The sequence below is a fragment of the Caldicellulosiruptor sp. F32 genome (assembly GCF_000404025.1).
Lineage (GTDB): Bacteria > Bacillota > Thermoanaerobacteria > Caldicellulosiruptorales > Caldicellulosiruptoraceae > Caldicellulosiruptor > Caldicellulosiruptor saccharolyticus.
Genome location: NZ_APGP01000117.1, coordinates 1 through 57671 on the forward strand (window position 1 = coordinate 1; position 57671 = coordinate 57671).

58 protein-coding genes, 3 pseudogenes and 1 riboswitch are annotated in these 57671 nt (G+C 36.4%); of the genes and pseudogenes, 18 read left to right on the forward strand and 43 right to left on the reverse strand.

Annotation, left to right across the window (positions count from 1 at the left end; all coding sequences use genetic code 11):
- Positions 1–568 (reverse strand): annotated as a pseudogene (locus tag H964_RS10335) (hypothetical protein); the annotation flags it as partial.
- A gap of 32 nt (positions 569–600) precedes the next feature.
- Positions 601–2706 carry an efflux RND transporter permease subunit gene (locus tag H964_RS10340; RefSeq protein WP_039767397.1) on the reverse strand — a complete coding sequence of 702 codons (2106 nt, stop codon included), beginning with the start codon at positions 2704–2706 and terminating at the stop codon, positions 601–603.
- A 177-nt stretch (positions 2707–2883) separates the two neighbouring features.
- Between H964_RS10340 and H964_RS10345 the strand changes: the two genes are divergently transcribed.
- Complete coding sequence (locus H964_RS10345) at positions 2884–3255, forward strand: CBS domain-containing protein (RefSeq protein WP_039767400.1); 372 nt, start codon at positions 2884–2886, stop codon at positions 3253–3255.
- Positions 3256–3320: 65 nt separating this feature from the next.
- Positions 3321–4088 carry a tRNA (adenine-N1)-methyltransferase gene (locus tag H964_RS10350; protein ID WP_039767401.1) on the forward strand — a complete coding sequence of 256 codons (768 nt, stop codon included), beginning with the start codon at positions 3321–3323 and terminating at the stop codon, positions 4086–4088.
- Between the two features lie 82 nt (positions 4089–4170).
- On the opposite strand, the gene H964_RS10355 is transcribed toward H964_RS10350, so the two are convergent.
- The 4 genes from H964_RS10355 to H964_RS10370 form a co-directional block, all read right to left on the reverse strand.
- Positions 4171–5211: an Rpn family recombination-promoting nuclease/putative transposase gene (locus H964_RS10355; protein ID WP_039767403.1), complete on the reverse strand. Its 1041-nt coding sequence runs from the start codon at positions 5209–5211 to the stop codon at positions 4171–4173.
- 200 nt (positions 5212–5411) lie between these two features.
- A complete protein-coding gene (locus tag H964_RS10360) occupies positions 5412–6449 on the reverse strand; it encodes a substrate-binding domain-containing protein (RefSeq protein WP_039767405.1) in 1038 nt (345 codons plus the stop codon).
- A 115-nt stretch (positions 6450–6564) separates the two neighbouring features.
- The gene (locus tag H964_RS10365) at positions 6565–7551 is read right to left on the reverse strand and encodes an ABC transporter permease (protein WP_039767572.1); all 987 of its coding nucleotides are present in this window, start codon (positions 7549–7551) and stop codon (positions 6565–6567) included.
- Between the two features lie 28 nt (positions 7552–7579).
- Positions 7580–9079, reverse strand: a complete 1500-nt coding sequence (locus H964_RS10370; RefSeq protein ID WP_039767407.1) for a sugar ABC transporter ATP-binding protein — start codon at positions 9077–9079, stop codon at positions 7580–7582.
- Positions 9080–9369: 290 nt separating this feature from the next.
- On the opposite strand from H964_RS10370, the gene H964_RS10375 reads away from it, so the two are divergent.
- Both H964_RS10375 and H964_RS10380 read left to right on the forward strand, forming a co-directional pair.
- Positions 9370–10149, forward strand: coding sequence for a DeoR/GlpR family DNA-binding transcription regulator (locus tag H964_RS10375; RefSeq protein ID WP_039767408.1), 780 nt, complete (start codon positions 9370–9372; stop codon positions 10147–10149).
- A 7-nt stretch (positions 10150–10156) separates the two neighbouring features.
- Complete coding sequence (locus tag H964_RS10380; RefSeq protein ID WP_039767410.1) at positions 10157–11644, forward strand: sugar ABC transporter ATP-binding protein; 1488 nt, start codon at positions 10157–10159, stop codon at positions 11642–11644.
- Between the two features lie 41 nt (positions 11645–11685).
- Here the strand turns inward: H964_RS10380 and H964_RS10385 are convergent, their stop codons facing one another.
- The 7 genes from H964_RS10385 to H964_RS10420 all read right to left on the reverse strand — a co-directional run bounded on the left by H964_RS10385 (position 11686) and on the right by H964_RS10420 (position 16010).
- Positions 11686–12033 carry a hypothetical protein gene (locus tag H964_RS10385; RefSeq protein ID WP_011915850.1) on the reverse strand — a complete coding sequence of 116 codons (348 nt, stop codon included), beginning with the start codon at positions 12031–12033 and terminating at the stop codon, positions 11686–11688.
- Between the two features lie 7 nt (positions 12034–12040).
- Positions 12041–12511: an SPOCS domain-containing protein gene (locus H964_RS10390; protein WP_039767412.1), complete on the reverse strand. Its 471-nt coding sequence runs from the start codon at positions 12509–12511 to the stop codon at positions 12041–12043.
- Between the two features lie 75 nt (positions 12512–12586).
- Positions 12587–13108: a DUF3794 domain-containing protein gene (locus H964_RS10395; RefSeq protein ID WP_039767414.1), complete on the reverse strand. Its 522-nt coding sequence runs from the start codon at positions 13106–13108 to the stop codon at positions 12587–12589.
- A 31-nt stretch (positions 13109–13139) separates the two neighbouring features.
- Complete coding sequence (locus H964_RS10400; RefSeq protein WP_039767416.1) at positions 13140–13664, reverse strand: DUF3794 domain-containing protein; 525 nt, start codon at positions 13662–13664, stop codon at positions 13140–13142.
- 201 nt (positions 13665–13865) lie between these two features.
- Positions 13866–15092, reverse strand: a complete 1227-nt coding sequence (eam, locus tag H964_RS10405; protein WP_039767418.1) for a glutamate 2,3-aminomutase — start codon at positions 15090–15092, stop codon at positions 13866–13868.
- A 153-nt stretch (positions 15093–15245) separates the two neighbouring features.
- Positions 15246–15397: riboswitch (cyclic di-AMP (ydaO/yuaA leader) on the reverse strand.
- 38 nt (positions 15398–15435) lie between these two features.
- A complete protein-coding gene (locus H964_RS10415) occupies positions 15436–15717 on the reverse strand; it encodes a type II toxin-antitoxin system RelE family toxin (protein WP_039767422.1) in 282 nt (93 codons plus the stop codon).
- A complete protein-coding gene (locus H964_RS10420) occupies positions 15690–16010 on the reverse strand; it encodes a hypothetical protein (RefSeq protein WP_039767424.1) in 321 nt (106 codons plus the stop codon). The genes H964_RS10415 and H964_RS10420 overlap by 28 nt, the downstream gene beginning before the upstream one ends.
- A 183-nt stretch (positions 16011–16193) precedes the next feature.
- Between H964_RS10420 and mntA the strand changes: the two genes are divergently transcribed.
- Genes mntA through H964_RS10430 form a run of 3 tightly spaced genes read left to right on the forward strand, consistent with a single transcriptional unit; the run spans position 16194 to position 17857 of the window.
- Positions 16194–16604: a type VII toxin-antitoxin system MntA family adenylyltransferase antitoxin gene (gene mntA / locus H964_RS10425; protein WP_039767426.1), complete on the forward strand. Its 411-nt coding sequence runs from the start codon at positions 16194–16196 to the stop codon at positions 16602–16604.
- 15 nt (positions 16605–16619) lie between these two features.
- Entirely contained in the window at positions 16620–16733 is a 114-nt protein-coding gene (locus tag H964_RS12440) for a HepT-like ribonuclease domain-containing protein (RefSeq protein ID WP_307189060.1), read from the forward strand.
- A 44-nt stretch (positions 16734–16777) separates the two neighbouring features.
- Complete coding sequence (locus H964_RS10430; RefSeq protein WP_039767574.1) at positions 16778–17857, forward strand: DUF1646 family protein; 1080 nt, start codon at positions 16778–16780, stop codon at positions 17855–17857.
- A gap of 51 nt (positions 17858–17908) precedes the next feature.
- Here the strand turns inward: H964_RS10430 and H964_RS10435 are convergent, their stop codons facing one another.
- From H964_RS10435 to H964_RS10470, 8 genes are all read right to left on the reverse strand, one after another.
- Positions 17909–18118 (reverse strand): heavy-metal-associated domain-containing protein, encoded by a 210-nt coding sequence (locus H964_RS10435; RefSeq protein ID WP_039767428.1) that lies wholly within the window; start codon positions 18116–18118, stop codon positions 17909–17911.
- Between the two features lie 105 nt (positions 18119–18223).
- On the reverse strand, positions 18224–18433 hold the full coding sequence (locus H964_RS10440) for a heavy-metal-associated domain-containing protein (RefSeq protein ID WP_011915840.1): 210 nt from the start codon (positions 18431–18433) through the stop codon (positions 18224–18226).
- A gap of 29 nt (positions 18434–18462) precedes the next feature.
- Positions 18463–20922 carry a heavy metal translocating P-type ATPase gene (locus tag H964_RS10445; RefSeq protein ID WP_039767430.1) on the reverse strand — a complete coding sequence of 820 codons (2460 nt, stop codon included), beginning with the start codon at positions 20920–20922 and terminating at the stop codon, positions 18463–18465.
- A gap of 110 nt (positions 20923–21032) precedes the next feature.
- The gene (locus H964_RS10450) at positions 21033–21452 is read right to left on the reverse strand and encodes a DUF134 domain-containing protein (protein WP_039767432.1); all 420 of its coding nucleotides are present in this window, start codon (positions 21450–21452) and stop codon (positions 21033–21035) included.
- A gap of 159 nt (positions 21453–21611) precedes the next feature.
- Positions 21612–21998 carry a NifB/NifX family molybdenum-iron cluster-binding protein gene (locus H964_RS10455; protein ID WP_039767434.1) on the reverse strand — a complete coding sequence of 129 codons (387 nt, stop codon included), beginning with the start codon at positions 21996–21998 and terminating at the stop codon, positions 21612–21614.
- Positions 21970–22230 carry a hypothetical protein gene (locus tag H964_RS12555; RefSeq protein ID WP_039767436.1) on the reverse strand — a complete coding sequence of 87 codons (261 nt, stop codon included), beginning with the start codon at positions 22228–22230 and terminating at the stop codon, positions 21970–21972. Before H964_RS12555 ends, H964_RS10455 begins: the two co-directional genes overlap by 29 nt.
- A gap of 124 nt (positions 22231–22354) precedes the next feature.
- Positions 22355–22579: a DUF5320 family protein gene (locus H964_RS10465; protein ID WP_039767438.1), complete on the reverse strand. Its 225-nt coding sequence runs from the start codon at positions 22577–22579 to the stop codon at positions 22355–22357.
- 209 nt (positions 22580–22788) lie between these two features.
- On the reverse strand, positions 22789–23571 hold the full coding sequence (locus tag H964_RS10470) for an Mrp/NBP35 family ATP-binding protein (protein ID WP_039767440.1): 783 nt from the start codon (positions 23569–23571) through the stop codon (positions 22789–22791).
- 159 nt (positions 23572–23730) lie between these two features.
- On the opposite strand from H964_RS10470, the gene H964_RS10475 reads away from it, so the two are divergent.
- From H964_RS10475 to H964_RS10485, 3 genes are read left to right on the forward strand one after another with little or no spacing between them, the layout of a single operon-like run.
- The gene (locus H964_RS10475; RefSeq protein ID WP_039767442.1) at positions 23731–25380 is read left to right on the forward strand and encodes a putative bifunctional diguanylate cyclase/phosphodiesterase; all 1650 of its coding nucleotides are present in this window, start codon (positions 23731–23733) and stop codon (positions 25378–25380) included.
- Positions 25381–25436: 56 nt separating this feature from the next.
- A complete protein-coding gene (locus H964_RS10480) occupies positions 25437–25760 on the forward strand; it encodes a nucleotidyltransferase domain-containing protein (protein ID WP_039767445.1) in 324 nt (107 codons plus the stop codon).
- On the forward strand, positions 25747–26142 hold the full coding sequence (locus tag H964_RS10485; RefSeq protein WP_039767446.1) for a HEPN domain-containing protein: 396 nt from the start codon (positions 25747–25749) through the stop codon (positions 26140–26142). The genes H964_RS10480 and H964_RS10485 overlap by 14 nt, the downstream gene beginning before the upstream one ends.
- 16 nt (positions 26143–26158) lie before the next feature.
- On the opposite strand, the gene rimI is transcribed toward H964_RS10485, so the two are convergent.
- The 11 genes from rimI to H964_RS10535 all read right to left on the reverse strand — a co-directional run bounded on the left by rimI (position 26159) and on the right by H964_RS10535 (position 35890).
- Positions 26159–26620 (reverse strand): ribosomal protein S18-alanine N-acetyltransferase, encoded by a 462-nt coding sequence (rimI, locus tag H964_RS10490; RefSeq protein ID WP_039767448.1) that lies wholly within the window; start codon positions 26618–26620, stop codon positions 26159–26161.
- Between the two features lie 2 nt (positions 26621–26622).
- Positions 26623–27279: a tRNA (adenosine(37)-N6)-threonylcarbamoyltransferase complex dimerization subunit type 1 TsaB gene (gene tsaB, locus H964_RS10495; protein WP_039767450.1), complete on the reverse strand. Its 657-nt coding sequence runs from the start codon at positions 27277–27279 to the stop codon at positions 26623–26625.
- Positions 27260–27727, reverse strand: a complete 468-nt coding sequence (tsaE, locus tag H964_RS10500) for a tRNA (adenosine(37)-N6)-threonylcarbamoyltransferase complex ATPase subunit type 1 TsaE (protein ID WP_039767452.1) — start codon at positions 27725–27727, stop codon at positions 27260–27262. The genes tsaB and tsaE overlap by 20 nt, the downstream gene beginning before the upstream one ends.
- A gap of 48 nt (positions 27728–27775) precedes the next feature.
- On the reverse strand, positions 27776–28942 hold the full coding sequence (locus H964_RS10505) for an amidohydrolase (protein ID WP_039767455.1): 1167 nt from the start codon (positions 28940–28942) through the stop codon (positions 27776–27778).
- A gap of 29 nt (positions 28943–28971) precedes the next feature.
- Complete coding sequence (locus tag H964_RS10510; protein ID WP_039767457.1) at positions 28972–30411, reverse strand: hypothetical protein; 1440 nt, start codon at positions 30409–30411, stop codon at positions 28972–28974.
- A 64-nt stretch (positions 30412–30475) separates the two neighbouring features.
- On the reverse strand, positions 30476–31246 hold the full coding sequence (gene folE2 / locus H964_RS10515; RefSeq protein WP_039767459.1) for a GTP cyclohydrolase FolE2: 771 nt from the start codon (positions 31244–31246) through the stop codon (positions 30476–30478).
- Positions 31239–31604: a 6-carboxytetrahydropterin synthase QueD gene (queD, locus tag H964_RS10520; RefSeq protein WP_011915823.1), complete on the reverse strand. Its 366-nt coding sequence runs from the start codon at positions 31602–31604 to the stop codon at positions 31239–31241. The genes folE2 and queD overlap by 8 nt, the downstream gene beginning before the upstream one ends.
- 176 nt (positions 31605–31780) lie before the next feature.
- Entirely contained in the window at positions 31781–31945 is a 165-nt protein-coding gene (locus tag H964_RS10525) for a hypothetical protein (protein WP_237738278.1), read from the reverse strand.
- Between the two features lie 33 nt (positions 31946–31978).
- A complete protein-coding gene (locus H964_RS12445) occupies positions 31979–32116 on the reverse strand; it encodes a PIN domain-containing protein (protein ID WP_156823686.1) in 138 nt (45 codons plus the stop codon).
- Complete coding sequence (locus H964_RS10530; protein WP_039767462.1) at positions 32109–32351, reverse strand: hypothetical protein; 243 nt, start codon at positions 32349–32351, stop codon at positions 32109–32111. The genes H964_RS12445 and H964_RS10530 overlap by 8 nt, the downstream gene beginning before the upstream one ends.
- A 68-nt stretch (positions 32352–32419) precedes the next feature.
- Positions 32420–35890 (reverse strand): Ig-like domain-containing protein, encoded by a 3471-nt coding sequence (locus H964_RS10535; protein ID WP_039767463.1) that lies wholly within the window; start codon positions 35888–35890, stop codon positions 32420–32422.
- 911 nt (positions 35891–36801) lie between these two features.
- On the opposite strand from H964_RS10535, the gene H964_RS10540 reads away from it, so the two are divergent.
- Genes H964_RS10540 through H964_RS10550 form a run of 3 tightly spaced genes read left to right on the forward strand, consistent with a single transcriptional unit; the run spans position 36802 to position 40803 of the window.
- Positions 36802–38691 carry a sialate O-acetylesterase gene (locus tag H964_RS10540; RefSeq protein WP_039767466.1) on the forward strand — a complete coding sequence of 630 codons (1890 nt, stop codon included), beginning with the start codon at positions 36802–36804 and terminating at the stop codon, positions 38689–38691.
- A 30-nt stretch (positions 38692–38721) separates the two neighbouring features.
- Entirely contained in the window at positions 38722–39519 is a 798-nt protein-coding gene (locus H964_RS10545; protein WP_039767468.1) for a polysaccharide deacetylase family protein, read from the forward strand.
- Positions 39520–39576: 57 nt separating this feature from the next.
- A complete protein-coding gene (locus tag H964_RS10550; RefSeq protein ID WP_039767471.1) occupies positions 39577–40803 on the forward strand; it encodes an endo-1,4-beta-xylanase in 1227 nt (408 codons plus the stop codon).
- A gap of 86 nt (positions 40804–40889) precedes the next feature.
- On the opposite strand, the gene H964_RS10555 is transcribed toward H964_RS10550, so the two are convergent.
- From H964_RS10555 to H964_RS10570, 4 genes are all read right to left on the reverse strand, one after another.
- Positions 40890–42968 carry an alpha-amylase family glycosyl hydrolase gene (locus tag H964_RS10555; protein WP_039767473.1) on the reverse strand — a complete coding sequence of 693 codons (2079 nt, stop codon included), beginning with the start codon at positions 42966–42968 and terminating at the stop codon, positions 40890–40892.
- 171 nt (positions 42969–43139) lie between these two features.
- Positions 43140–43532, reverse strand: a complete 393-nt coding sequence (locus tag H964_RS10560) for a hypothetical protein (RefSeq protein ID WP_051109337.1) — start codon at positions 43530–43532, stop codon at positions 43140–43142.
- 63 nt (positions 43533–43595) lie between these two features.
- Positions 43596–43946 carry a toxin-antitoxin system HicB family antitoxin gene (locus H964_RS10565; protein WP_307189061.1) on the reverse strand — a complete coding sequence of 117 codons (351 nt, stop codon included), beginning with the start codon at positions 43944–43946 and terminating at the stop codon, positions 43596–43598.
- A 144-nt stretch (positions 43947–44090) separates the two neighbouring features.
- Entirely contained in the window at positions 44091–44420 is a 330-nt protein-coding gene (locus H964_RS10570) for a WG repeat-containing protein (RefSeq protein ID WP_039767475.1), read from the reverse strand.
- 302 nt (positions 44421–44722) lie between these two features.
- Here H964_RS10570 and H964_RS10575 point away from each other — a divergent pair, with 302 nt between their 5' ends.
- Positions 44723–45277, forward strand: a complete 555-nt coding sequence (locus H964_RS10575; protein ID WP_039767477.1) for a biotin transporter BioY — start codon at positions 44723–44725, stop codon at positions 45275–45277.
- Here H964_RS10575 and recD2 read toward each other — a convergent pair.
- A complete protein-coding gene (recD2, locus tag H964_RS10580; protein WP_039767479.1) occupies positions 45207–47432 on the reverse strand; it encodes an SF1B family DNA helicase RecD2 in 2226 nt (741 codons plus the stop codon). The genes H964_RS10575 and recD2 overlap by 71 nt on opposite strands.
- A 358-nt stretch (positions 47433–47790) precedes the next feature.
- Here recD2 and H964_RS13590 point away from each other — a divergent pair.
- Positions 47791–47916, forward strand: a pseudogene (locus H964_RS13590) (stage V sporulation protein AE); the annotation flags it as partial.
- 68 nt (positions 47917–47984) lie between these two features.
- Here H964_RS13590 and H964_RS10590 read toward each other — a convergent pair.
- Genes H964_RS10590 through H964_RS10600 form a run of 3 tightly spaced genes read right to left on the reverse strand, consistent with a single transcriptional unit; the run spans position 47985 to position 50722 of the window.
- Positions 47985–48614 carry an SOS response-associated peptidase gene (locus H964_RS10590; RefSeq protein WP_039767482.1) on the reverse strand — a complete coding sequence of 210 codons (630 nt, stop codon included), beginning with the start codon at positions 48612–48614 and terminating at the stop codon, positions 47985–47987.
- A gap of 1 nt (position 48615) precedes the next feature.
- Positions 48616–49455, reverse strand: a complete 840-nt coding sequence (locus tag H964_RS10595; RefSeq protein ID WP_039767484.1) for an HAD-IIA family hydrolase — start codon at positions 49453–49455, stop codon at positions 48616–48618.
- On the reverse strand, positions 49445–50722 hold the full coding sequence (locus tag H964_RS10600; protein WP_039767485.1) for a glycosyltransferase: 1278 nt from the start codon (positions 50720–50722) through the stop codon (positions 49445–49447). Before H964_RS10600 ends, H964_RS10595 begins: the two co-directional genes overlap by 11 nt.
- A gap of 240 nt (positions 50723–50962) precedes the next feature.
- Here H964_RS10600 and H964_RS10605 point away from each other — a divergent pair, with 240 nt between their 5' ends.
- The 3 genes from H964_RS10605 (at position 50963) to H964_RS10615 (ending at position 53980) form a co-directional block, all read left to right on the forward strand.
- Entirely contained in the window at positions 50963–51325 is a 363-nt protein-coding gene (locus H964_RS10605; protein WP_039767488.1) for an ArsR/SmtB family transcription factor, read from the forward strand.
- A 33-nt stretch (positions 51326–51358) separates the two neighbouring features.
- Positions 51359–53455, forward strand: coding sequence for a heavy metal translocating P-type ATPase (locus tag H964_RS10610; protein WP_039767490.1), 2097 nt, complete (start codon positions 51359–51361; stop codon positions 53453–53455).
- Positions 53456–53563: 108 nt separating this feature from the next.
- Positions 53564–53980 (forward strand): bifunctional nuclease family protein, encoded by a 417-nt coding sequence (locus H964_RS10615; RefSeq protein WP_039767493.1) that lies wholly within the window; start codon positions 53564–53566, stop codon positions 53978–53980.
- A gap of 5 nt (positions 53981–53985) precedes the next feature.
- On the opposite strand, the gene H964_RS10620 is transcribed toward H964_RS10615, so the two are convergent.
- From H964_RS10620 to tnpA, 3 genes and pseudogenes are all read right to left on the reverse strand, one after another.
- Positions 53986–55452, reverse strand: a complete 1467-nt coding sequence (locus H964_RS10620) for a PIG-L deacetylase family protein (RefSeq protein ID WP_039767496.1) — start codon at positions 55450–55452, stop codon at positions 53986–53988.
- Positions 55453–55639: 187 nt separating this feature from the next.
- On the reverse strand, positions 55640–56791 hold the full coding sequence (locus H964_RS10625; RefSeq protein ID WP_039767499.1) for an RNA-guided endonuclease TnpB family protein: 1152 nt from the start codon (positions 56789–56791) through the stop codon (positions 55640–55642).
- A pseudogene (tnpA, locus tag H964_RS10630) lies at positions 56785–57191 on the reverse strand (IS200/IS605 family transposase). The gene H964_RS10625 and the pseudogene tnpA overlap by 7 nt, the downstream one beginning before the upstream one ends.
- Positions 57192–57671 lie beyond the last annotated feature (480 nt).

Genomic DNA, 57671 nt, shown 5'->3' on the forward strand with positions numbered 1-57671 from the left:
CTTCTGTTATGACCTCACCAGCATTTGTCTTGACATTCTCGAATTTATCAAGAGGAAGATTTACAACCGCCGCAAAGGTCAAAGGTAGATAAATTGTTCTGTTTTTTCCATTTATTTTCACAATCTTTTGTTCTTTGTTTGCAACCTCTATCTTTATCTTTACCTTTCCAGACTTGCCTGCTAAATCTTGGGGTTTTATCTCTTTCCCATTTAAATAGTATTTGATTGAAACCTCAAATGGAAGCTCTTTTGAAATAGTGCCCTGATAAAACAAATCATTGGAATTTAACTTCCATGTGATATATTCTCCATCTTTTTGAGGACTTTCATCGCCCTTTAGATTTACTATATTTTCAAGCTCTGATTTGTCTTTTATTGTGACATTTGGGGTATCTGAGTGTATCCAGTCTGTGACTATCTGGCTTTTTACTCTGCCGCCAGCGTCCAAAATGACATATACTGTCTCTTTTTTGACAGCTGTATTAGCAAAAGCAGTAATGTTTGTGAACAAAAACACCACCGCAAGGATGAGAGAAATTAGTTTTAAAAAGCCTTTATTTCTCATCATTGTACTACACTTTCCCTCCTCTTCTCTTCACTTTATAACGTTTCATATTCTTCTGATGGCTTTACAGAAGCTTCTTTTGATCTCCAACCAAAAGTTGTTTTGGCAATTGCACCCTCAAAAAGAAGTAATAATGATGGCAGAACAAACAATATAACTACCATGCTTATAACTGCACCTCGTGAGAGCATCTCACACAGGCTTCTTATCATATCAATCTTTGCAATGAGTGCTACTGCCAATGTAGAAAATGCAAATGCCAGCGCACTTGTTACAACAGAGCGTGAAGATGTTTTTACAGCTATTTTTATAGCTTCAAATCTATCATGACCTTTTTGAATCTCTTCTCTAAATCTTGTTGTCATCAAGATTGCATAGTTAATAGCAGAACCAAGCTGGATTGTTCCAAGTACAATTGAGGCAATAAACGGTACTGTTACATTTGTGTAATACGGAATTGCTAAATTTATAAATATCGCAAGCTCAATCGCCAAAACCAAAATTATTGGAATTGAGATTGATTTGAATGTTATGAGTATTATCATAAATATTGCCAGGATAGAGATAAAATCTACTCTTTTCAGGTCTGTGTCTGCCATCTCAACAAGGTCTTTGGTCAATACACCTTCGCCTGTAACATATGAACGTTTAGAATATTTTTTGACTATTTGCTGTATTCTTTCTATCTGGGCATTTTCTTCATTTGTAGCTGATTTGTAAATGGAGTTTATCATTATGAGCTTGAAATTTCCTTTTTCAAAGTTCTCCTTGACAGACGATGGTATAAACTCATCTGGAATAGCCGGTCCCAAGATATCGTCAAATGCCAATACCTTTTCAACACCTTTGACCCTTTTTATCTCTTCACACATGTTTTTAATCTGATACTTTGGCACTGAACTGTCAACTAAAACCGTATGAGTTGTTGTCATGTTGTACTCTTTTTTAAGAAGGTCGGTTGCCTGCACAGATTTCATTGTCTTTGGCAAAGAATCTATGAGGTTGTAATATTCTTTGATGTTCACTCTGCCATAAATAGCTGGTATAAATGCAAGCAAAAATACAACAAAAAGCACTACATGGTATTTTGTTACAAACTCTGCTGTTTTAGAGAATGTTGGAAGGATATTTTTGAGTCTAAATTTGTGGATTGCCCTGTCAAATGTTAGAATCAAGGCAGGCAAAATTGTTACAGTTCCAATAACCCCGAGGAATACTCCTTTTGCCATAACTATGCCAATGTCTGCACCAATTCTTAGCCTCATCACACAGAGTGCCAAGAACCCTGCAATTGCAGTTGCAGCACTTGACAAGATTGCAACAAGAGTCTTTGAAATAGCCTCTGCCATTGCCTCTTCTTTTGAGTCAAACCTCTTTCTTTCCTCATCGTATCTGTGCATCAAAAATATTGAAAAGTCCATTGTAACACCAAGTTGCAAAACTGCAGCAAGTGATTTTGTAATGTATGATATCTCCCCTAAGAATTTATTTGTACCCAAGTTGTATATGATTGCCATCCCGATGCTTGTCAAAAACAGGATAGGTACAATAGGTGATTCCATCGTCAACAATAGAAGGATGAATATAAATATTACAGCAACAAGTACATACAAAGGAGTTTCTCTGTCCGACAAATCCCTTGTATCTTTTATAATTGCTGACATACCACTTAAAAAGCACTGAGCTGTGGCAATTTTCCTTATCTTTGATATTGCATTTTGAGTTTCAAGTGATGATGCTGAGTTTTTAAACTGGATAAGCAGAAGGGTTGAGTCTTTGCTATAAAACGTGTTTTTCAAAATATCCGGTAGCATCTCCTTTGGAATTGTTGGGTCTAAAAAATCGTCAATCCATATGACCTTTTCAACCCCATCAACATGCGAGATTTTACTCTTGAGCCTTTGAATACTTGATATGTTCATATCTCCTTTTACAATGAGCATTGAAAGTGCAGCTTGCTTAAATTCCTTATCCAAGATATCTTGCCCTTTTACTGATTCTAAATCCTTTGGAAGGTATGTGAGAATGTCATAATTGACCTTTGTAGTAACAAATCCATAGATTGATGGAATCAAAAGCAAAATTGCAATTGCTAAAACAAGTTTTCTGTGCTTTGCAACAAAAAGCCCAAACTTGTGCACAGCCGCATCATCTCCATTTAGATTTTGACTAATAGTCATGATTTATATTATAAACAAAATTGACCAATAGTCAATACATTAAATAAATTTTTGGGGTTGTAAAAACTTTTGGGTATATAATAAATAGCAGGAGGAAAAATTTTTGAGAAAAATAACATTTGTTCTGGAGGAGATAAGATGCTCTCAAACATTATTAACCAAGATTTTATAAAGCTTTTTCCAGCAGATACAGTAAAGCATGCTTTAGAACAAATGCAAAAAAGAAAGAAAAGCGTTGCGGTTGTTGTAAATGAAAATGACTTTCTGAAAGGAATTATAGTAAAAGCTGATATATACAGGTTCTTAAGTCAACCTGGGCACTTTGAAACATATCCTGTTGAGCTTGCAATGACAAAGGCGGTAATTACTGCTGATAAAAACGATGATATAAAACATGTTGCAAAGCTTTTGCGTGAAAATGACATCTCAGCTGTGCCTGTCTTAGACAATGGAAAAGTAATAGGGCTTGTAGGGCTTGAGGATATAGTTGATTACTTTATAAAAATGTAGTATTAAATATTCAAGTAAATTTTTAAAAATTGCAAAAAAATCTGTTGTGAAAAGGGGGCTAACAATTGCACCAGGGATTTGAAACAAAAAGGGTTATAATTGGCCCAGACGGTTTTAAAAAAGTAGTTGACATAACCGTATCAAAGAGAGTAAATTTGCCAACAGGACATATAGATTCTACTTCTTTAGCACAAATACCACCAGGCGGCAGTTTTGTGGCAAACGATGTTGAGTATTATGTGTTCCCTTGTGACACATTTGACTATGTTATGCATTATCTAAAGCGCCATACCCAGATTGTCTACCCGAAAGATGGGGCATACATACTCATGCGCCTTGATATAAACCCTGGAAAAAGAGTTGGTGAAGCAGGTACCGGCTCTGGAGCTTTCACTTTATATCTTTCAATGGCTGTAGGAAACGAAGGAAAAGTATATACCTACGAGCAAAGAGAGGAGTTTTATAAACTGGCAGAAAAGAACATTAAGGGCTTTTCAAAATTTGACAATGTCGTGATGCATAACAAATCAATCCTCGATGGAATAGAAGAAAAAGATTTGGATGCATTTTTCTTGGACATAAGAGAGCCAGAAGAAGCTATACCTGAAATCAGAAAAGCATTAAAGCCTGCAGGGCACGTAGGAATACTTGTACCTACAACAAATCAGGTTGCTGAAACCCTGAGAGCTTTAGAAGAACATAAGTTTTATGTATCTGAAGTTGTGGAGATTATGATGCGCCAGTACAAACCCGTGCCAGAAAGGCTCAGACCTGATGACAGGATGATAGGCCATACTGCTTATATGATCTTTGGAAGGAAAATTGGTGAGTAAAAACAAAGGGTTGGACAGTTTTTTCTGCCCAGCCCTTTTGTTTCTCAAAGAAAATTTCTTTGGACAAAGCGAAAAAAATCATTTAATTATTATGCTTTGCGCGCAGCTCCTTTATCTTTTCAATATCAAGCCCTGTTATCTCATGAATTTCCTCATCTGAATATCCTTTTACTATCATCTTTTCTGCTATCTCAAGCTCCTTTTTCTGCAGCCCTTGTTGCAACCCTTGTTGCAGCCCTTGTTGCAACCCTTGTTGCAGTCCTTGTTGCAGTCCTTGTTGCAGTCCTTGTTGCAGTCCATCCTGAATTCCTTTTTGAATTCCTTCGTGATACCACTCTTCTCTTATTTTTCTCAAATTTTGAAAAAGTGGCATTATACCTTCACCTCCTGTTATATATTCCAAAATATCTCTTGCTTCTTGTATCTTCTCTTCACCTAATTCCTTCAATGCAGCTGGCAAACATATCTTTAGGGTATTAATCTCTTTTTCTTTTGCACCTTGTAGATATTCATTTAAATCTAAAAACAATCTTTCTAACTCCTCACCTGTTCTCACCTTATTCAATTTTAATATTAAACTTAAAACATCTTTATATTTGAACACCATCTCTTCAAGATTATTTAAATCAATCAGTATGTATTCAAAATCTACTATATACTTTCCAAACATCTCAAAATTCATTATTCTCTCTTTCAAATTTACACTCGCTGTCCAAGGATTATCACCATCGTATAAAACTATTGGCACAACTGGTGGAAATTTAAAACTTTTATTTTTAAATTGATTTTTATCAAACTGCTTGAGCCAATCTCTCCAAATGTCGGTTATATAAAATAACAACCTCATAGCCATGTTATAATCAACTGTAGATTGGTGTTCAAACAAAATATAGAAAAAAACCTCTTCTTCTTGCAATCTTGCCTTGTACAAAAGATCACTTTCCTGTTCAGAAAAATCTGGCAATACATAGTTCTTATCCACCAGTTCAAGGTTTTCTTCTGTTAGTTCATTAAATATCTTCATCTTGCCAATTCTTTTCAAAAGTCTCAAAAATAGGCTTTTGTTTGAAAATATATATTTGTATTCAAGATCATTTACATTGTGAGGTAAATTATCACACATTAAATTCTCCCACATGAAGTGTTTTGTAATAATTATACCATAAATTATCTTAAAACTAAATACACTAAAAAAAGTAAGGCAATAACCATATTTTCTGGTAAGGCAAATATGATAGCACATGAAAATAAGGGAGGCTGTTTTTTTAGCTTAAAGACAGCCTCCCCAGAACAAGCACTTGACACTACTCTTACAAATTTGTCTTACTTTATCACATTAACCTTATAGAATGCATCCACGTTTTGTTTTGTTACAACCATCGTACCTGTATCGACGTATGGCGGAAGTGGATTTATACCAAACTTCTTCCAATTATCAACTGGATTAACAATACCATGTTTTAAGTAGAACAGGAATGTCATGCCCCAGAATCCCATGTTCCATGTACCCTGTGCAATTGATGCATCAATGACTCCTTGCTTTATGAGGTCAAGTGTCCCTTTGTCTGTGTCAAAGCTTACTATCTTAATCTTACCAACCTTGTTAGCCTCTTTGATGGCTGTTGCAACACCAACTCCACCGGGAGCATCTGTGCAGAATATTCCTTTGATGTTTGGATGAGCTTGGAGCATAGCTGCTACCCCTCTTGCTGCTTTTGTTGAGTCATTTTCGTCGTTGACAATTGAAACAACTTTGATACCAGGAAATTCTTTCTTGAGAGTATCAATAAATCCTTGTTTTCTCTGCTCATGGTTGAGCTGTGCAGCAACTGTTGAAATACCCACTTCACCTTTTCCGCCTAAAAGCTTTCCTAAGTATCTTGCAGCCATTGCACCTGCGTTATAGTTTCCTGTCTCCAAAACAGAATATCTAAGGGACTTTGGAGAGTCTGCGTCAAATGTTACTACAGGAATTCCTTTTTTGATTGCCTCATCAATTGGAGCTTTTAACGCATCCGGATTTGCACATGTAACTAAAATACCTGCAGGTTTTTTAGCAATAACCTGACGAAGAACAGTAACCTGTTGGTTTACATCAAACTGCGGTGCACCTGTGTAGATTGCTTTTACACCGTACAGGTCTGCTGCCGCCTTCATTCCTTTAAAGCAACCCTTCCAGTACTCAATACCAGAAGCAAAGGTCACCATGTAATACTCTTCTTTTGGACTTCCTTTTAGTTTTGGATTGCCACTGCTTGCCTGTGTGACATCCTTTGAATTTGGAACAAGCGCATAAGCCAAAGACACAATGAGTGCAATCGCAAGAAAAATTGAAAGGTACTTGTAAAAGTTCTTCTTCATAGCCTATCAAACCCTCCTCCAATTTTGTTTTTATTTATTTTAACCCCTGATGCCACCAAAGCTTTCCTCAGTGCAGGCAACAGGAGTTAAAACCACACTTTAACCTTGAAGCCTTTTAAGACTTTTTTTGATGTGTGAGATAGTCAATTGTAACAGCCGCAATCAAAATCACACCGCTGACCAAGTTTTGCCAGTAGACAGAGACGTTCAAAAGCACAAGCGCATTGTTGATGATTCCAACAAGGATTGTACCAAGGATTGCGCCAAGGACAGTGCCTTCGCCACCTGCAAGCGACGCTCCACCAATGACGCACGCAGAGATTGCGTTTAGCTCAGAACCGTTTCCAGCTGTTGGTGCAGCAACTGAAAACCTTGAGAGAGTAAATATTCCAGCAATTCCTGCCAGGATTGACATCAGAACATATACAGAGACCTTTACCTTTGGAACATTTATACCAGACAATTTTGCTGCATTTTCGTTGCTGCCTACATAGTACACAAGCCTAAACGGTGCAGATTTTCTCATCAAAAAATCAAACAGGATTATGAGAAGTATAAAGAACACAATGAAAAATGGAATCCCTAAAATCTTTCCCTGTCCTAAAAATTCAAATCCTTTGAGATTGCCATACAGTGCAAGTGGTGAACCTTGGGTCAAAACATAAGCAGCACCACGAGCTATTCCCATCATAGCCAGTGTAACAATTAAAGGTGGAATACCAACTCTTGCAATGAAATAACCATTGAAAAGCCCAATCAAAGCACAAACAATAAGTGCTATTAAGGACCCAACCCAGATATTAATACCGAAGCTTAAATAAAGCCCACCTGCTATGACAGCCGAAAGCCCCAGAACAGAACCAACAGAAAGATCTACGCCACCTGAGACAAGCACAATGGTCATACCTATTGCAAGAATTCCATCTGCTGCAAGACCCAAAGCTGTGGTTATAAGATTTTCTGCAGTCAAGAAGTTTGGGCTCAATATTGATATAATGGCGCTTATTACAATTATGATAAAAATCAAAGTTATTTCTCTAAACCCCATTAACTTTTTGAAAAAGCTCTTACTTGCTGCTTGATTTGAAGATTGTACTGACATCTCAATTCTTGCCTCCTTTTGCCCAGAATTATTTGTGTGCAGCAAGCTGCATGATGTTCTCTTCAGTGATTTTGTCGCCAGAAAGCTGGCCTGTTATTCTACCTTCTCTCATGACAAGAACTCTATCACACATTCCAATGATTTCTGGCATCTCAGATGAAATTAGAATAATTCCTATGCCACTGCTGGCAAGTTCCCTGAGCAAGTTATGTATCTCTGCCTTTGCGCCAACGTCTATTCCGCGCGTCGGCTCATCCAAAATCAAAATCCTCGGTTTTATAGCAAGCCATTTTGCTATCATCACCTTTTGCTGATTTCCACCAGAAAGACTCATAACAAGCTGAAGATATGAAGAAGTCTTTACATTGAGCTTTTTTACAAACTCCTGCACAAGTCCTATCTCCATATGCCTGTCAATCAAAAGTCCGTTGTAGTCATACTTAAGATAAATAGCCGAAACATTGTAGGCCACAGGAAGCTTTAGAAAAAGACCATACTGTTTTCTATCTTCTGTAACATATCCGATTTTATGCTGAATAGCATCTTCGAATGAGTTTATCTCAATCTTTTTCCCCTCAAGATAAATTTCTCCACCGCGGCGCGGTAAAATTCCGCAGATTGTCTGAGCAAGCTCAGTTCTTCCGCTTCCTACAAGCCCTGCAAAACCCAAAATTTCACCTTCGTGCAGGGAAAATGATACATTCTGGACCTTATCAGAGCTAATATTCTCTACTCTAAAAACTTCTCTGCCAATTTTATTGCTCTTTGGTGGGTACATTTCTTTGATTTCTCTTCCAACCATCAGGCTTACAACCTGGTCGGGATTTGTCTCAGCTGTATTTAGCGTTGTAATGTATCTTCCATCCCGAAGGACAGTGATTCTGTCTGCAAGCTCGAATATCTCACGCAGCCTGTGAGAGATGTAAAGAATGCTAATACCCTTAGATTTTAAATCCCTTATTATCTTAAACAAAACTTCTGCATCAGCCTCAGACAGAGCTGACGTTGGCTCATCTAAGATCAAAAGTTTACAGTTAAATGTAATCGCCTTTGCAATTTCAACTATCTGCTGCTGGGCAACATTCAAATCTGCTACTTTATCAGTGGGATTTATATTTACCTCATCAAAAAGCGCCAAAATCTCTTCAGACATTTTATTGAGTTTTTTGTAATCAACAACCTTGCCAGACTTTTGAGGAAGCCTTCCTATGTAGATATTCTCAGCAACAGTGAGGTGCGGGCAAAGTGCAAGTTCCTGGTGAACAATGCTGATACCAAGATTTTGTGCATCTCTTGGAGACCTTATACTGACCTTCTTGCCCTCAAGGTATATCTCACCTTTGTCTGGAAGAAGGCTTCCTGAAATGATGTTCATCAAAGTAGACTTTCCAGCACCGTTTTCGCCAACTACCGCATGAATCTCTGCCTTGTTTACTGAGAATGACACATCAGACAGCGCCACAGTGCCAGGAAATGTCTTTGTTATACCATTTAGCCTCAGTAGTTCAACAGATGCAGAATCCTTCACACAGGTTCACCTCGCTTTGTTTTAGCATTACAAACTTTTGGTTAATCAGGTGCATTGTTGATTTAATTTTGTGTCTTGTAATTATATATATTCTACATTCAAATCAAAAATCCTTCTTTTTTAATCAAAAATTTTTTATTTTTTTGAACGTTGTTATCAAAAGTGTTCACCATGTTGACAGACTTGATAAAATATAATACACTGATGGAAAGAAGGATATATAAAAGTTGTACGTGTACAACTTTTTTCAAAACCAAAAATGATACAATCGTAAAAGTGGTGAATATTAAATGCTTGTTGCTGAGAGGTTAAAGAAAATAAAAGAGATCCTGCTGCAAAAAAAACATGTTGACGTTGCAACACTTGCTGAGCTTTTGAATGTTTCTGAGGTGACAATAAGGCGGGATTTAGACAAGCTTGAGAGTGAAGGTTTTCTGATAAAAACCTATGGCGGTGCAATCTTGAAAGAAGAGGCAACAAAGCTCCTATCACCAATTATAGAAGAAAACTCAGAAAAAGAAGCAATTGCAAAGGTCTGTTCATACATGATTGAAGACAATCAGGCAATAATCTTAACAGGTGGTAATATATGTCGCCTTGTACCAAAGTATATAAAAGATAAAAAGAACATAATAGTTTTAACAAATGATCTTCTGGTGGCGTTGGAGTGTGGAAAACTTTCAATCCAAACAATTGTGACAGGCGGATACATTATTGGTAATACATTTATGTTAGCAGGGCCAATGCTTGTAAATCCTAATATGGACATATTTGTGGACAAGGCATTTATTGAGGTTGACGGAGTATCTTTAGAGCGCGGTTTTACCGTCAACAATGTTGAGTTTGCAAATGCATATAAGTATTTTAAGTCAATTGCCAAAGAAACAATTATTGTTGCTGACTCCTCCAAGTTTGATAAAATTTCACTTTTCCAAATTGCAAAGGTTGATGAAATCAAAAAGGTAATAAGCGACACAAATGTGCCTGATGAATATAAATCATTTTTCTTTGAAAACGGCACTCAGATATTTTGCAGTTTTGACTTTTCTGACCTTGAAAGAGAGGTTTGAAGCTGTTATGTCAATTGTCTTAGAAAATGTGTCAAAGAAGTTTGAAGAGTTTTACGCCCTAAAGAGAGTCAACCTTGAGTTTTTCGAGGGCGAAGTGCATGTAATATTAGGTAAAAACGGTTCTGGCAAAACTACTCTAACAAAGGTTATCAACGGAACATACCAGCCGTCTGAAGGAAAAGTTATACTAGATGGCAAGGCTTTTTCAAGCCTAAATCCGCTTTTGGCAAAGTCGCTTGGAATTTTCACCGTGCATCAGGAACTTTTGTACTTTCCGCACCTTTCTGTTGCAGAAAATATCTTCATTGAAAACAAGCCAAAAAATAGCCTTGGATTTATCAGCACTAAAAAGATGATAAAGCTCTCTTCAGAAATTCTTGCTAAAATGGGTGTTAGCATAAATCCAGAGGCAAGTTGCAAAAACCTTGGCACATCTCAACTTCAGGTGATAGAGATTTGTCGTGCACTTGTGCAAGATGCAAAGGCAATCATTTTCGATGAGCCAACAGCTGGCCTAACTTCCTATGAGATAGAAAACCTTTTTAGAATTATCAAGGATTTAAAACAAAAAGGAATCATCATAATATTTGTCACAAATATGGTAGAGGAAGCACTCTCCATTGCTGATAGAATAACAATATTGCGCGACGGCGAGGTTGTGGCATCCGATAAGGTAACAAGCTTTAATTTAAACAGAGCAATTTCTTTTATTTTTGGAAAAATAAATAGAACATATCCAAAGCTAAAAGTAGAAAAGGGACCGGTTATTTTTAGCGTCAAAAATTTAACAAAGTCTGGTATAATAGAGGACATATCGTTTGAGGTAAGAAGCGGTGAGGTGTACGTAATAGCAGGGCTTGTTGGCTCTGGAAGAAGTTTCTTGGCAAAAGCACTTTTTGGTGCTGAAAAGATAGACTCGGGAGAGATTTTTATTAAAGGAAATCTTTTGAAGCTTTCAAGCCCATCTGATGCAATCAAAAACGGCATTGCATTTATGAGCGAAGATAGGATTGGCACAGGACTTTTTAAGACTTTGAACATTGCAGATAATATCATCTCGTCTAATATTTGGAATATTGTAAATGGTTTTTTCATTGACTCATTACGTCAAGAGAAGATTGCAAATTTTTTTATAAAGCGGCTTGGGATAAAGCCAAAGGAAATTTCTCAAAAGATAGCAACTCTATCTGGAGGTAATCAGCAAAAGGTCTTGATTGCCAAGTGGTTATTTTCCCAGTCTTTGGTATTTATTCTTGATGAGCCAACAAAGGGTTTGGATTTGGCATCTAAGGTTGAGGTGTATAACATCATAAACGAGCTTGCGCGAATTGGCTGTGCAATAATTTTCATCTCCTCTGAATTTTCAGAGCTAATTGGCATGTGCGACAGGATTTTGGTTTTGAGAGAAGGCAAAAAAGTTCATGAGTTTTCAAAGAAGGAAATGGATTATGATAGAATTTTAAAAAGTGCAATGGGAATTTTAGAAAGCAAATAACAAAAAATCTTGATGGTATACACCACCAAGATTAAAACTTTTCACTCTTCATTGTCATATTGCGGCATAGGATGATAAGGATGAGGTTTTTCTTTCTTTATTATAGTTGCCTTAAACTCTCTTATCATATCAAGCTTTTTGATTATGATATTTTGTTTTTGAATGAGCTTTTCTAAAATCTCTGCAACAAGTTTTTGAAGACTAAGTAGCTGTGAAAAATCCTCAGCTTTCGGAAGATCATGGCTTGCAACAACTCTTTTTATCTTCTCAGCCTCAGCGTTCATAAGATTTGCAATAGCCATCTCTTCTTTTGCAATGGACTCTAAAATCTCATTTATAATTTCATCCCTTGGCTTTCTGACAAACTCTGGACCACTCAAAGCTATCATCACTTCCTTACTTTACAGACTTGCACTTGGCAGTTATCAACACTAAAAAGCATCCTTTGATTCTTCTTTTGTCTACTACCTCAAGATCAGCCCACTCAATATACATCTTAACATCGCAGCAGCCACAAAAGCTTTTGTGAGCCTCTTCCAAGCATTTGATGTTTATAAAAGCATCAACATCGTGGCATAAATGTACATTGTGAACAGATTGCTGTGGATTTGCAGCCGTGTACATCACATTTAAGTTTATTGTACCTGTGACAACTATTTTGTCACCAAGCGGCCCACAGATTAGCTTGCACTTTTTTCTTGTAATTTGCATCACTACCGACGAAAAATCTTCTATCTCTGGCTTTGACTCTGGAATTTCAAACTCTGCCTTTGTCAGCACTTGTTTATAAACGTGTGTCTTTTTTACATCGTCATACTCATGTGGCTCAATTATCCCTAAGTATGCACAACCTTTTTGTATTTCCATCTTTTCCTATAGACCTTTTTAACATTGTTCTAATGTTGATTTTATGGCAACTTCTCCTATTTTATGATACTAAATTTAGCCAAGTACAGTTGATAGCGCAGCATTTAATGTTGCCCAGATGAAAAGGACTGTGCATTTTTCAATTGTTCTTGGGTCAAGAAGTGATACTGTCACATCTTCAATCAGCACGTTGGGTTTTCCAACCAAAACATCGTTTAAAGTGATGCCCAATGTCTGCAGAAGCTGTAATGTGTTTGTACCAGCAGGAAGATTAAGCGGCACTTCAATGAATGTGCAAAATGGCTCGACATACAAAACTGAGTGAACAGACTGCTCTGGGACATTGGCTGTGTATATGATCTTTTGTTTGAGCTCACCATCAACAACAATTTTCAGTCCAACAGGTGTTGGAATTACTCTTGAGTCTGTAACCTTTGCTTCAATCAAAACTGTGTTTATTTGCTCAACATCAGGTTTTTCCTGAGGAATTGTAAGTTTTTCTTCTACAATATATTCTGTGTTAGGATTTGTCGGAAGTAAAGTTGGAAAGCTTGACGCATCAGCAATTCCGATTATGTCAACAAAATTTCTAAGCATTCTTTCTCACACCTCCATAAAATCAATTGTTCTAAGCTGGCAAGTAGGTTGCCAATAGCGCGTTTACTCTTACCCATGCAAAAAGTATTGCACATTTTTTGGCTTTTCTTGTGTCAATCTGGGATATAGAAAAGTCTTCTATAATGATATTTGGTGGTGCGCTGATTACATCATCCAAGGTAATTCCAAGGGTTTGTAAAAGGTTTAGCACATTCTGACCAGTTGGAAGATTGAGTGGTATATCTATAAAGTTGCAAAAGCCTGTTATAAACATTGCTGAGTGAATAGACTGTGTAGGTTCATTTGCAACATATGTTATCTTTTGCTTAAGTTCACCTTCGATAATTACTTTTAGCCCGGTTGGTGTTGCAATTGCATAGTAGTTTTTTATACTTGCCTCTACCATAACAGATACAATTTGCTCCATCTCAGGCTTTTCTGCAGGTATTGTAACTTGTTCTTCTACCTCGAACTGGTTGTATCTGTCAAGAGTTGTAAGTGTGGGAAACTCAGATACATTTGCAACCCCTTCGATACTGATAAAGTTTTTGAGCATCAAACCATCATCTCCGTTTTTAGTGTGTTTACATAAGCATAATATGAAATGGAGCAAAAATGTGTGATAGGAATTTTTAGAAGAAAGAGGGGACAGTATGAGGTTAAAATGATTCCTCAAGGTCTCGTTGCAAATAACAAAAACAATATAAAAGAGCAACCACAAAATTGCGGTTGCTCAAGACAAAAACTTAAATTAGGCTTATTGCTCATTATCCACCTCAAAAATCTCACCTTCCCAGTTTCTAAAAACCACTTTGTCTTTGCCAAAGTAAAGAAGATAATTTGGCAAAATTGGGGTTTTTCCTTTGCCTTTTGGAGCATTTATGATGTATGTGGGAATTGCCATGCCTGAGGTTCTTCCTCTGAGGCTCTCAATAATCTCCATGCCTTCCTCAATTGTCACCCAAAAGTGCGAGGTTCCTTTTACTCTTTTTGGATGAAAGATATAATATGGCTTTACTCTGATTTTTAAAAGCTCTTGATTGAGCTTTCGAACAACAAACTTGTCGTTATTGACCCCATTTAGCAGTACCATTTGGTTGCCAAGGGGAACTCCTGCGTCAGATAACATCTCGCAAGCTCTTTTTGATTCTTTTGTTATCTCACGTGGGTGGTTAAAGTGGGTGTTTATATAAATTGGATGATATTTCTTTAGCATATCAACAAGATCTTTTGTAATTCTTTGTGGCAATGTCACGGGTGCTCGTGTGCCAATTCGGATTATCTCAACATGAGGTATTTGCCTAAGTAGCCTTAAAATCCACTCTAAAATCTCATCAGAAAGCATCAGGGCATCGCCGCCTGTGATAAGTACATCTCGAATGTGCGGGTTATGTGCCACATACTCTATTGCATCTGTAATATCGTCTAAGGATGCGTGTGTATCAGTCTCGCCAATCAGCCTTCTTCGCTGGCAAAATCTGCAAAACATCCCACATATGTTTGTGACTTTTATTATCAGCCTGTCTGGATAGCGCTGTGTAATAATCTTTGTAGGTGATGTGTTCTCTTCGTCCATTGGGTCAAGCTCGCCTTTTTCTATCAGCTCTAAGCTGCTTGGAACAGATTGTTTTTTTATTGGGCAGCTTGGTTCATTTGGGTCAATTAGCGACAAATAGTAAGGTGAGATTGCAAAGCGATAAATCTTTGCTACTTCTTCTATTTGCTGTGCTTCTTTTTCATCAAGGTTTAGAAGATCTTTTAATATTTTGGCTGAGGTAATTCTATTTTTCAGCTGCCATTTATAATTTTCCCAATCCTTTTCACTTGCACCAAAGTAAGAAAGTATCTTTTTCTTTTGATATTCAATCTTTTCCTCATCCTCTATGCCCGTTTTGATTGTGTCTTTGACCTCTAAGTAGTCTTGAATTGTTTCTTTTAGCTTCTCGAACCTTTCTCTGTTGTTAACAACATCTAACCTTTCCATTTGCCAAATAACCTCCTTTCAAAATCTTGTCGCACAAGTTATCTAACAAAAATAAAAGCAGCCAAACTCCATAACCTCGGAATTTGGCTGCTTTGAAATCAAAGGCAAAAGAACGCCTTCTTTTGCGCCTATTAAAAGGCGTAAAACCTCTTTTGCCTCCCCTTTCAAAGCTTCCGAGGTTAGCTGACGGGTTCGGGCCGAAAGGGTTAGCCCTACAGAAGCCTTTGGCTTCTGATTCACCCCGAGAAAAATTGGGTCCCCCGTATCCCAGGTCTTTTCCCCTGGGAATTCAGCTTTTTAAAAGGAGTGCTATATTTTATATTTATTTTTATATTTTCGGTCTCTACTTTTTATAAATATCCCCTCTTGGACCTATCTCATAGATGTAAACTGTAAGCTGCTCTTTTTCCACCCTATATATTATCCTTAAATCACCTTCTTTGTATCTGTAAAACCCTTCTAATTTGCCATGCAATGGTCTGATTTTAGAGGAACAAAATGGATTCTGTGATAATTCTTCTTCTAAAATAGTTACAATCCTTTTTTTGATATTTTGAGGTAACTTCTGCAGATATTTATATGCATTTTTAGAAAGAATTATGTTGAATTTGTCGGATATTCCCATTTAATACCGCCACCTGATTTAAACTCTTCCTCTGCTTCTTTTAATCTATCCATAAGTTCATCATCAAGACAGATTTCAGCAGTTTCTGCCCATTCAATTAATATATCTTTTAATCTTGCAGGGAATAAATCAAAAGGTATATCTTTTAAGGCATCTAACAAGGAAATAACAAAGGAGAGGAGATTTTCCTTTGTTTCAGTTTCTAAATATTTTTTAATCAATTCTATTTTTGCTTCAATATTTTGCACGTCTGATTCTACAATGTGAATTTTCATTTTTTTTCTTGAAATCAATTTTATACACCTCAAAGAACTAAATTAAATTCTCTTGGTTTTAATTATACCACATTTGAAGCTCTATTAACAATCTTTTAAAGTTTAAAGTTTTTCAACATAAGCTTTGCTGTAAATATCTTGAAATATGTGGTTTTTTCATGGTATTATTAAATAAGATTTTTATGTGGAGTTGAAGCGGCAGTGTTGAATGTAGATAATAAACTCCCTGAGCTTATTAATTTTTTTAAAGCGCGAGATGATATAGTAGCTGTTTGGATAGTAGGTTCGTATGGTACAAAATATCAAACAGAAAATAGTGATATTGACCTTGCGATTTTATTTTCTAAAGAAATTAGCTTTTTTGATGAACTGGATTTAGAAGTGCAGATATCTGACATTCTTCAAACAGACAAAGTGGACATTATAAACCTTAACAAAGCACCGCTAACCTTACAGTTTAAAACTATCAGTGAAGGAAAAGAAATAATTAAAAAAGACCCCGTCAAAGTAGCAGATTTTGAGGAGATAGTTCTGGATTTGTATCAAGATCATGAGTACTTTTACAGGAAATTCTACGAAGAATTAAAGGAAAGAAATCATCATGCTATTTAATATAGATGAAATAGAATTGTTCATTTGTATTTTGAGGTTGATAATTTAGCCCTGTTTGAGATACTTCAAAACAATCTTAGTGACTTTGATAAATTTATAGATGAAATCACTGAAAAGCTTATGTTATAAAATGGAGCGCTATTAAAAATTGTTTAAAGGAGGATCTATTTATGGTGGTTGACATATTGCTGATAATAATCCTGTTGCTTGTCTTTATATTACCTTTCATTTTTCGTAAAATTGAGCACAATTTGGAGCTATTTTTGCTTGTAATGGGTATCTTAGCAACTGTGGTTTCTAAAACTTTATCATTTCACCTTCTGGGACATGTATTTAGCAATTATCTTCTTTATCTTGTTACCGGTGTTGTTCTTGTTATGGGTTTTGTGTTTAACCTCACAGTCAGCAAACTTAAAACTGTAATAAATTCTATTTTGAGTAGAATTAAAATAGAGGCCTTTGTATCTCTTGTAATTTTATTTCTTGGGCTTATATCAAGCATTATCACTGCAATTGTTGCCACACTGATACTTGTTGAAATAATACACCTTCTGCCCATGAAACACAAAACAAAGGTTAAAGTAGCAATAATAGGCTGCTTTTCTATCGGATTTGGTGCAGCTTTAACTCCAGTTGGAGAGCCACTTTCAACAATTGTTGTAAGTTCGTTGAATGCCGAATTTTTGTATATACTTAAAAATCTTGGAATTTATATAATACCCACAATAATTATCTTATCACTTTTAAGCTATTTTATCCTGCTTTATGAAAGAAAAAAAGGGTGTATTCTATCAACCTATGAAGAGCTTCTCACAGAAGAAAAGGCTATTGTGAAAGCCGAAGAGAGAGCCATTTTAGATCTTGAGGCAAGGAAGGATATAATGCTGCGTGCTGGCAAAATTTTTATGTTTATAGTTGCATTGGAACTGTTGGGCAGTGGTTTTAAGCCTTTCATTGATAAATATGTTGTAAAACTAGGAGACAAACTCCTATTTTGGATAAACATCATCTCAGCAGCCCTCGACAATGCAACCGTTGCAGCTGCTGAGATCACACCAAGCCTTTCAACTGGCCAAATTAAAGCAATACTTTTAAGCCTTCTTGCAAGTGGCGGTATTTTAATTCAAGGTGATATTCCAAACATAATTGCGGCAAATAAACTTGAAATAAAGAGTAAGGAATGGGTAAAGCTGGGACTGCCACTGGGATTAATTTCCCTTCTTGCATTCTACCTACTTCTTTTTGTAGTTTAAATGGAAAAAGAAATAGTTTAAAAAACATAGGGGCTGGTAATATCCCAGCCCCTATTCTATTCTTACAACCTCATACCCTGCATCATCAATTGCTCGAACAAACTCGTCGTCCTTCACATCTTTGTGAAGTTCAACAGTAGCAACCTTTTCTTTCAAATCCACTTTAACAGAATGAACGCCATCTAAGGATTTTAAAGTGTTCTCAACTATTTTTGCACAGTGTTCACTTCCCATTCCCTTGATATAAATCTTTTTTGTCATTTCAAAACAACTCCTTTCTTAATTAAATTTTTTATTTTCTTTGATAATTCTTCACAGATGCAACCAAAGTGGTTAGCTCAAAATGCTAATTAGCTTGCCAACTTTTTACTCAATCTTTACTACTTTATAGCCTGCATCATCCACAGCAGCAACAAACTTCTCATCTTCGATGGGGTGGTGAAGTTCAACAATTGCATACTTTTCTGCCAGGTTTACACTTGCTGACATTACCCCATGAAGTTCCTTGAGAGCATTCTCAACAGCTTTCGCACAATGGTCACATGTCATGCCTTCAATATAAATCTTTTTTGTCATTGTAAAGCCCTCCTCTTCAAATAAATTTTTTATTTTGCAGGTCTATATCTTCGCAAACGCAGAGCGTTTGTGACAACCGACACAGATGAGAACGCCATCGCCAAAGCCGCTATTACCGGGTTCAAAAGCGGGCCGCCAAATATATGCAAAACTCCAGCAGCAATTGGAATACCAGCAGTGTTGTAGAAAAATGCCCAGAAGAGATTCTGTTTTATGTTCCTTATTGCTTTCTTGCTAAGGTCAATAGCTGTCACCACATCCATTATGTCGCTCTTCATTAGCACAACATCAGCAGATTCAATTGCAACATCTGTACCAGACCCAATTGCAATTCCAACGTCAGCCTGAGTCAATGCTGGAGCATCATTGATTCCATCGCCAACCATTACAACCTTTTTCCCTTCTGTCTGGAGCTTTTTCACTTCTTCAGCCTTATTTTGAGGCAAAACTTCAGCAATAACTTTATCTATGCCAACCTGCCTTGCAATTGCCAGAGCAGTTTGTCTGTTGTCACCTGTTAACATAACAGTGTTAATGCCCATCTTATGCAAAATCTCTATCGCTTTTTTACTTGTAGGTTTGATAACATCAGCAACAGCAATTATTCCAGCAAACTTACCATCAATTGCAATGAACATAGCAGTCTTTCCTTCTTGTGACAATCTCTGAACCTCGTCTGTCAACCAAATGCTTACGTTTCTCTGTTCCATCAACCTCCTATTGCCAAGCAAGATATTTTTGCCATCCACTGTAGCTTCAATTCCAAACCCTGGAATAGCCTCAAACTCTTGTGCATCAACAAGGTCTAAGTTCTTTTCTTTCGCATAGTTTACTATTGCCTCAGCCAAAGGATGTTCTGATGTTTTTTCTGCCGAGGCAGCAAGTCTTAGGACTTCTAATTCATCAAATCCTTCGGCAGTTATGATGTCTGTAACTTTTGGTTTTCCTTCGGTAATTGTCCCTGTCTTGTCGAAAACAATAGTATCAATTTTATGCAATGTCTCAAGTGCTTCACCGCTTTTGAACAGCACTCCAAATTCAGCACCCTTACCTGTTGCAACCATTACTGCAGTCGGTGTCGCTAATCCCAGTGCGCACGGGCATGCAATGATGAGCACAGTTATAAATACTTTCAAGGCAAAGCTACCGGGTTTGCCCCATACATACCAAAGTGTTCCCGAGATTATTGCAATTGCTATCACCGCAGGGACAAAATAGCCAGAAATAATGTCTGCAAGTCGTGCAATTGGTGGTTTTGAAGCTTGCGCTTCCTCTATTAGCTTTATTATCTGCGACAACACAGTATCTTTACCAACTTTTGTTGCTCTGACTTTTATAGTACCGTTTTTGTTGATTGTGCCACCATATACAGGGCTTCCAACCGTTTTTTCAACTGGAATGCTTTCACCGGTTAGCATAGACTCATCAACAGAAGTTCTTCCGTCTATTACTTCACCATCAGTTGGAATTTTCTCACCAGGTTTTATTATCAAAATATCTCCAACTTCTATCTCTTCAATTGGAATAACCGTTTCCTGACCGTCGCGTAAAATAGTTGCTGTTTTTGGAGCAAGTCCCATCAGTTTTTTGATTGCATCAGATGCTCTTCCTTTTGAAACCACCTCAAAGTATCTGCCAAGAAGGATAAGCGTAATTATTACTCCTGCTGTCTCAAAATACGACTCTTCAACAAAGCTTGTATCACCAGCAGCGATTTTAAACATTCCATAGATTCCATATATATATGCTGCAGCAGTACCAATAGCAATCAACGAATCCATATTTGGGTGGCGTTGTATAAGCCTACTAAACCCCACTGTGTAAAATCGTATACCTGCTATAAAGATTGGTATTGACAGTATCAATTGGATAAAAACAAAGTTGAAAGGATTTTTATCAGGGTCAATTATCTGAGGGAGGGGCAAACCGATAATATTGCCCATCGCAATATACAGTACTGGTACAGCAAAAATAGCTGAAATTACAAATCTTTTGAACCAGTATTGCTCTTCAAGTTTTTTACGATCTGCTTGGCTTTCTGCAGCAGTTGTTTCTTCTACCTCAAGCGGAGTATAACCTGCTTTTTTGATTGCTTCTTTAATCTCTGAAAGCCTTACTTTGGAAGGATCATAAACAACTCTTGCTTTTTCTGTTGCAAAATTAACACTCACTTCTTTAATACCCGGCAACTTCGAGATAGATTTTTCAATAGCCCTTGCACATGATGCACATGACATACCACCAATGGGTATTATAACATCTTTTGCCGTGTCATCTGGAATGTCTTTTACATCATAACCTGCCTTCTTTACAGCTTCTTTTATCTTTTCCAGGTTAGTTTTGGTTTCATCATACTCTACAACAAGCTTTTCCGTGGCAAAATTTACAGAGGCCGAGCTTACACCTTCTACTTTGCTTACACTCTTTTCAATAGCTCTTGCACATGAAGCACAGCTCATACCCATAACATCTAATATTTTTCTTTCCACTTTATTTCATCCTCCTTTTGGCATATGCCATTTTCAATTATATTATATACTCCACTATTCCTATATGTCAAGTGGGAATTAAAAATAAATAAAAAAATTTTCATCATCAATTATCTTCTTCCATGTCCAAAGCAATAGCATCTTCCTCTGCCTCTTGTGCAACCAATGTCTTTCGAATGGCATTCTGGACATTCATGGTAATCTGAGTCAAAGACTTTACCACAGTTTAGGCATATATATGAACACTTTCCATATACATAATTCCCGCCTTCTATCCTTATAGCCTTGCCATGAACAAGCGCATCTGCAATTTTTTTCCTCGCCTCTTCTAAAATGAGTTGAAATGTCTGACGCGAGACTTGCATCTTCTGCGCACACTCTTCCTGCATCAACCCTTCCAGATCTTTCAGCCTGATTGCCTCTAATTCTTCTACTTTCAATGTTACTTCATCACTGGTCCCTTGAGCAGGAGAAAAATACTTAAATTTTGGTAAAAACTCAACTCTTCGGCACCTAATTGGTCTTGGCAAAACTCAGGCCCCCTTTTCTGGTTTCACCTTTGGTTGAAATTTTTGTGCCAACTTAATCTCTCTTTATATAGTTTATTATACCACTATATTTCATTTTTTTAACGCAAAATAGTTTGTCAAGTATGCATTGTTGGTTAACATATCTTAGGAAAAATGGTATCAAGAAGGCATGCCTCGACCATGCCTGTGATGATGCAACCTCTCTTCATGGTCATGAATCTCTTTTGCAAGCATTTCATCTGATTTTAGCTCACCTTTTAATAGCTTTTCAACTGCTTCATCTGGAGAGCCTAAAACACCGATAAAATACTTAATGCCAAGGCTATCGAATATATATCTTGCCCTCTCGCCCATTGACCCTGCAATTACAACATCAGCTCCTTTTTGTTTTATAAACTTTGTAAAAAGGCCAGCTCTGTGCTCTGGCATGTCAAAATATTCTTTTCCTACAATAGCACCATTTTCAACTGTATATATGCAAACTTTTTCGCTGCCACCAAAATGAGGGCTTATTTTGTCACCTATTAGCATAACTGCTATTTTCATTGTTTATCTCCTCCTTTTTTAAATTCAATGGGTTTGAACTTTTTGACAGCAAGCAACTTTTGCAAATTCCGTGAAACTCGTACAATACAAATATAGTACTCAAACTTGCAAAGCTTATTAGTTTTTTAACCAAGTCTTCTTTTTTCGCAATGTTGCCATTTTCCTTTAAATTGTCAAGTATCATTTCACATATTTGATTATTTCTTAAAACCCTCTTTTTATACACCACCATATCATTTCACCATATTTTGAAACTGAAGCTCATTCCTTTTCAATCTACACCTAAAAAGGTATTTTAGGGGGGCATGAGAATTTACCTTTTTGAAAGCCCCCCTTCAAAAGCAAATTTTTAGCTTTTACTCTTGTTTTTGATCCTTTGAAAGAAGCTTGTCAATTAATTTTAACCTTTGCTCTAAAATCTGCTTTTCATACTCCAAAGCTTCTTTAGCAAAAGGAAGGTCACTTGAAGTGCTCAAATACAGCCATTTGCAAATTCCAAGACCTCTGCCAAAACCAAAACCACCGCCAAACCCTCTGCCAAATCCTCTTCCTGCCCACGCAGGTCCAAAACCCCAAGGCATCGCTTTTCCACCTCCGAAGCGGTTTTTATTTTATTATTAGCATATGCCAATTATAATTATACTCTGTTTTTGGCATATGTCAATAACTTTTTTGAAAAAATTTTACCCTTGTTTTTTCACAAGGGCACTGAAGCAGCCAAGATAAATAGTTTCGATGCTTAAAAAGCTCTCAAGTTTTTAAAACAAAAAGCCACCTAAAAGCCTTTTCTTTATGCAATCTCTTTCTTCAAAACTTCAATGCAAGAATCCAGGTACAAGTTCCTTGCCTTTTCAATTTCACCTTCATCACAAAGTTTAGTAAGTTCTGGGTCTATTGGAACCCTGCCTAAAATTTTTAAATCTAACTGCTGGGCTATGCTCTCTAATTTGCTTTTGCCAAAGATATCAATCTCTTTTCCGCAATGAGGGCATATCGCATAGCTCATATTCTCTACAATCCCCACAATTGGTATATCCATCTGTTTTGCCATGTTATAGGCTTTTTTGACTATTAAAGATACAAGGTCTTGAGGAGATGTTACAATTATTATCCCATCAATTGGAATTGACTGAAAAACTGTGAGAACAACATCACCAGTTCCAGGTGGCATGTCAATAAGAAGATAGTCCAGTACACCCCAGCCAACCTCTGTCCAAAACTGTTCTATTGTTTTTGCAATGAGTGGTCCTCTCCAAATAACAGGAGCATCTTCTTTATTCAAAAGCAGATTCATTGACATTATTCTTATATCATTATGAGTCCTCACAGGATAAATTGCTTTAGAGTCAGAATCAATCTTTGCGCCAGTTACACCAAAAATCTTTGGAATGGAAGGGCCTGTAATATCAGCATCAAACACCCCTACATCAAACCCTTCTCTTCTCAGTCCCACCGCTAAAAGGGATGTAACAAGGCTTTTTCCAACTCCGCCTTTGCCACTGACAATTGCATAAATCTTTTTAACATCAGTAAATTCATTTTTGGGAATTGGGTGCATTACATTTTCTCTCAACTTAAAACCTCTCCTTATCATAAAATTTTCTTGTGCTTTCATATTTTATATTCATTTTTGGCATATGTCAATAACTTTTAAATTTTAATGTTAATTATTTTTACAAACCGGGTATAAATATTTTTAAAGGTTATGTAAAGTAAATAGTGGAGTAAAAAAATGAAAGAAAAGAACAAAGGTGCGGGTCGAAAAGCGAGTAGTTATGCTGCAAAAATAGCTGGAATTTACATGCTTGTGGGTAGTGTGTGGATTATTTCATCTGACTACATAGCAAGTAAGATGTTTGAAAGCAAACAGCTTTTTTCATTGATTTCTATCTTGAAGGGCTGGATGTTTGTTGTAATCACTGGAATTCTTTTGTACTTTTTAATACGTGGTAAGTTATACACTTTACATCTTTCCGAAAGCAAATTGCAAAATACCTTAGAAGAACTGCAAAAGACAAATGCAGAGCTTTCACAAACACAAGAGAAGTTAGCTGTTCAGTACAAAAAGCTTGCAAAAAATCAAGCAAAGATAAGAGAGCTTTCTTTTTTCGACAGTTTAACAGGACTTCCGAACAAAAACCATTTTCAGCTTGTGCTTGAAAAGGCTGTAAAAGAAGCTTACTTGAAAAATCAGCAGCTTGCCATTATCTATATAGACATTGATAACCTTAACAAAGTCAACAACACTTTAGGACATATAGCAGGAGATTCGGTTTTGAAAAAGATTGCTAATAGACTAAAATCAGTAGTAGCCGACAAAGGTTTTGTTGCCCGTCTTACAGGCGATGAGTTTGCAATAATTTTGTATAACTTTATTGATATCCATTTACTTGACTATTTTATACACAAATTTACCAGCATATTTAACAAACTTTGGAAAATTATGGATTATGAATTCTATATAACAGCCAGCATTGGAATTGCTATATTTCCTAATGATGGCAATGATGCAACAACACTTTTGGAAAATGCTCACAAAGCTTTGAATAGTGCAAAAGAGAAAGGGAAAAACACTTTTTGTTTTTACAATAAAGAAATGGACAAAGCTTTGCAGGAGCAATTTGAATTAGAATGGTCTTTGAGAAAGGCAATTGAACAAAATCAATTTGAATTGTTTTATCAGCCTATTATTGACCTTAAAAGAATGAAAATCTGTGGAGCAGAGGCATTAATTCGCTGGATTCATCCAGAAAAAGGATTTATTCCACCTCTTTCCTTTATTCCAATTGCTGAACAAACAGGTCTGATTTCTAAGATTGGTGAGTGGGTCATTTCAAGGTCGGTTTCCGACTTGAAAGAAATCAAAATGGCGATAAATGACAGTTTCTATGTTTCTGTAAATGTTTCATTGAAGGAGTTTTCAACCTCAAATTTTGTAGACAATGTTCTATATTCTATAAACAGCTTGAAGATCGAACCAACAGAATTTGGCATTGAAATCACAGAATCAGTTGCAATGGTTGACCCCCGAAAGACAATTGAGATTTTGAACTTTTTAAAAGAAAGAGGCATAAAGATCTTGCTTGACGATTTTGGAACAGGTTATTCATCTTTGAACTACCTAAAACAGCTTCCAATTGACATTGTCAAGATTGATAGAAGCTTTATACAAAATATGACCTATGACCAAAAAGAGCAAAAATTAGCAAAAAGCCTGATTAACCTTTCTCATATTTTAGATCTGAAAGTTGTTGCAGAAGGTATAGAAGATAAAAGACAGGCAGAACTTCTAAAAACCTTCTCATGTGACTTTGGGCAAGGGTATCTTTTTGGAAAGCCTATGCCAAAAGAAGAGCTTTTGGAGCTTGCAAAGAGATTTTAAAAGCCGGATAGAATTTGATATAATTAAATAACAAGAAAAATTAAGGGAGATAGCAAATGGAAAAGAACATGACTATATATGAAGAAGTTGAGTACTTAAAAGAACAGATTCTTAAAAAGTATCCTGTTGAGGATATAATTGTATTTGGTTCTGTTGCAAAAAGGGCTGTTAGAAAAAACAGTGATATTGACCTTTGCTTGATTATAGATACATCTGACAAAAGAAAGCTTGTTCAAGAAATCCTACTTAATTTAGACTACTCAAGAGATGTTGACATTATAGTATACACACCGGAAGAGTGGGAAAGACTTAAAAACGACACAACAACGTTTGCAAATTTAATTTATAGAACAGGAGTGAGTCTTCTTGGTAGATTCTAAGAAATTTACAGATTGGATTGAAATGGGAAAAAAAGACTTAAGAGCTGCTCAGATTCTTTATGAGCATGAAGGAGATAATGGCCTTGTTTGTTTTCATTGTCAACAGGCAGTCGAAAAATATTTGAAAGCATTTTTGCTACGTAAGACAGGAATAATTCATGAAGGTCACAATTTGCTTAAACTCTGCAAAAAAGCGATGGAATTTGAACCTTCTTTAAAAGAGTTTATAAAGGACGTTTCTTTTATAAATATGTTCTACATTGAAGTCAGATACCCACCTGATGAACCCATGTATGTAAGCGAGGAAGATACAATTGAGTGTTTAGAAGCAACAAAAAAAATATTAAAGAAAATAGAAGAAGCATTGGAATTTCAAAATTAGCAGTTTTATTGCTTCTTTAGGACTTGAGATTTCTAAAATAAAGCCACATTATTATGGCATCATCGGGCGGATTTGTATAGTAGTTTTTGCGAAGGCCTGCCTCTTTGAATCCAAAGCTTTTGTAAAGCGAGATTGCAGGGATGTTTTTGCTTCTCACCTCAAGTGTAAGGGCAATTATGCCATTTTCTTTTGCATACGAGATCAGAGCAGAAAGAAGCGCTTTGCCAATGCCCTGTCTTCGTTTTTGTGGATGCACTGCGATGTTTGTAATATGCCCCTCATCAACTATATGGTGCATTCCGGCAAAACCCCACACTTTTGCGTCCTCTTCGTATACAAAATAGATAGCATAATCATTTTCGGTCTCTGCCAAAAAGCTTTCTTTGCTCCATGGCACAGAAAAAGAAAGCTTTTCTATCTCATAAACGCTATCAATATCTTCCTTTGTCATACGTCTTACAATACCTTTTTGAGTCATTCTCATTTCCCTTCTGCATACGATTTTTTGAGATACAGCGGGACAAGTTCAAAGTGAGAAAGTAACTTGCCTTTTTCTGCAAGCCTTTTTGCTACAATTGCCACATTTGAAGCTCTTTGATACTGTAAAAACTTTGGTGCTAATCTAAAAGATGAAAAGTCATATACATCTAACCCCTCGCCAAAAAGAATAGGGTTGTATTTTTTGGCCATTTCTTTTGCTCTATCAACATCATAAACTGAGGTTTCTTCATAAGTCACAAGTTCTCCATCCTCAAACCTGAAAACCCCTGCAAATACTTTCTGAGACTTTGCATCCAAAATTGGCATTAAAAAATCTGATGATGAATAAAAGTTGTAACAAAGTGCTTCTAAAGTGTTTACACCAATGCAAGGTTTGTTTAGAGCAAAACAAAATCCTTTTATGGTTGAAACACCGATTCTGAGCCCTGTAAAAGAACCAGGGCCTATTGAGGCTGCAAACAGGTCTATGTCAGAGATGTCAATTGAAGCATTTTTGAGTGCCAAGTCAATTAAGTCAATTAACATAACAGAGTGAACAAGCTTTGTGTTAAGAGTTATCTCTGAGACAATCTTCTCACCGTCAAGTATACAGGCACTTGCCACCTTGCCCGATGTCTCAATCCCCAAAATCCTCATCCTTTTCAACCACATCCTCTATCTTTTTGTATCTATCCCCTATACCTTCTAAAATAATTTTCCGAACATTGCTATCAAGCCTTTCAATGACAATTTTAAGGCACTCTTTTGGATAAAGTCTCTTTAGTTTGTCTGCCCACTCTATCAAAGTTACACCATCATTATAAAAATACTCTTCATAGCCTATATCCTCAAGTTCATCCTCTTCTATTCTGTATATGTCAAAATGGTACACTGGCAATTTTCCATCATAAATATGAAATATAGTAAAGGTTGGGCTGGAAATATCATCTGTCGAAAAAGCCCTTGCAATGCCTTTTACCAAAGCAGTCTTGCCACTTCCAAGATCACCTTGCAACGTCACAATTGCACCTTTAAAAAGGTTTTTCCCTATCTTATAGCCAATTGAAATTGTCTCATCATATGAGTATGAAATTAGTTCTTTCATGGTCATTTACATCCTTTGAAAATTTTTGTTGCTATCTTACCTAAAATATTATTTTCTCTTATAAACAACTTGTCCGTTTATAAGTACATACTCTACCTCAGAGAAAAGCTCAAATGGATGGCCACTATAAATAACAATATCTGCATCCTTGCCCTCTTTTATGCTTCCTACCCTGCTGTCAACCCCTAAAATCTTTGCAGGGTTTATTGTAATTGCCTTTAAAGCTTCCAACTCGTCCATTCCACTTTTGCAAGCAAGTGCTGCACAAAGTGTTAGGTACTTTTGCGGAATTACAGGATGGTCTGTCATGATAGCAACAAGAATGCCGTTTTTAGCTAATATTCCGGGGTTTTTAAAGTCAAGGTTTTTAAGCTCAACCTTTGACCTGTCTGTAAGGTTTGGTCCAACAATACATGGGATGTTCTCTTCTTTCAGCTCATCTACAATCAAATACCCATCTGTCACATGGTCCAAAGTCAGGTTAACATCAAATTCTTTTGCAATCCTGATAGCTGTAAAGATATCATCTGCTCTGTGCGCATGTGCCTTGAGCGGAATCTCTTTATTTAGTACCTTAATCAAACTTTCGCTTTTCATATCAAACTCTGGAGGGTCTTTTTCATCGTCTTTTTCTGCTTCGAGCTTTTTGTTTAAGTACTCTTTAGCTTTAAAAAGAGCTTCTCTTAAGATTGCAGCTGTTGCCATGCGTGTCTGAGGCGCTTGATGCTTTTCATGGTAAACACTTTTTGGATTTTCGCCAAACGCAACCTTCATCGCAGCAGGCTCTTTTATAACCATCTTGTCAACTCTTTTGCCATATGTTTTTACAACACAAAACTGACCGCCAATGACATTCGCACTCCCAGGACCTGTTGCAACGCATGTAACCCCGCCTGCTCTCGCCTCTTCAAAACTTCTGTCAAATGGATTTATAGCATCAATTGCGCGAAGATGTGGTGTGACAGGGTCTGAATCTTCATTGCCATCTGCTCCTTCAAAGCCAACAGAGTCCTCCCACATCCCAATGTGAGAATGCGCATCAATAAACCCTGGAAACACAAGTTTTCCAGTTGCATCTATAACCTCTGCACCATTTGCCGTGATTTTCTCATCAATTTTGTGTATTTTACCATCTTTAATTAATATATCTCCTTTTTCGATTATTCCTTTTTCATCCATTGTAAAAATCTTTGCATTTTTAATAAGTATCTCCATCTATGTACCTCATCCCTTTCTATTTTATCTTACTTTGTTGCATTCATAAGATATGTCAGGTCAAACTTTGGCTTTAGCGCCAAGTGTGCATCTACACTCTTTTCAAAAAGATACACCTTGCCATAGTCTTTTGTCAATACATACACCTCTTCAAACCCGCTGGATCTCACAAGTTTTAGGTACTCAGCTGTGTCCTTTACTTCTTTTGCCTTTTCCATGAACTCTGGCTTCAATCCTAAATCAAAATCAACTGTGGTGACCTCGCCAGAAAGCTTGTCAAAGCTGATATTTAGCTTTCCTGCCATAACAAAAGCCCCGCCAATATAGAATTTGTATGAAACAGCATGTTCTTTCTCATTGTCAAAAATATATGATTTAGCAGTGACAAACTTTCCCAAAAGAGTTTGCATGAGCTGCTCTGCCCTGTCGTTCAAAACCTTAGCTTCTACCTTCTTGATATTGCCAGATGCTTTGAGGTTTGCTGTCATCTTGAGGATGTTTCCAAACTTATCCGCCGATATCTCTACCTTGCCATATAAACTATCTTTTTTGTACGAATATCCACCAGATGGCTCAATTTTGAATTCAGATAATGAAAATGGCAATCTTCTTTGCTGAGACGATAGCATGTTTAAAATCTTGCCAAATTTTAGCTTAACATACTCAACTGATGCCTTCTTTTGGACATAATCTACGTAATTGTTGTACTCTTGGAGATTAAATTTATTTGGGTTTAAATTGATCTCTGGGAAGACTTTTCCTTCTACATAGTCAAAGTAGAGGTCTTTTAAGGAGAGAATATTGTTTAATGTCGTATATTTTAAAAAAGAATCGCTGCTGATTGCTGGCACAATCTTTATACTTTTTAAAATTTTTTCCTCCTCATTCCCTTTTTTGCTACCAGTTTTAAAGTTTATATTCGAAAACCAGTTTATTTCAAACTCTAAAAGTTCTCCATTGTCTTTATTTAGAACAATCACTGCTTCATTTGACAGCACCTTTTTGTCCCCTTCAACACGGTAGAAGTTGCAGATGTATTTGTCTTTGGTTTGGGTGACATAAAGCTCAACATTTCCTTTTGTGTACGGTGCAAATTTGTACAGAAGCTTGAATGCTTTTGATTTTACATCATTGAATGAGAAGTCATTTACAACATCTGATGGTTGATACTTTTTGAAGTAAACAACTGACTGGCTCTCTTTCATATAGATTTCATATTTTGACTTATCATCTTCAAATAGGTATTTGTACATAAAAGTCTCATCAGGAAGCTTTTCGAGCTTGATATCACTTTCAACAAGCTGGGCATTTTTAAGACCAAATAGTTTTTTAAGATAGTTTATATTGTCCTCTTGCGGCAGGACATTCCGTACTGTTATATATTTTATCAAGAGAAAGATAAATACAATCCCAAACACCAGCACAGCAATACTGATTCCCAGCCTTTTTGTATATATCTTTATCTTCATTACGTGGCGGTTTTAAAAAACCTTCCCTCGCTTTTTCAAAAGCCGATTTATTACTTTAATTGTATCATTTTGTATTCTCTCCTTCAATATATGCAAATGCGTTGTGGTTATGAATACTCTCTATGCTCTCAACAAAAACCTTGTACCACTTGATTCGCTTGTCACCGCTGATTTTAATAACAACCTCACGCAAAAGGTCTTCAACAAACCTCGGGTTCTGGTAAGCACGTTCTGTAACCCATTTTTCATCAGGTCTTTTTAAGATAGAATACAGCGGGCATGAGGCAGAAGATTCTGCTATTTCAACAAGCTCTTCAATCCACATAAATCGCCTCATTTTAACCTCAATTGTCACATACGCTCTTTGGTTGTGTGCACCGTACTCAGAAATCTCTTTTGAGCACGGACAAAGTGTGTGGACAGGAACAATTACACCTACTTTTAAATCAAACTTTTCGCCTTTTTCTGCTTCAAAGTAGCAGTCAACTTTTAAAGGTGCAAGGGTCTCGGTTACAGGTGTTCTTTTGTTTATAAAATATGGAAAGTCAAAGCGAACGTAGGCTTTTTGAGAGTCAAGCTTCTCCTTTATTCTGTCAAGAAGCCTTTCTATTTCTTTTGGACCTACCACATTTAGCTCATCTATTGCCTCAATAAACCGTGACATATGGGTGCCTCTCATATCACCTTTTAGCTCTGCAGCTGCAGTGATTTTTGCGATGGTTGTTTGAGTCTTGTTCGCTCTGTCCATCACAACAATAGGCCAATTCAAGTCTTTTATTCCTACTTTTTGAATAGCAATTCCGCGAAGGTCTTTCTGGCTCTGAACATCAATCATCATCTTCACCCCTGTAGACCGCGCCACTGTCTTCTGTTTCCCAGACTTCAACTTCATAAAGGGTAGAATTTTGTGCTTTAATTTTATCGTAGAGCCTTTGCCAAATCCACTTTGCAATGTTTTCTGCTGTTGGGTTTTCAATTATGTCATTCAAATATGCATGGTCCAAAATATCTATGACCTCTTTTTGGACAATGTCTTTGAGCAGAGCAAAATCTATTACCATGTCTTGCTCATCTAATTTTCCTTTGACTGTGACAACAAGCTTGTACGTGTGCCCATGCAACCTTTCGCACTTTCCATGGTACTTTGTGAGGTTGTGCGCTGCATCAAACTTGAAGATTTTTTTGAGAAGCAAGGAAATATCACTCCTTTTTGCAAAAATGTAAAATTTAAAGAGGCTGCCTTTAAAACTAATACAGCCTCTTTTTGAATTTTGAGGTATTTTCAAGTTTTAAGAAGAAAATACCTTTATAAATTCTTCTGGGGTTATTATTCTAATTTTATTACTATGCATTTCTTTATCACGAGTAATCAAGTAATCTGCCTGTATCTTGAGAGCACAAATAATTTGTAATGATCCTCTAAATCATTATAGTCACTTTTTAATGATTTTATTATATCACTTTTTAATACACTTATAATATCTACCTTTTTGAAAATTATAAGAAGTAAATTTCTAATTCTGTCAACTTTCATTGTTTTTTAGCAACATAGAAGAGGTCAGTCACACTATTTGCAGTCACATATGCCTTTATATCTTTTCTTAAAGTTATAATTTTCAAACATTTTCTCAGCAGCATCTTTAAAAGGTTCTCTACCTAATATCCAATCTAAAACCACATTTGTATCAATTACAACCTTAGTCACTCCCCAAAATTCTCTCCTCTCTTACCGCATCTGCATCCATGTTAAGCTCCTTTGCAATACCTGTCAGTTCCTTTATTGCTTTTAAAACTTCTTCTGTATTATCTCTTCTCCTTTTCCTAATTGGAACGATTTTGGCAATTTTCTTGCCATCCTTTTGTAATATTATTCCTTCTTTCTCTATAATTTCCATATATTTGTCTACATCAGAAATTACCTCTTTGGCATCTAATATCATTTTAAACACCTCATCATTTATATAAAATCTTCAAATCTTCAATAAATATAATTATACCACAAACCCAACTACTTCTTCACAGCCTGGGTCAAGACAGAATTTCCTGCCAAATCCTTGACATTTGGTGATATGTTTACAATGCTCCCTGCTGGTAGTGGGTTTGTAAATGTTATTTCAACAACTCTATTGTCAGAAGATTTTACAAAGCTTATTATATTCCCGCCTGCAACGCAGGAGAAGTTCTGAGGGACCAATGTTGCTGGGTCCATTGGTTCTGTAAATGTAAGTTTTACCTTTCTTGTATCAGTTGTAGAAAACTCTGCTGACACATCAGGTGATGTCCTTTCTGTCACATGGTCGACAACCTGAGCTTTTGCAGGAACCACTGGATTGCCATTGTAGTCTATAATCAAATCAGGTCTTTTTATTTCGACAGAAATTGACCTGTCAACAACTCCTGGTTTTTTGACTTTTATATAAAGAACTCCATTTTGAGTGTAAGCTGTATAGTCGATATCAGGCAAAAGTGTTGCAGTTCCATCTTTTAGCTCAATGCCTGCTGCCAAGATTGTATTGTTTATACCAGGCAAAGTTGTAACAGGCTCATCAAACGTAACAATTATGGTATCAGAGTTTTGACCTGTGCCAACAGATACAGAAAGCTGCTGTGGTGAAATTTTGTCCTTCAGTTTTATATTCGGATAAAAGTTTACATCCAATGTAGGCGGAATATTCAGCACCTGGTCAAACTGGTCTTTTATGCCTGAACCTGTTGTATAGATTTTTAGATCTTCAGGTTCCTGGCCCGCGTCATTTGTATCCGCTTTAGCATCAGACGTTAACAGAGCCGCTGTTTTTAGTGTCACTACCTTTTTATCAGGACTAAGTACATAGCTTACAATTCCAAGGCTTACAATTTTGTCGTTATCAGGATTGCCATTGAGGCTGGTTGTGCTTTGGGCATTTCTGAACATTATCGAAGCTGGGTCAAATGATGCAAATATATAGTCATTTAGTACCTTTATCTGGATTGTGTTTTTGTCAATTGCTAAAACCTCAATGTCTTGCGGTGATATACCTTTGAAGTTGGCAAGAATTGAATACGGCATTGCAATTGTTGCATTTGCCAAAAAATTCCCTGCTGTATCAGTTAAAGTAGGTGCTGCAAGCTTGTCAACCACACCACCTGCTACAGACCACTTTCCAGGTGTTTTATCATCAGCACCGGGTATCAAAAGTGTCACCCTGTTTGCAGAAGGTGATATATAGTCAACCTTTGCACCTTTGACGCTTGAAAGTGGTATTGTGGCAGATGTACTACCTATAAAGTAACTGCTGAGATTCTTTAATTTATCAACATCCATTGCCTCTGAGAAGAAGATGTCTATTTTATCATTGTCAGAGGCAGGGTCATACTTTGCAATGGCCGCTGTAATTGTTGGCGGCAATGTGTCTTTTGCAGCAAATGATAAAGTAGCGTCATCCATTATGTTTTCCCTTACAGACACATCTGGAATACTACTGATTTTTAAGATGTATGTCCCACCGTTAACTTTTTCAAGAGAGCTGAATTCAACCAAATATGTTGAATAGTCATTTTCTTTTAGCCTCTGAACACTTTTTGCAACCTGATCTAAAATTGTTTGTCCATCAGAGGACAGAAGCTTGAACGAAGACACTCTGTCCTGGGCATTGACACTCTCTGAAAATGTAACTTTTATAACATTCCCTTCTAAAACCTCAACAGACTTTACAGAGGGTTTTGTTGTATCATCGTTTGCTTTTGAAGAAACCACTACCCAGTTTGTATCTTTGTTCCCAAGAAGATCCTCAACATTTCTGTACCTTATCTCAAAAGACACAAGCGCTCTGACATCAAGCTTCAAAGCGGAGGCAAGTTCAATGTCAACTGTCTTTCCATCTGATAGCAGTTTCACTTTTGCACCAATTGCATGGTTTGTGTTGTCTGATGCCTGATACACTTCATACTCTCCAGTTGGCGTGCTACCATCAATTGTTCTTATCTCCTCATCAAATACAAGCTGGAGCCTATTGTTTGCAACAAAGTTCAAAGCAACATGCCTTGGTGGTGTTCTGTCAAGGGTTGTGGTGAAGGTTGTTTTATAGTATGCAATCCTGTAGCCTGCAAAGTCTTTGGCATCAGCAATTTCAATCGTGTGGCTGCCATCTGCAAGCGGTGTGTAGTTTTCAATCTCAATCGCGTTCTCTTCATACTTTGGTGTAACCTTTGCATAAAGGTAGTTTCCATCAACTTTTATTGTTGCACCTACAGAAGATACATCGCAGATCTTAAAACTTCCATTTGAACTGCTATCAATTGGCTCATTGAATATCACTTTAAACTTTTTGCTGTTAATAACTTTAAAATCAACTACTTTGGGCTGGGTAGCATCAATGCAGGATATCTCTTTTGTGATGCTAAAGCTCTGTCCAGTTTCTGACATAAGGTTTGTAATTACAATTCTTACTTTGTCGCCTTGATTTAATTTGTTTTGAAATATTATACTCACTGTTTTGAAATCTTGTGATACTGCAAACTTTGCTGTTGAGTCCTCTTTGTCGTTGACATACACCTTAATTGGCAATGAATCAATCTGGCTTTGAGAAATTGCTTTTGTGAATTTTATGTCTATCTTCTTGAGACTTTCAACCTTTATATCCTCACTTAAGCCAAATGGAATGACTTTAGCTGTAAATTTCAAATTGGTTGCTTGTCCTTTGTAAACAAATGTGTATTCTTTTCCTTCCTGCTGGGCAGCTGTCTTTATTTCAACAACCTTCTTTGTAGAGTCGGCAAATTTGACATCTAAGACGTTCAGTCCATTGTCAAACGCAAAGTTAGACTTGTCAAGTGTTTTCAGTTCCTTGTCAAAGGTGACTTTTACAGTTGTATTGTCAATGCTTTCAATTGCAACAGGTTTTGCTTCTTTTAGCGACTCATTCAAAAATGCATTGTATAGAATAACTGCTGTCTGACCGCGTGTAATAAGCTTTCCAACCTCAATCTCAGCCTCAATTCCAAAGTAAATGTTCATATCATAGGCTTTTTTGATGTAATTTAATGGATATTTCCCTTTTAGCTCATTTTCTTTAACGCCCAGAGCCCTTACAACCATTGCAGTGAGTTCTTCCACTTTTAAGTACTGGTCAGGCCTAAATGTTCCATCAGGATATCCTGTTATAAGCCCTATATTCTTTGCTGCTTCAATATATCCTAAAGCCCAGTGTGATACTGGGACATCTTTAAAAGAAGATCTTTTCTGGTTTGCATAAAAATCTGCCAAAGGTTTTTTGCCAAGAAGAATTATCATCATCTTTGCTATTTCTGATCTTTTAAGAGGCTTGTCAAGGTTAAGATTTCCTTTAGTATCTCCTGTCATCACTCCTTTTTGTTTTAACACTGTTGCTGCCTGGTTATAAGCTTGGGTGTTTGCTGCTATGCCAACAAAAGCAACGATATTTACTGTAAAGCAAACCAAAAATACAAAAGTAGCTAATCTTTTTAACAACTTACCCATCCCTTTTCTCTCTCCTCACAAAATATTTGAAAGTTTTAGAAGTAATGCTTGAGTATATTATATCATCTTTGTTGGAAATTGTTTAGTAATTTTTTCTTTATACAAGTCACAAAAAAAATTTACATATTTTTTTAACACTTGTGTAACAAAATCTATCCACTTTGTTCACAAAGGTCTCCAGAATATTTACAAATTACTAAAAGGTTTAAAAGCGCATTTGAATATGCTCTTTGGCGACATTATTCTCTTTGAAGCAAAAGCCTTCTTTCTTTTTTTGTCTCTGCTTGTTTTAAAAAGCTTGGAGACTATAGAGGCTTTGAGAAAGGAGGCTTTAAAAATCAGCTAATTTAATAGTGGTTTTCTCAATTTTTTATTTGTTTTATTTCAAGAAATCTGTAAGCTCAGCAATTTCGTTATCGTCATACTCTTTTTGAATTACTTTCTTTGCCGTCTCCATTTTAGCTTAGTAAATTTTAGCTGAATTGTATCCATATGTATAATAAAAATTAAAATAATAGGCAATTACAATGGAAAAGATATCACTAATTAGGTAGCAGAAAAATATTTTCAATAGAACCTTTTTCACCTCTTGAGAAATTGTTCTGACATTTTTAATTATTCAGTTTTCTTTACCTTTCTTGAGTGATATAATATTTGTATATTAGTTATCATAATTTAGGTTAATTTTATATTTCAACACTCAAAACTGTAGAAGCTAATCACATTTTAATTTTCTATCTCATCTGGTTTTTGCAACCAGAGTTAATGAGTTTAGGGGTTGGGGGTTGTATCTTTCTTTGAAATCGTTTTCTTGTATTGAAAGGTCCAAAAAATACTAAAATAGTTTTTACTTTGCAGATTCAAACAATCCAAATTTAAAAAACATTAGTATTGTTCCGAGGTGATTAATTATGCCATTAAGATTGCCACTTTTACTGAGTGATGGAATGGTACTTCAAAGAGATAAAAAAGTAAAGGTATGGGGCTGCGCTGAGCCAAGAGAAACAGTAACAGTAAACTTTTCAGGCAAATCATATATGACTGCAGCTGATGACAACGGAAAATGGGAAGTTACCTTGCAACCGATGCAGGCAGGTGGCCCTTACTCTATGGAAATAAAGTCCCAAAATTCAGTTATTACTATTAAAGACATACTGATTGGTGATGTATGGGTTTGCTCTGGACAATCGAATATGGTTGTGCCAATGGAAAGAGTAATAGATATCTACAAGGAAGAACTTGACGATTGCGATATTCCTTTAATTAGACAATTTACAGTTCCAGACAGATACCATTTCAAAGGTCCAAAGGAAGATTTAGAGGGGGGAGTCTGGGAGCCTTTGAATAAAGAAACAGTACTTAAATTTTCAGCTGTGGGGTATTTTTTTGCAAAAGCGCTTTACAAAAAATACAACATACCAATTGGACTGATTAAGGCATGTGTTGGTGGAACTCCAATAGAAGCGTGGATGAGCAAAGACATAGTATACAACTTTCTTGAAAATCCTGAAGAACTTGAAAAGCTCAAAGACGACGGCTATATAGAATCTGTCAAAAAAGAAGAGGAAACAAAAATAAAGGCATGGTTTGACTATATAGATGCTTTCGACATTGGACTTAAAAACCAACCTCTACCATTCTTTGAAGAAAACTATAGCCCATCTGATTGGAAAACAGTAACCATCCCGGGCTCATGGAAGGAAATGGGGCTTGACTCAACAATAGGTGTTGTGTGGTTCAGAAAAGAAGTAGACATACCTTCTTACATGGCAGGAAAACCAGCAAAATTATATCTTGGGACAATAGTTGACAGTGACTTTACATATGTCAACGGAAAGCTGATTGGTTCAACTTCATATCGATATCCACCAAGAAAGTATAATATACCTTCAGGTCTTCTAAAAGAAGGAAAAAATACAATTGCTGTAAGAGTAATAAGCAACGATGGGAATGGAGAGTTTGTAAAAGGAAAGGAATACAAGATATTTACAGAAGAGTGCAAGCTTGATCTCAAAGGCAAATGGCTGTGCAAGGTTGGAGTTCAAACCAAAGAACCTCTGCCACCACAAACTTTTTGGCAGTACAAACCTACAGGTCTGTTCAATGGAATGATTACACCGCTTCTAAACTACAGTATAAAAGGTATAATATGGTACCAGGGTGAGTCCAATACAGACAGGCCTGAAGGCTACTGCAAAAAGCTATGTAGCCTTGTTGAAGACTGGAGAAAAAAATGGGGTGATGACCACCTACCATTTTTATACGTGCAGCTTGCAAACTTTATGGAAGCAAAGCCGCAGCCTTGTGAGAGCAACTGGGCAAGGCTGAGAGAAGAACAAAGAAGAGCACTTCTTTTTCTTGACAATGTAGGAATGGTAGTTGCAATTGACCTTGGCGAGTGGAACGACCTTCACCCATCGAACAAAAAAGATGTAGCTCAAAGGCTTGCTCTTCTTGCACAAAAAGTGGCATATGGTGAAAAAGACTTGGTCGCATCAGGTCCTCTTTACAAATCTATGAAAATTGAAGGAAACAAAATCATCTTAGAGTTTTCAGAAGTGGGCAGCGGCCTTGTTGCAAAAGGAGGATGTATGCTAAAACACTTTGCAATAGCTGGAAAAGACAAAAAATTTGTATGGGCAAATGCTGTCATAGAAGATGACAAAGTGGTTGTGTGGCACGACAGTATTCAAAACCCTGTTTATGTAAGATATGCTTGGGCTGACAATCCAGAAGGTGCAAATCTTTACAACAAGGAGGGTTTGCCAGCATCTCCTTTTACAACTGAAGATGAGATTTAAAATATTCTGTTCAATGGAGGGATTATATGAATGAATATATGCTATTTATTCCCAGGTGGCAGATCGAAGGCGCTTACAATGAGCTATGACGATGGACAGGTATATGACAGAAAACTTGTCAGTTTATTTAACGAATACGGAATTAAAGGAACTTTCTTTTTAAACTCAGCAAATCTCGGCAAGGATATCTTTGTTCTTCCTGATGAAGTTTCTAAGCTTTACAGAGGGCATGAAGTTGGAATACATGCAAAAACTCATCCTTTTTTAGACTCAATACCCCTTGAAAGCATAATTGAAGAGATTATTGAAGACAGGAAATACTTAGAGACCCTGGTTGGATATCCAGTCAAAGGAATGTCATATCCATATGGAGTTTACAATGAAGAAGTTGTTAAGATTTTGCCATCGCTTGGCATTGAATATTCAAGGACGGTAAATTCCACTTACAGTTTTCACATACCAACAAATTTTCTTGTGTGGAATCCAACCTGCCATCATAAACAAGATTTGCTCGAAATTACAAAGAGGTTTTTGGAAACAGAAAATAAAAAGCATCTACAACTTATGTATGTATGGGGCCACAGTTTCGAGTTTGAACGAGAAAACAACTGGAAGTTGATTGAAGATTTTTGCAAGATGGTTTCAAAAACAACTTCTGTTTGGTTTGCAACAAATATTGAAATTGTAAGATACATCAAAGCGTTGAGAATGCTTGAGTTTTCTGTAAAAAGAGATATCGTTTACAATCCTTCGGCTATTTCTGTATGGCTTTCTGTAAATGGCCGTACTGTGGAAGTAAAAGGAGGTGAAATTGTTGAAATTAAGTAGCTGGTAATACGATTAAACTTGAGTTTTGTGAATATTTGTTTTTAGGAGGTTTTAAAAATGGATAGATACGAACACCGAAAAAGCCAAGTGCTATTGAAAATTACCGCAGCTGATGGCAAACCTTTGAAAAATGTTGAAATCACAGTCAGCCAGAAAAAACACAAGTTTTTATTTGGATGTGCAGAATTTTCGATTGTTCCTTTTGTAAACGGCGAGTTTTCAGGTGACCTGAAAGAAAAAACTGAGATGGCCTTTGAAAAATTTGTTGGCCTTTTCAACTTTGCTACTCTTCCTTTTTACTGGGGCAGGTTCGAACCTGTCAGGGGCAAACCAGATACGCAGCGGCTTAAAAAAGCAGCTGAGTGGTTAAAAAATGGTGGTTTTGTTCTCAAAGGTCATCCACTTTGCTGGCACACAGTTACTGCTGACTGGCTTTTAGAGCTTACCAATGACCAAATTTTAGAAGCTCAGCTTATGAGGATAAAGCGTGAGGTAAGCGATTTTGCCGGTCTTATCGATATGTGGGATGTAATAAATGAGGTTGTTATAATGCCAAACTTCAACAAATACGACAATGGAATCACCAGAATTTGCAGGCAATATGGCAGAATAGGTCTTGTCAAAATGGTCTTTGACGCAGCAAGAGAGGCAAATCCGAAAAGCATTCTGCTTATCAATGACTATGTTGTATCAGACGCCTATGAAATTTTGATTGAAGCATTGCTTGATGCAGGTGTGAAGATTGACGCAATAGGAATACAGTCACATATGCACCAGGGTTTCTGGGGAGTGGAAAAGACACAGGAAGTTTTAGAGAGGTTTTCACGGTTTGGCCTTCCTCTTCACTTTACAGAAGTTACATTAATCTCTGGAAAGCTTATGCCACCGCACATAAAAGACCTCAACGACTACAAGCCTGAAAGCTGGCCATCAACTCCTGAGGGCGAAGAAAGGCAGGCAATGGAAGCAAAACTTTTCTACAAAATGTTGTTTGCACACCCACTTGTTGAAGCAATTACATGGTGGAATTTCATTGATACTTTCGCTTGGCTTGGCGCACCAGCCGGATTTATTACAAAAGATGGCAGAGTAAAACCTATTTACTCCACCCTTTACCAATTGATAAAGAAAGAATGGTGGACAGATACACAAAGGTTGATTACAGACGAAAATGGCACTGTAAAAGTATCAGGTTTCATGGGCGAATATGAAGTTGTTTGCAAAGACAAAAAAGCTAATTTTGTCCTTGACAGGGCAAATGAAGTTGTAGAAATAACTCTCTAAAAGAAGTTTTTCTATGTAAAACAGTTTCATACATAAAAATAGAAGGGGCTTTTCATCCACCGTTTTTGGAACAAAGCCCCTTCTTTTTATTTTGCTAAAACAATTTTTATATCCAAAGGCTCTAAAAAGATGCTGAGTTTTTGATCTTGAAACTTTACAGGGCTGGTACTTTTAAGAGCAAATAGCGTGCCAACTTCTTTTATTTCTCTTGCCAAACCAAGCTGTGCCTTTTCTAAATTAATTTCTACTCTCTTTGCTCTTAGCAAATCAGCATTTGCAATGACAATCAAATACTTCTCATCCTTCAGCTCAAGCTTGTAGCCAAATGCTACGACAAATTTGCTGTTGTATGGAAACTTAATGAAGTTTTCAGGTTTAATAAAATCAACATACCTTTTTCTTATTTTTGACACGGCAGAAATTATTTCTATCATCTCTTGAGCACCGTCATTTGTCCAGTGAAGAGCATACCTGTCAAAAAATGCAAGCTTGCCGTAAAGCGGGTCAGACTTAAGTAACTTAAACCTTCCATCTGGCTGTGGGTCAAGTCCTAAGTTCATCGGCTGGACCTCAAAAACCTCTTGCCCTGATGTCAAGAAGAAAACTGCATTTGGCAAAAAGTTGTTGAGAACAACAGAAAACCTTGAAAAATTTTTGCCGCCTACCCTTGAGGCCGCCCGCGGACTGTCTGGAATCTCAGATGCTGCAAAAACAGGAAGTTTTAATTTCAAAAGCTTGTCTATCATCTTTTTGAGATTTCCCTCATAATACCTTGTCTCTCTTGCCCAAACATCTCCAATTATCATATCATAGCCCGACTCTTTTGCTTTCTTGTCGCCGCTCAAACTTAGCTCTTCTGCAATAAAGCAAAAATCAGGATCCACTTCTTTTGCCTTGGAGATTATCATGTCTTCCAACTCTTTTGGCAGCGCATGACCCATATCTATTCGTGCACCATCAATCCCAAACTTCTGCTGGTAATGTACAATGATGTTTGAAATCCTTTCCCAAAGTTCTATGTTTGGCTTTTTACCTTTGAAAATATTTGCCCTTATAGTATCAAAAAGAATATAAGGTGGCTGGTCTTGATCTACATACCTTGCAGACTGCACAGGATGGTCTAAATAAAGCCTCAAATACGTAACATCTGTCCAGGGCGGCTGTGGGTCGTTCAGACAGTCAGAGAATGCAGGAGCAGTTGTAAGCCCTATTTCCTTTTCTATCAGCTCAAAAAAGTCTCTATCTGGATTTTGCTTGCAAACTTCTTTTATTTTTTCCCACTTTTCAGGTGCGTACTTGTCAGGTGAGGGCATAAAAAGCTTTAGATGCTCCTTTACAGCGGGGTCTTTGTAGATAAGTTCAATGTTAGACTCATCTGCCTTTGTGAACTCTTTTATCAGTGTTAGCTTTGGTGGACCGTATTTTTCTCTGTTTGAGACTTTTATCCAGTAAAACCAATCAGGATGTTCTAAGATAAAATCTGAATCCCTTGCAGATGTTCGCGGTATTATGTCTATAACAAATCTTATTCCAAGTATGTGGCAAGCCTCAATAAGAGCTGCAAACTCTTCTTCTATTGAAAGCTCATCTGTCATAGGGTCTTTTAAAACAGGGTCAAGTTCAAAAAAGTTCTTGACTGCATATGGTGAGCCCATCTCACCCTTTTTGTATCTTGTGCTGTTTTTGGTAATGGGAAGGGTATAAATGGTATCAAACCCCATCTTTTTGATAAGAGGCAAAAGCGCAATTGTTTTAACGAAAGTTCCAGTGTCTTTAAGCCCAAATCTATTTTCAAGTTTTAACTCTCTGTCGCCGTCGTGGTCCCAAGCAGAACTTGTTCTTATCTGCATTCCATAGACGCTGCTTTTTTTAATCCAATTGCCTTGAGCAGATAAAAAAACTCCTTTTTTTCTTTCAATTTGTGCTAACGATTGCAGGTAATTAGTATTTGAATCTGCATAGGGTAAAATAGCTTTTGTTATGCATTCATATAGAAAGTTATAAGGATTTACCGAAATTGTGCCATCAAAATTTTCTCTTTTTTCCTCACCTGAATAGTTGAAACTATCCCATATCTTTGGTATTCTATAGTCATTTGTTTTGCTCCACTTCTCAGATTTTTCTTTGAGAATCTGCAGCAGGTTCAGAAGACTGGAATTTTGCAAAAGAACTCTCCCCTTTCTGCTTTTTTTAGTCCATGCAAAATCAATTCTTAATCAGCAAACGTTTGCATTTTGTTGAGAATATTATATCATATTGTCACACAATTGGATAGAAGAAATTTTATTAAAAAAAGTAACTTCCTTACATAGAAAAATTTGCGCAAAAGCTCTATGTTAGATGGAGGCTTTTGTATTTTTCTTTTTTGTGTCTTTTGGAACATCCAGCTCAAGTGAAATTATAGGCGGGATAATGTATGGCTGTTTTAACATTCTGTCTGTCAAAAAACTCACTATATAGCTTACTTCAGGTGCAAGTGCATCAAGTAAAAAAGGAACATCATTTAAAACTATCTCTTCATTAATGGCTTCTTTAAACAAGTATTTTCCTATTACCTCTAATTTTATCTTAAAAAGATTTTCAGGTATACTTTCAATATTTATCACTAATTTAATGTTTACTTGGTTATTTTCAATGTTTACAATTTTATAATCATAGTTTAGTGTATGATCTATTGATTTAGGGGGATTCGATAAATCTAACATGCTTTTTGCTTCCACATCCTGCAAAAATACTGCAACTCCTTTTATTAAATCTTTTAATGATGAGCTATGTCTTTTATTTTTGGCAAATTAATCCCTCCTATCTTTTTGTTGGAAATTACCCAGCTGTAAAACAGGAGGAACGTAACGCTCCTTTTTTATAAAGATATTCCGGATCGATCCTTTAAGAGTAGAACCAGGAATATATGGAATAGTCAATTCTTGCGTTTTATTTTCTCTACATCCCAAAGCGTAAGAAATCAAATGTTGAATAAAGGAATTTAAGCTGACACCTTCTTTTTTTGCTTCCTCTGCCAAGCGCTTATGAAGCGACTTTGGAATGCGCAAAACAAGTCTTCCGCTGTACTCTTCTTCTTTATACTCATCTGGGGGTGGAATTTGTCTTCCTTTTTCTCTTGCTGTTTCAATCCAGCATTTGATTACATTTTAAGTTTCCCCAATGCTTTAATAGGTACCACAAAAGCATATTTTTTTAAAGTCTGCAGGATGTAAATAGTGGTAAAAATAAATTGAGGGGATTTTAGCATAATTTGCTAAAATCCCCTTTTGTTGTTCTGATACAAATTATTTGCTTTTTACCGGCAGGTTTTTGGTCTTAAGAGGATTTGCAATAATCCCCCACTTGCCGTCCTTTTTAACCCATGCAAAACCTTCTGAAAATTCTCTTACGCTTTCATATATTAAAGGTACAACTTCTTTACCAGTTTTGTCTACAAAACCCCACTTACCTCCTTTTTCCACTGCAGCAAACCCTTCGTGAAAATCTCTTACATCACCAAAATCAAACGACTGTTTTATCACATAAGTAACACTAACTTCATTCTTTGCACCAGCTGTAGGCAAAACACTCAAGCTTAAAAGTATAATAAGTATAACTGACAAAAGTCTTTTCATAATTTATTTCCCTCCAAATTTTTAATAAACTTTTTATGTTTCTTTAAAACCAGAGTTTGGAACCAAAGAAAATTAAAAGATGTGCCCTTTTATATCTATAATAATACAACCATACAAAGTTGTAAATACCTACATTAATTTAAAAAAGCAGTACAGAAATCTTTTTCTTTTCATCTCATTTATTTAAATTCTTTTGATTTTTCAAAACCACCCATCATCCTTCTTGACAATGGTCTATTTCCTTGCTATATTTTTAGTAAACCATTTTTAAATAGAAAGTTTACTTTAAGGGGGCAAAAAATATGGAATATACAAAGAGCACATATACAACAAAAATGCTTGTTCTTTCTGCTCTTTTTGCAGCAGTTGTTGCTGCATGTAGCCAAATTTCAATTCAAATTGGGCCTGTGCCGTTTACTATGCAGGTTTTTGCAATTTTCTTGGCAAGCTTAATTTTGCCACCAAAGTATGCTTTTTTAAGCCTTCTTGTCTATGACCTTTTGGGTGCTGTTGGTATTCCTGTTTTCGCTGGGTTTACTGGTGGGCTTTCTAAGTTTGTTGGCCCAACAGGTGGGTATTTAATAGCTTTTCCAATTGCTGCATTTGTAACAAGCTATATAAATACAAAAAAGCCAATAAAAAATGATATTATTAACGCAGCTTTCGCTCTCATTGTTGGTTTGTGCTTAATTTATACATTGGGATTTTTGTTTTTAGCAGTTGCTGCTCATCTTACTTTAAAAAAGGCTTTTTTGGTAGGTGTTGCACCATTTGTAATACCTGATATTATAAAGCTTGCAATTGCGTATCTTTTAGCTTCCTTTTTAAAAAGTCGTAAAGTGCTGAATATCGCATAGCCTCTTTTTGGTTTGCTATCATGTACTCTAAGGCACTTTTTTTACCCACCAGCACAACAAGTTCCTTTGCGCGCGTAACTGCTGTGTACAGAAGGTTTCTTGTCATTAAAATCGGGTAGGTCTCAACAACTGGCATTACAATGCACCTAAACTCAGACCCTTGGGATTTGTGAACAGTCATGGCATAAGAAAGCTCCAAGTCATCCAAGAGAGAAAAGTCGTAAAATACAAGCTTGTCATCGTCAAATACAATCTCCATTGCACCGCCTGCCCTGTCAATGTCCTTTATAACCCCAATATCGCCGTTGAATATCCCTGTTGAGACCTTGCCCTTCTCTTCACCTTCTATAATTGTAAATTCAAGTGAATAGTTGTTCTTTATTTGCATCACCTTGTCGCCGACTCTGAAAGTGTTTTCTTTGTAGACAACCTCCTTTTTAGACCCATCTTTGGGATTTAAATACTGCTGAAGTACCCTGTTTATATTGTACATCCCCACAACTCCTTTTTTAGATGGACACAAAACCTGAATGTCTGTCAGCGGGTCGGCTGATAAATAGTTTGGCAGCTTTTTTGTTACAAGTTCAACAATGGTTTTTAGTATTTCCTCTTGAGAATTTTTTTGAATGAAATAAAAATCACTGTTTTTCTGAAGGTATGGAAACTCACCATTGTTTATCCTGTGTGCGTTTAAAACTATAAAGCTGTCTTCACTTTGTCTATACACTTCAGTAAGCCTTACATATGGAACAACATCGCTTCGTATCAGGTCTTTTAATATATTTCCTGCACCAACAGAAGGGAGCTGGTCTTTATCGCCAACTAAAACAAGTCTTGTTGTATCTTTTGTCGCAGAAAGAAGATAGTACATAATGTAGCTGTCAACCATGCTCATCTCATCAACTATAATGACATCACATTTCAAGGGATTATTGGGTCCTTTTTGAAAAAACACTTGAGAATCTGTTACAGTCATTTCCAAAAGCCTGTGAATAGTCTTTGCCTCTTTTTCACATTGCTGCTGCATCCTCTTTGCTGCCCTTCCAGTTGGTGCACACAAGAAAACCTTTTTGCCTTCCTGCTCAAATATCTCAATTATACATTTTATAATCGTAGTCTTTCCTGTGCCGGGCCCCCCAGTAATCACACTCACACCTTGAGTTAGGGCCATTTTGATAGCTTTTTTCTGATTCTGAGAAAATACTATGCTGTTTTTCTTTTCAAACTCAGAGATTCTTTCATCTATGTCTAAAATGTCATTATATTCCTTTAGCATTGAGGCAATCTTTTCCGCGATATACCTTTCACACTCAAAAAATCCATATAAAAAAACCATCTCAAGACCGTCAACAGTATCAATAACAACCCTTTTTGCTTTTATAAGACTATCAAGTGCTTCTTCAACCTTCTCTGTATCTTGTTCAAGCGCCTTTGAAACAAACAAAATGAGTTTTTCTTTTGGAAGGCATGTATGCCCTTCATTATTGCTACCCATGTTTAAAAGATTTACAATCTTTGCTGAGATTCTTCTCATATCATCAGGTGAAACTCCCAAGTCAAATGCAAGCCTGTCCACTTTTTTAAAGTCAAGCTCTGGAAATACGTCAAGTAAAAAATAGGGGTTGTCGTAAAGTAGCCCCAAAGCTGAAAAACCATATAATTTAAAAAGTCTCATTGCATGGTTTTGTGAAAGTCCATACTGGGAAAATATTGTCATGATGTCTTTTAAAAACTTCTGGAACGAAAACATATTCTTTATCCTCTCAACCTTCTCAGGTGTCATTCCGCGCACAGCCAAAAGCTTTTCAGGTTCTTCCTGCAAAATTCTCATTGTATCGTCGCCAAACATTTCCACAATCTTCTTTGCAGTCTTCTGCCCAATGCCTTTTATGACACCTGAAGAGAGGTAGAGGTAAATCTCATCCTTTGTCTCTGGCAAAAGCTTTTCAAGGTACGACACTTTTAGCTGCTGACCATAGACAGGGTGGACATAAAATTCACCATATACTTTTACTTTCTCACCAATTACAATGTCAGGTACAACTCCAACTGCTGTGTAAACCTCATCATCGCAGAGTATCTCAAACACTGTGTAGTTGTTTTCTAAGTTTCTATATATAATGTCGCTTACCATGCCTTTTATGTCTTGAAGCATCTTATATAAATCCTCTCTTGCTGCAAAAATTTTTCTTTCTCTTGCTACATTATATCTTACTCCAAACCAAAAACATTCTCAAGCTCACATTCTTCTTTTATTGTGCACACTCCCCTTGCCCACATAGACATAAAATAGTGGCTAATGATACTTGCAGCAGTTATCCTGGTTTGTGGGGGAATAAGGATGAATTTAAAAGAAAAAAGTTCAATAATACCAGAGCATGGTAAAATCTATTGAGCCAAGGACAAATACTCTGAAAAACTGCCTTTTAGCGTTTTTTATATGAGCATTCCTGTAATTGCGCATGTACTATCGATTGAAGTTGAATAGATTGTCACCTTTTTAATTCCACAGAGAGGTGAAAAAAATTGGATTTGTTAGGGCATTTACAGGGGGAGTATCAAGGACAGTTGGCGGTATTGCTGCAGCTGTGTTTTTTGGGTATATAATTGCACTTATTTTTAATCCTAAGAGTAAATAGAATTTCTCATACTAGACTTCAAAAGATTCCTAAATCTAATGTTTTAGAACAAATGCAAATTTATCTCCTTACTCATTGATCTTTTCAATTTCCATTTCCCCCTCATATGGTTTTAGCACAGTCTCAAAAAGTTTCCTCAAGATTTTCTCATTACCTTTTTCAAAAAGCCACAAATCCTCATATTCTTTTTTTAGTACCACTGGCATTCTGTCATGAATTGGCTTAATTTGGAAATTTGGTTGCGTTGTGATAATTACAAATGCATCAATTTCAGTGTCATCTCCTAAATTGATTTTCTCGTAAAGCCCCGCCATGTAAAAAAGGCTTCTGTCCTGAGGCTTTATTAAAAGCTTTTGCTTGCCATCATCTTGCTTTTGCCACTCATAAAATCCGACTGCTGGAACAAGACATCTTTGATGAGCTATCTTTTTGAAAGTCCACTTTTCAAGCAAAGTCTCTGCCCTCGCATTTATTATCACCTGCTTTTTGCCCTCAATAGGCAGACCCCAGCGGGCAATTGTAGCATCTTTCCCATCTTCACTTGCAACAACTACAGGGACAAGCTCTGTTGGGAAAATCTCTCCTATTTTGAGTTTGTCCAAAAATGGTGTACCATAAAATTTTTGATTAATTCTTTGTAAGATGTTTTTTATCTCTTCGATTTGTTCATCTGGCAAAAATAGATATCTTCCACACATTTCACTTTACACCCCTGTAAAGAATTTTCAAATCCTCATAGATATCCTTGATTGAGTTATATATCAAAGTAGGCTTTACCTGGAATTTTTCTATATCCTCATAATTCGTCTCGCCAGATAAAACAAGAATTGAAATCATTCCATTGTCATTTGCCATCTTTATATCTGTATAGAGCCTGTCGCCAATCATAGCCATTTTGCTTTTTTCTACATTCTTAAACCTTGAGATGACCTCAACAATTATTGAAGATGGCTTTCCAATATAAAGAGGCTTTTTCTTTGTGGCATTTTCAAGCATTATACAGATTGAGCCACAATCTGGAATGTACTCACCACCGTCAAGAGGACAAACCAAATCAGGGTTTGTTGCCAAAAAAGGCACTCCTTTTCTTATAAGCTTGCAAGCATCCAGTAGCTTTTTGTAGGTAAGTTCTGTGTCAAACCCAACAATCAGGTAATCTACATCTTCTTTTTCAATGCTATCTACAACATTTATCCCAAAACTTTTGAGTTCATCTTTCAAAGACTGCGTCCCCACAACATATGCACTGACAGCACTTCTTTGGTCAATACTTTTAAGATAAATAGCAGTTGCCTGACCCGATGTGAGAAGGTTTTCTTTTGTAATCTCAATTCCCATTTTTGATAACTTTTTTAAGTAGTCATCAGAGCTTTTTGATGAGTTGTTTGTCAAAAACAAAAACTCTTTATTATTTTCTTTTAAAAGCTGTACAAACTCCTTGCTGCCCTCAAATAACCTGTCGCCAAGATAGATTGTGCCATCCATGTCTAGTAAAAAAAGATCTATTTTCCGTAGCAGCTCAAACTTATTATTTTCCATGTTTTAGCCCAGCTCCTTTTTTTGATTGTGCAAGCTTTATCACAGTATTCACAAACTCCTCATACGCTTTTTGAGCATTGAACTTTTCTTCCCATGTCTTTCTTGCCTCAATACAAAATCTCTGATACTCTATCTCTGGCATTTCAATAAATCTTTTTATTAACGATGAGAGCCTATCTGCTGAAAAATCTTTTTCAAGCAAATAACCATTTGATCCATCTTTTACAATCTCACGCACACCGCCAACGTCTGTTGCCACAACTGGTATTCCAAATGACATTGCCTCCATGATTGAAACTGGAAGACCTTCAGATGAGCTTGTATTTACAAACAGGTTGAAATTCTCTTTGGCATAAAGCTCTGTAATTCTATCGTTCGGCATAAATCCCAGAAAATTGTAGCTAATATTTTCTTTTTTTGAAAGTTTCTCATCTGCATAATTTTTTATGTTTCCAAAAAGATCACCATCACCTATGTGAATCCATGAGATTTCATAGTCTGTAATCTTCTCAAGGCTATCTATTATTTTTTCAACCCTTTTGACAGATACAACCCTTGCACAGCTGACTATCTTAAAAGGCTTTGATCTTTTCTTGTTAAGATTTATTTCATAGTCATTGAAAGTTCCAAGGTATGAAACGACTGCTTTGTCTGTGTTATACTTTTTATTTATATATTCTGCACCCATCTTGGAGCATGCAAATACTTTATCAATGTGATTTATTATAAACTCCTTACAGGGCTGAGGGTAAAGTTCTCTATATAGGTCTGAGCGATGCGCTCTTGAGATTTTTAGCGCAACAGGCTTTTTAAAAAGAGAAATAGCAAATGCCAAAAAGTGAAACCAATAGGAATAAAGGATTGTATCTTTTGGGTCAATTCCTTCTTTTTCAAATAGTTTGCTAAGATTTTTCAATGTTATGCTTGTCAAAAAGATCCATCTAAAAATCATCCAAAGATAGAGTATCTTATACCTAATTGTGCTTTTTTGAAAAACTGCCTTGAAGGCTTCTTTTATTGCAAGTCCTATTAGCCTTGGAGAAATAAATAAAACATCCTTTATTGTGTACTCAACATCCCACACTTTTACCTTTTCGTGGGGTTTGTATTTGTCACCATTTTTTAATTTTTTGGGTAAAATCTTGCCCGCTTGAACTGGCAGAATATAGATCGTGTCAAAAGCCTTACAAAGAAAATCTATCTCGTTTCCCACAAACACATCCCTTTTAGGATGGGGATAGCCAATTGTAAGGAGTATAAGGTTCACCTGTCAAACCCCCAAAAAAATTTTTTACAATCCTCTTCTTTTCAAGTGTAGCACTTGAAAAGATTTTGCGTCAAGGATTTCAAAATTATATTGCCATCTTTCAAGCTAAAAATCCTGCAGTGGTTGACAAGACAATATAAAAGATATATAATAAACATATGAATAATTGTTCATATGTTTATTGAATAGAATCTTAATTATTTCTGTCCAAAAATCAACCAATGATCGGAGGTGAAAAGAATGTCAAAAAAGATAGATACTTGCTCATGTACGATAATTCATCAAGACATTCTTGAGAAGGTAAAAAAAGAACTGCCTGATGATGAGAAGCTATTTGATCTATCTGAGTTTTTTAAAGTGTTTTCTGATTCCACAAGAGTGAAGATTTTAAGCGCACTTTTGATATCAGAGATGTGTGTATGCGATTTAGCAGCGCTGCTTCAGGTAACCCAGTCGGCAATATCTCACCAGCTGCGGCTTTTAAAGGCATTTAGGCTGGTTAAGAGCAGAAAAGAAGGAAAAGTGGTCTATTACAGCTTAAACGATGACCATGTAAAAAGTATATTAGAGCTTGGGCTTTTGCACCTTTCAGAAAAAGCTTGATTTGTTTACAAAAATTAATAACATCAAGAGGGGATGGTAAATTTGAGAAATGGCAAGGTTGAACTCATATTAGAAAATCTTTCCTGTGCAAACTGTGCAGCTAAAATTGAGGAAAGGGTAAATAGCCTATACTTTGTCAAAAGTGCAAATTTGAATTTTGTCACAAAAAAGCTCACAGCTGAAATCTCACCTAACAATTATAAACTCTTTTTGGATAGTGTTACAAGAATTGTAAATGAAATTGAGCCGAACGTGAGAGTTTTAGAGGCAGAAGCCGAAAAGCCTGTGGTTGATATAAAAGAACTGTCTTCGATAATTCTGTCAATTCTCTTCTTTGTAATTGGACTTTTTATTTACAAAAGAACTTGGTGGGGGCTGATATTTTTTGTTTTGGCATACATTTTAGCGGGAAAAGATGTAATAAAAAAGTTTTTGAAAAATCTACTTCTATTAAAAGTCTTTGATGAAAATTTCTTGATGACAGTTGCTACAATCTCTGCCTTTTTGCTCAAAGAATATCCTGAAGCAGTCCTTGTTATGCTTCTTTACAAAATAGGCGAGCTACTTGAAGAGACAGCAATCAGAAGGTCAAGGAAGACTATAAATTCCTTGAAAAACCTTGAAATTGAATATGCAAACCTGAAGATTGAAAATGAAATAAAAAGGGTAAATCCAAAAGACATCGTTCCTGGTGACATTGTCATTGTCAAAGCAGGTGAAAGGGTACCTATTGATGGAGTTGTAGCAGCAGGTAGATCTTTTTTGGACACATCTGCAGTCACAGGTGAGTCAAGGCTAATTCCTGTGAAAAAAAACGATGAAGTGTTTGCAGGGTCAATAAATATTGATGGAACGATAGAAGTGCTTGCCAAGAGCTTTTACAAAGACTCTACAATTTCAAAGATAATAGAGATTGTAGAAAATGCAACATCTAAAAAATCACAGACAGAGAGGTTCATTACTTCTTTTGCAAAGGTTTATACCCCTATTGTTACGCTCTTTGCTCTTTTGGTAGCACTCTTACCCCCACTTTTGTTTTCACAGCCATTTGACAAGTGGGTTTATAGGGCACTGATATTCCTGATTATTTCTTGCCCGTGTAGCCTTGTTTTATCTGTGCCTCTTTCCTATTTTGCAGGGGTTGCACGACTATCTAAAGCTTCAATCCTTGTAAAAGGGACAACATACATTGACAAGATGGCAAGGAAAATTTATGCTATTCTTTTTGATAAAACTGGAACTATCACTCAAGGCAGCCTAAAAGTTGACAAAGTTGTGACAAAAGATATATCCCATGAAGAGTTTATAAAACTTCTCTGCCACATAGAAAGTTTTTCAAATCATCCAATTGCTCTTTCTGTTACCAAAGAATTTAAAGTCAAAGTTGATGCCCAGTTAGTAAAAGAAGTAAAAGAGTATCCTGGCAAAGGAATAGAAGGAGTTGTAGATGGCAAAAAAGTCATTGCTGGAACAAAAGAGTTTTTAGAAGAAAATGGTGTTAAGATTGATATAAAAGAAGATTTTATTGCTTCAACAGCAGTATATGTTGGTGTAGATAATAAGTTTTGTGGATATGTGGTTTTGAAGGACTTTCTCAGACAAGATATAAAAGATACATTGAATTTGTTAAAAAAACTGGGGACAAAAACTTATCTTCTCACAGGTGACAAAAAGGAAGCTGCTGAAGAATTAGCAGGTGAACTTGAGTTTGATGGAATTTTTGCAAATCTTCTTCCTCAAGACAAAGCAAAGATTGCTGAAGACATAAAAAAAGTTGCTAAAAATGCAACAGTTGTATTTGTAGGTGACGGGATAAATGACTCCCCTGCCTTGGCTGTATGTGATGTTGGAATTTCGTTTGCGCAGAATGCTTCAAGCATTGCAACTGCAGCAGCAGATGTAATACTCCTTGAAAATTCAACTGTTAAAATTCTGGATCTGATCCAGATCTCAAGGTTTGTTCGCAGGGTTGTAATACAAAATATTTCAACTTCGCTATCTATAAAGTTTTTAGTTATGGCTTTGGGTGCACTGGGTTTTGCAAATCTTTGGGAGGCAGTTTTGGCAGATGTCGGCGTTGCTTTAATTGCCATTTTGAACTCACTTAGAATTTTAAAAAACCAAAAATAATTTTTTCTAAAATCTTTATTTGACCCCTTGCTTTGTGTCATAATATTAAAGTAAGGGGTCTTTTGCTTGGTTGTAAATTATTCCAATTTAAAAGAGGTGCTATTCACTATGATTGAGATGTACGTTTTAAACGTTGCATTCTTCCAAGAAGGTGGAGGATTTGCGGTCCTGTTGTGTGACAAGAACAACAAAATGGTACTTCCAATCTTCATTGGGCCTTTAGAAGCACAGTCAATTTCACTCGCCCTTGAAAAGCAGCAACTTCCACGCCCAATCACACATGATTTGATGGTTAACATCTTTCAAAAATTTGGTATTTCAATTCAAAAGGTTGTAATCACTGACATCAAAGACGGCACATATTATGCAGAACTTTATCTTAAAGACTATAACAATGTCATATCTGTCATAGACTCAAGACCAAGCGATGCAATTGCACTTGCTCTTAGAACAAACAGCCCTATCTATATGGCGCTAAAGCTTATTGAATTTACCTACAAGTACGAAGAGCTAATTCCTCAATGAAGGTGTTATTTTAGCTGTATCACCCTCCATGCGCTTCTGTCAAGCTGACGGCCTAAAAACTCTGTCCTGAGACTTAAAAATAGCATATTTGTGTTTTGTAAATCTTTCTTTGGCAAAACTATCTTCATATAATTTTTGTTTCTTTGGAATTTTGAATTGTCTAAAGAAAAGTGAGGAGTTGTCATAGTTTTTACACTCTTCATTTTACTTCCTGAAATTTGTATATACATCCTTCCAAGATATTTTTGGTCTTTGAATGCACGAATGTGAAGGTAATAGTTAATAAGTCTTTTTGCAGACCCAACCATTCTGATACCAATATATATATTTTCGCTATCATGTGCAGCATAGATACTATCTATGTCTGCACCTTTTTCAAAAATAAGCGACCATATATCATGCGTTGGTTCTTCCATTACCAGATATTTAGGCGAAAACAGGTTGTCACCCTCATACCTTTTGGCAACGCTATTGCCAAGCTTTGCAAAAAGTTCGTTTTGTCTTATAAAAGCCTCTAAAAACCCTCGCATAACCTTTATCTGAGAATGATAATCTGAAATAGAGTTTGCTTTTTTCTCTATCATAAAACCATCAAGTGGCACCTGATACCACTTAGTGTCTGTAAACGCAAGTTTAAATGGTGGTACTAAAAACATGTCCGGGTGCTTGCCAAACGGAGTTGGCCAGTCACCTCTGTGGACAAGATATTGCCATTCTTCACCTTTATATCCCAGCTGTAGAAGTGAAAACTTTACAAATGCAGATGTGGCCCAATGGTCAGGATGCTGGTCACGTGAGTATGGGTATATTATCAAATCTGGCTCAAATGACTTTATTATACTCTCTATGTTTTTCACCACGTTTACGCCTTTGTATTGGACATTTTTCTCATAGGAATTTGAATATGGACTATGAAAAGTTCGGGTAAGGGGATTAAAATAGCTCACTTTTGAGTCAAAGTACTTTTCCCAAAGATACCTCAAACCCCTATCAGGGTATCCCAAGAAAATGATATTCTTCCTGTCAACCCCTAAATCCTCAAGCGCATGAATGGTCTCTTTTTGACGAAGGTATCCAAATTTAATATAGTCTTCGGCTTTTAATCTAATCTTGCCAAAGTTTTGACCAGCCGCTCTTGTAAAACCGTCACCGTTTGTCATCACAACAACCTTAACTTTGCTACCTGCTGCAAGTGCTTTTTGAATAACACCTGCAGATGAGAGTGTTTCATCGTCACAGTGTGGTGCAAATATGAGTATTTTTTTGTAATTTTCCGGGGAAAGTTCGGGTAGCTGGGTTGAAAAATAGTAGTTTGAAAGATACTCTTTTACCAAAAATAAAAGTACATTTGCCAAAATCCATGCAGCAAAGATGTAAAGTATATATTTTCTTTTAAACCTTCTTTTCTTCTCTTTTTGAGTTTTCCTAAAAACTACTCCTCTTTTTTCTTGACCCAATCTGTACTTTGCCATGTTGTTTTTAAAATTCCCCTTTGACAAAAAAAAATATGCCTTATTCTATTTTACAATATTTTGTGAACTACCATCCACCTGAAGAGGTGGAGGCTTCCTGCTTCATCGACCAGACTTGCTACTGGGATTGTATTCCCAGCAGTAGAGGTCCAGGTCTTTGCAGGCGTAAATTCGGGTGGTCCCCACCCTACTGATTCCTTATATAAGCAATTCCATAGTTTTTCAGGTTTTTTGCAGCATTTTCATCTCTATCATGGACTGCTTTACATTTCGGACATATCCACACTCTATCTTTCAACTTTAGCTCTTTGTTGATGTATCCACATCTGCTACACATTTTCGAAGATGGAAATGACCTGTCTGCCTCTATGACTTTCCTGCCATACCAATCTGCCTTGTATTTAAGATATCTCAAAAACTTTGACCATGAACTATCAAGAATGTGCTTTGACAATCTTGTTCTTGATAATCCCTTTACGTTCAAACTTTCGACCACCACGACTTGGTTCTCGTCTATGATGGTCTTAGATATCTTGTGCAAAAAGTCTTCCCTTGAGTTCTTTACATATTCATATTCCTTTGCAAGTCTTTCTCTTGCTTTCTCCCAGTTTTTAGAACCCTCTTTCTTCCTTGATAACTGCCTCTGTAACCTTTTTAATCTCTTCTCAGCTTTAATCAGATACTTTGGGGATTCAATTTTCGAAATCCCTGTATCATTTGCAATCGTAACAAAACTTATAAGCCCTGTATCTATCCCACAGATGAAATTCTCTCGTTTAGTTATCTCATTCTCAAAAATTCGATTTACCTCCTTATTTCTTGGGTCCTGCACATCTACAAGTATGCTTACATAATACCTGGCTGCTTTTGTCTTAACAACTGTTGCCGATTTTATTTTTCCTTCAAACTCCCTGTGAAATACTGCTTTTATTCCACTTTTCACCTTCGGTAAATACAAAAGCCCTTTCTCAAAGTCTACCCTAATTGTTTCGTTTTCGCTCTTAGTTTGTTGGTTATTCGTTGTGTATGACTGCTTGTCTTTTTTCCTCTTAAACTTTGGCATTCTAAAATGTTTTGGATTTTTGAAAAAGTCTCTAAAAGCCTTTTCCTGCTTCATTTGAACATTTGCAAGTGCAAGACTATCCACTTCTCTCAAGAAAGGATATTCTTTTTTATACCTTGCTGGAGTTATTCTTGGAACTTTTTTACCTTGTTTCAAAGCTTCCAGTTTTTCCTCTAACATCTTGTTCCATACAAATCTACAGCAACCAAATGCCTTCTCAAAGAATTCTTCCTGTGCTTTAGTTGGATATATTCGATACCTATATGCTTTCAACACTTTCTTTTCTCACCTTGACTTTCAATGTATTTTCTAATCACTTCAACCGGTGCACCACCACTTGTCAGCAAACAATAACTTCTTGATCAAAAATATTCCTTCCACAGTTTTTGCCTAATTTCAGGAAATTCCTTTTTATAAGCCTTGAAGAAGCACTTTTATAAGCATTTATAAACTTGGAAAGTGATGTTGTAGGAGTTGCCTTGAACAAAACATGCACATGGTCTTTATCATGATTCCACTCAACCAGGGTTATGTTGTAATTAGGTTGAATATACTCAAAAATTTCTTTTAGCCTTCTTGAAATTCTCTCATCTATCACATCTTTTCTGTATTTTGTTACCAAAATCAAATGATAGTACAGTAGAAATACTGAATGTTTATTAGTATCAAACTTCATTGTCATCACCAGTTTAATTGTATACCGAAACCAAATATTTATCAACTGCAATTCATCTCCATCTTACAGAAGATGGAGACTTCTTGCAGAATCTTTGTTAAAAAATTCCCCCTAAAATCGCAAGCGGGCAGAAGCTCCTTTGCTTGTAGAGCTCCTGCCCGCTTTCTATATAAAAGGAGGAAATGAATCGGGGGGATTCCACTGTATGTATTTTTTAAAAACTCAAGGGGGTTGTCCGCCGCATTTCTTTGTTGTCTGTCCCTTGCTCCGCTGTTTACAGTTTTAATTATATGTTTTTTGTATACACCAATCAATACCAAAAATAAATGAACTTTTTCAAAGTTTTTATTCTGTTTTTGTAGATGTGGTTATGTGAATAATTGACCGATTTTAATAAAATATTCTTTCCCTTTTATATATTTTAGACATATACGAGAATTTTCAAATACCATTCTTCAAAAAACACTTCAAAAATAGAAT

Excerpts from the sequence above, each read along its gene's own strand:
- H964_RS10510 (WP_039767457.1), bottom strand. The coding sequence starts at position 30,411 with ATGAAGATAAAGATATATACAAAAAGGCTGGGAATCAGTATTGCTGTG.
- H964_RS10605 (WP_039767488.1), top strand. The coding sequence starts at position 50,963 with ATGTCAAAAAAGATAGATACTTGCTCATGTACGATAATTCATCAAGAC.
- eam (WP_039767418.1), bottom strand. The coding sequence starts at position 15,092 with ATGGAAAGGTTAGATGTTGTTAACAACAGAGAAAGGTTCGAGAAGCTA.
- H964_RS10620 (WP_039767496.1), bottom strand. The coding sequence starts at position 55,452 with ATGGCAAAGTACAGATTGGGTCAAGAAAAAAGAGGAGTAGTTTTTAGG.
- H964_RS10465 (WP_039767438.1), bottom strand. The coding sequence starts at position 22,579 with ATGCCTTGGGGTTTTGGACCTGCGTGGGCAGGAAGAGGATTTGGCAGA.
- H964_RS10375 (WP_039767408.1), top strand. The coding sequence starts at position 9,370 with ATGCTTGTTGCTGAGAGGTTAAAGAAAATAAAAGAGATCCTGCTGCAA.
- H964_RS10455 (WP_039767434.1), bottom strand. The coding sequence starts at position 21,998 with ATGAAAATAGCAGTTATGCTAATAGGTGACAAAATAAGCCCTCATTTT.
- H964_RS10590 (WP_039767482.1), bottom strand. The coding sequence starts at position 48,614 with ATGTGTGGAAGATATCTATTTTTGCCAGATGAACAAATCGAAGAGATA.
- H964_RS10570 (WP_039767475.1), bottom strand. The coding sequence starts at position 44,420 with ATGAAAAGACTTTTGTCAGTTATACTTATTATACTTTTAAGCTTGAGT.
- H964_RS10380 (WP_039767410.1), top strand. The coding sequence starts at position 10,157 with ATGTCAATTGTCTTAGAAAATGTGTCAAAGAAGTTTGAAGAGTTTTAC.
- H964_RS12555 (WP_039767436.1), bottom strand. The coding sequence starts at position 22,230 with ATGGTGGTGTATAAAAAGAGGGTTTTAAGAAATAATCAAATATGTGAA.
- H964_RS10550 (WP_039767471.1), top strand. The coding sequence starts at position 39,577 with ATGGATAGATACGAACACCGAAAAAGCCAAGTGCTATTGAAAATTACC.
- H964_RS10365 (WP_039767572.1), bottom strand. The coding sequence starts at position 7,551 with ATGTCAGTACAATCTTCAAATCAAGCAGCAAGTAAGAGCTTTTTCAAA.
- H964_RS10540 (WP_039767466.1), top strand. The coding sequence starts at position 36,802 with ATGCCATTAAGATTGCCACTTTTACTGAGTGATGGAATGGTACTTCAA.
- H964_RS10395 (WP_039767414.1), bottom strand. The coding sequence starts at position 13,108 with ATGCTTAGAAATTTTGTTGACATAATCGGAATTGCTGATGCGTCAAGC.
- recD2 (WP_039767479.1), bottom strand. The coding sequence starts at position 47,432 with ATGCTTCAAGACATAAAAGGCATGGTAAGCGACATTATATATAGAAAC.
- tsaB (WP_039767450.1), bottom strand. The coding sequence starts at position 27,279 with ATGAGGATTTTGGGGATTGAGACATCGGGCAAGGTGGCAAGTGCCTGT.
- H964_RS10385 (WP_011915850.1), bottom strand. The coding sequence starts at position 12,033 with ATGATAGCTTTGAGTGGTCCAGAGTTTGTCAGAAAGCCAAGGGATGAA.
- H964_RS10440 (WP_011915840.1), bottom strand. The coding sequence starts at position 18,433 with ATGACAAAAAAGATTTATATTGAAGGCATGACATGTGACCATTGTGCG.
- folE2 (WP_039767459.1), bottom strand. The coding sequence starts at position 31,246 with ATGATTGATGTTCAGAGCCAGAAAGACCTTCGCGGAATTGCTATTCAA.
- H964_RS10530 (WP_039767462.1), bottom strand. The coding sequence starts at position 32,351 with ATGATATTAGATGCCAAAGAGGTAATTTCTGATGTAGACAAATATATG.
- H964_RS10575 (WP_039767477.1), top strand. The coding sequence starts at position 44,723 with ATGGAATATACAAAGAGCACATATACAACAAAAATGCTTGTTCTTTCT.
- rimI (WP_039767448.1), bottom strand. The coding sequence starts at position 26,620 with ATGACTCAAAAAGGTATTGTAAGACGTATGACAAAGGAAGATATTGAT.
- H964_RS10615 (WP_039767493.1), top strand. The coding sequence starts at position 53,564 with ATGATTGAGATGTACGTTTTAAACGTTGCATTCTTCCAAGAAGGTGGA.
- H964_RS10595 (WP_039767484.1), bottom strand. The coding sequence starts at position 49,455 with ATGGAAAATAATAAGTTTGAGCTGCTACGGAAAATAGATCTTTTTTTA.
- H964_RS10435 (WP_039767428.1), bottom strand. The coding sequence starts at position 18,118 with ATGACAAAAAAGATTTATATCAAGGGAATGGGAAGTGAACACTGTGCA.
- H964_RS10610 (WP_039767490.1), top strand. The coding sequence starts at position 51,359 with ATGGTAAATTTGAGAAATGGCAAGGTTGAACTCATATTAGAAAATCTT.
- tsaE (WP_039767452.1), bottom strand. The coding sequence starts at position 27,727 with ATGAAAGAACTAATTTCATACTCATATGATGAGACAATTTCAATTGGC.
- H964_RS10525 (WP_237738278.1), bottom strand. The coding sequence starts at position 31,945 with ATGAAAGTTGACAGAATTAGAAATTTACTTCTTATAATTTTCAAAAAG.
- H964_RS10415 (WP_039767422.1), bottom strand. The coding sequence starts at position 15,717 with ATGGGAATATCCGACAAATTCAACATAATTCTTTCTAAAAATGCATAT.
- H964_RS10390 (WP_039767412.1), bottom strand. The coding sequence starts at position 12,511 with ATGGAAATACAAAAAGGTTGTGCATACTTAGGGATAATTGAGCCACAT.
- H964_RS10545 (WP_039767468.1), top strand. The coding sequence starts at position 38,722 with ATGAATATATGCTATTTATTCCCAGGTGGCAGATCGAAGGCGCTTACA.
- H964_RS10480 (WP_039767445.1), top strand. The coding sequence starts at position 25,437 with ATGGAAAAGAACATGACTATATATGAAGAAGTTGAGTACTTAAAAGAA.
- H964_RS10505 (WP_039767455.1), bottom strand. The coding sequence starts at position 28,942 with ATGGAGATACTTATTAAAAATGCAAAGATTTTTACAATGGATGAAAAA.
- H964_RS10360 (WP_039767405.1), bottom strand. The coding sequence starts at position 6,449 with ATGAAGAAGAACTTTTACAAGTACCTTTCAATTTTTCTTGCGATTGCA.
- H964_RS10400 (WP_039767416.1), bottom strand. The coding sequence starts at position 13,664 with ATGCTCAAAAACTTTATCAGTATCGAAGGGGTTGCAAATGTATCTGAG.
- H964_RS10535 (WP_039767463.1), bottom strand. The coding sequence starts at position 35,890 with ATGGGTAAGTTGTTAAAAAGATTAGCTACTTTTGTATTTTTGGTTTGC.
- H964_RS10345 (WP_039767400.1), top strand. The coding sequence starts at position 2,884 with ATGCTCTCAAACATTATTAACCAAGATTTTATAAAGCTTTTTCCAGCA.
- H964_RS10355 (WP_039767403.1), bottom strand. The coding sequence starts at position 5,211 with ATGTGTGATAATTTACCTCACAATGTAAATGATCTTGAATACAAATAT.
- H964_RS10475 (WP_039767442.1), top strand. The coding sequence starts at position 23,731 with ATGAAAGAAAAGAACAAAGGTGCGGGTCGAAAAGCGAGTAGTTATGCT.